This window comes from Variovorax sp. GW822-FHT04E09, from assembly GCF_058800845.1.
In genome coordinates, this window is the sequence record NZ_JBXAMR010000011.1 from 1 (window position 1) to 55,859 (window position 55,859).

Annotated in this window: 49 protein-coding genes (1 of these 49 running past the window's edge); 26 read left to right on the forward strand and 23 right to left on the reverse strand. The window is 69.7% G+C overall.

Going from position 1 to position 55,859, the window contains the following annotated elements:
* Positions 1 to 293 precede the first annotated feature (293 nt).
* Together AC1RL8_RS28990 and AC1RL8_RS28995 are read left to right on the forward strand one after the other, a co-directional pair.
* On the forward strand, positions 294 to 2,201 hold the full coding sequence (locus AC1RL8_RS28990) for an ATP-binding cassette domain-containing protein (RefSeq protein ID WP_492687236.1): 1,908 nt from the start codon (positions 294 to 296) through the stop codon (positions 2,199 to 2,201).
* Positions 2,202 to 2,308: 107 nt separating this feature from the next.
* Positions 2,309 to 4,030 (forward strand): phospholipase D family protein, encoded by a 1,722-nt coding sequence (locus tag AC1RL8_RS28995; RefSeq protein WP_492687237.1) that lies wholly within the window; start codon positions 2,309 to 2,311, stop codon positions 4,028 to 4,030.
* 24 nt (positions 4,031 to 4,054) lie between these two features.
* Here AC1RL8_RS28995 and AC1RL8_RS29000 read toward each other — a convergent pair whose 3' ends face one another.
* The 4 genes from AC1RL8_RS29000 to AC1RL8_RS29015 form a co-directional block, all read right to left on the reverse strand.
* Positions 4,055 to 4,981, reverse strand: coding sequence for a copper chaperone PCu(A)C domain-containing protein (locus tag AC1RL8_RS29000; protein ID WP_492687238.1), 927 nt, complete (start codon positions 4,979 to 4,981; stop codon positions 4,055 to 4,057).
* 32 nt (positions 4,982 to 5,013) lie between these two features.
* Complete coding sequence (locus AC1RL8_RS29005; protein ID WP_492687239.1) at positions 5,014 to 7,353, reverse strand: TonB-dependent receptor; 2,340 nt, start codon at positions 7,351 to 7,353, stop codon at positions 5,014 to 5,016.
* An 86-nt stretch (positions 7,354 to 7,439) separates the two neighbouring features.
* A complete protein-coding gene (locus tag AC1RL8_RS29010; protein ID WP_492687240.1) occupies positions 7,440 to 7,811 on the reverse strand; it encodes a DUF2946 family protein in 372 nt (123 codons plus the stop codon).
* An 11-nt stretch (positions 7,812 to 7,822) separates the two neighbouring features.
* A complete protein-coding gene (locus AC1RL8_RS29015; RefSeq protein WP_492687241.1) occupies positions 7,823 to 9,079 on the reverse strand; it encodes a TraB/GumN family protein in 1,257 nt (418 codons plus the stop codon).
* Positions 9,080 to 9,144: 65 nt separating this feature from the next.
* Here AC1RL8_RS29015 and AC1RL8_RS29020 point away from each other — a divergent pair, with 65 nt between their 5' ends.
* Together AC1RL8_RS29020 and AC1RL8_RS29025 are read left to right on the forward strand one after the other, a co-directional pair.
* A complete protein-coding gene (locus AC1RL8_RS29020; RefSeq protein ID WP_159274653.1) occupies positions 9,145 to 9,558 on the forward strand; it encodes a VOC family protein in 414 nt (137 codons plus the stop codon).
* Between the two features lie 2 nt (positions 9,559 to 9,560).
* Positions 9,561 to 10,760: a toxin-antitoxin system YwqK family antitoxin gene (locus tag AC1RL8_RS29025; RefSeq protein ID WP_492687288.1), complete on the forward strand. Its 1,200-nt coding sequence runs from the start codon at positions 9,561 to 9,563 to the stop codon at positions 10,758 to 10,760.
* Positions 10,761 to 10,781: 21 nt separating this feature from the next.
* Here AC1RL8_RS29025 and AC1RL8_RS29030 read toward each other — a convergent pair whose 3' ends face one another.
* Genes AC1RL8_RS29030 through AC1RL8_RS29040 form a run of 3 tightly spaced genes read right to left on the reverse strand, consistent with a single transcriptional unit; the run spans position 10,782 to position 13,754 of the window.
* Positions 10,782 to 11,756, reverse strand: coding sequence for a Bug family tripartite tricarboxylate transporter substrate binding protein (locus AC1RL8_RS29030; protein WP_062482864.1), 975 nt, complete (start codon positions 11,754 to 11,756; stop codon positions 10,782 to 10,784).
* Positions 11,757 to 11,760: 4 nt separating this feature from the next.
* Positions 11,761 to 11,997: a hypothetical protein gene (locus AC1RL8_RS29035; protein WP_095746954.1), complete on the reverse strand. Its 237-nt coding sequence runs from the start codon at positions 11,995 to 11,997 to the stop codon at positions 11,761 to 11,763.
* Entirely contained in the window at positions 11,994 to 13,754 is a 1,761-nt protein-coding gene (locus AC1RL8_RS29040) for an FAD-dependent monooxygenase (protein WP_492687242.1), read from the reverse strand. The genes AC1RL8_RS29035 and AC1RL8_RS29040 overlap by 4 nt, the downstream gene beginning before the upstream one ends.
* Positions 13,755 to 13,837: 83 nt before the next feature.
* Here AC1RL8_RS29040 and AC1RL8_RS29045 point away from each other — a divergent pair, with 83 nt between their 5' ends.
* Entirely contained in the window at positions 13,838 to 14,635 is a 798-nt protein-coding gene (locus tag AC1RL8_RS29045) for a helix-turn-helix transcriptional regulator (protein ID WP_492687243.1), read from the forward strand.
* On the opposite strand, the gene AC1RL8_RS29050 is transcribed toward AC1RL8_RS29045, so the two are convergent.
* From AC1RL8_RS29050 to AC1RL8_RS29060, 3 genes are all read right to left on the reverse strand, one after another.
* Positions 14,622 to 15,749: a zinc-dependent alcohol dehydrogenase family protein gene (locus tag AC1RL8_RS29050; protein ID WP_070063846.1), complete on the reverse strand. Its 1,128-nt coding sequence runs from the start codon at positions 15,747 to 15,749 to the stop codon at positions 14,622 to 14,624. The two genes, AC1RL8_RS29045 and AC1RL8_RS29050, sit on opposite strands and share 14 nt — an antisense overlap.
* A 27-nt stretch (positions 15,750 to 15,776) precedes the next feature.
* Positions 15,777 to 17,003, reverse strand: coding sequence for an ABC transporter substrate-binding protein (locus AC1RL8_RS29055; protein ID WP_492687289.1), 1,227 nt, complete (start codon positions 17,001 to 17,003; stop codon positions 15,777 to 15,779).
* 126 nt (positions 17,004 to 17,129) lie between these two features.
* The gene (locus AC1RL8_RS29060) at positions 17,130 to 18,224 is read right to left on the reverse strand and encodes a fumarylacetoacetate hydrolase family protein (RefSeq protein ID WP_492687244.1); all 1,095 of its coding nucleotides are present in this window, start codon (positions 18,222 to 18,224) and stop codon (positions 17,130 to 17,132) included.
* 118 nt (positions 18,225 to 18,342) lie between these two features.
* Between AC1RL8_RS29060 and AC1RL8_RS29065 the strand changes: the two genes are divergently transcribed.
* Both AC1RL8_RS29065 and AC1RL8_RS29070 read left to right on the forward strand, forming a co-directional pair.
* The gene (locus tag AC1RL8_RS29065; RefSeq protein ID WP_492687245.1) at positions 18,343 to 19,515 is read left to right on the forward strand and encodes a DUF3108 domain-containing protein; all 1,173 of its coding nucleotides are present in this window, start codon (positions 18,343 to 18,345) and stop codon (positions 19,513 to 19,515) included.
* Positions 19,516 to 19,624: 109 nt separating this feature from the next.
* Entirely contained in the window at positions 19,625 to 19,906 is a 282-nt protein-coding gene (locus tag AC1RL8_RS29070) for a BTH_I0359 family protein (RefSeq protein ID WP_062478455.1), read from the forward strand.
* Positions 19,907 to 19,959: 53 nt separating this feature from the next.
* On the opposite strand, the gene AC1RL8_RS29075 is transcribed toward AC1RL8_RS29070, so the two are convergent.
* Positions 19,960 to 21,024, reverse strand: coding sequence for an AbrB family transcriptional regulator (locus AC1RL8_RS29075; RefSeq protein WP_492687246.1), 1,065 nt, complete (start codon positions 21,022 to 21,024; stop codon positions 19,960 to 19,962).
* A 64-nt stretch (positions 21,025 to 21,088) separates the two neighbouring features.
* Between AC1RL8_RS29075 and AC1RL8_RS29080 the strand changes: the two genes are divergently transcribed.
* Positions 21,089 to 21,907, forward strand: a complete 819-nt coding sequence (locus AC1RL8_RS29080) for a ChaN family lipoprotein (protein WP_492687247.1) — start codon at positions 21,089 to 21,091, stop codon at positions 21,905 to 21,907.
* Here AC1RL8_RS29080 and aptA read toward each other — a convergent pair.
* Positions 21,891 to 23,225, reverse strand: a complete 1,335-nt coding sequence (gene aptA / locus AC1RL8_RS29085) for an omega-aminotransferase AptA (protein ID WP_070063840.1) — start codon at positions 23,223 to 23,225, stop codon at positions 21,891 to 21,893. The genes AC1RL8_RS29080 and aptA overlap by 17 nt on opposite strands.
* A gap of 70 nt (positions 23,226 to 23,295) precedes the next feature.
* Here aptA and purU point away from each other — a divergent pair, with 70 nt between their 5' ends.
* Positions 23,296 to 24,153 (forward strand): formyltetrahydrofolate deformylase, encoded by an 858-nt coding sequence (gene purU, locus AC1RL8_RS29090; protein ID WP_062478396.1) that lies wholly within the window; start codon positions 23,296 to 23,298, stop codon positions 24,151 to 24,153.
* A gap of 22 nt (positions 24,154 to 24,175) precedes the next feature.
* Positions 24,176 to 25,423 (forward strand): S1 family peptidase, encoded by a 1,248-nt coding sequence (locus AC1RL8_RS29095; protein WP_492687248.1) that lies wholly within the window; start codon positions 24,176 to 24,178, stop codon positions 25,421 to 25,423.
* Between the two features lie 30 nt (positions 25,424 to 25,453).
* Here the strand turns inward: AC1RL8_RS29095 and AC1RL8_RS29100 are convergent, their stop codons facing one another.
* The 4 genes from AC1RL8_RS29100 to AC1RL8_RS29115 form a co-directional block, all read right to left on the reverse strand.
* Positions 25,454 to 25,828, reverse strand: a complete 375-nt coding sequence (locus AC1RL8_RS29100) for a YXWGXW repeat-containing protein (protein ID WP_070063838.1) — start codon at positions 25,826 to 25,828, stop codon at positions 25,454 to 25,456.
* A 112-nt stretch (positions 25,829 to 25,940) separates the two neighbouring features.
* The gene (locus AC1RL8_RS29105) at positions 25,941 to 27,275 is read right to left on the reverse strand and encodes a GDSL-type esterase/lipase family protein (protein WP_492687249.1); all 1,335 of its coding nucleotides are present in this window, start codon (positions 27,273 to 27,275) and stop codon (positions 25,941 to 25,943) included.
* Positions 27,276 to 27,341: 66 nt separating this feature from the next.
* Positions 27,342 to 30,638 carry a carboxyl transferase domain-containing protein gene (locus AC1RL8_RS29110; RefSeq protein WP_492687250.1) on the reverse strand — a complete coding sequence of 1,099 codons (3,297 nt, stop codon included), beginning with the start codon at positions 30,636 to 30,638 and terminating at the stop codon, positions 27,342 to 27,344.
* 13 nt (positions 30,639 to 30,651) lie between these two features.
* Positions 30,652 to 32,295, reverse strand: a complete 1,644-nt coding sequence (locus AC1RL8_RS29115; RefSeq protein ID WP_492687251.1) for an AMP-binding protein — start codon at positions 32,293 to 32,295, stop codon at positions 30,652 to 30,654.
* A gap of 85 nt (positions 32,296 to 32,380) precedes the next feature.
* Between AC1RL8_RS29115 and AC1RL8_RS29120 the strand changes: the two genes are divergently transcribed.
* The 3 genes from AC1RL8_RS29120 to AC1RL8_RS29130 all read left to right on the forward strand — a co-directional run bounded on the left by AC1RL8_RS29120 (position 32,381) and on the right by AC1RL8_RS29130 (position 37,780).
* Complete coding sequence (locus AC1RL8_RS29120) at positions 32,381 to 33,070, forward strand: TetR/AcrR family transcriptional regulator (protein WP_492687252.1); 690 nt, start codon at positions 32,381 to 32,383, stop codon at positions 33,068 to 33,070.
* A 32-nt stretch (positions 33,071 to 33,102) separates the two neighbouring features.
* Positions 33,103 to 34,368, forward strand: coding sequence for a branched-chain amino acid ABC transporter substrate-binding protein (locus AC1RL8_RS29125; protein ID WP_095746969.1), 1,266 nt, complete (start codon positions 33,103 to 33,105; stop codon positions 34,366 to 34,368).
* Between the two features lie 193 nt (positions 34,369 to 34,561).
* Positions 34,562 to 37,780 carry a bifunctional cytochrome P450/NADPH--P450 reductase gene (locus AC1RL8_RS29130; RefSeq protein WP_492687253.1) on the forward strand — a complete coding sequence of 1,073 codons (3,219 nt, stop codon included), beginning with the start codon at positions 34,562 to 34,564 and terminating at the stop codon, positions 37,778 to 37,780.
* A 75-nt stretch (positions 37,781 to 37,855) separates the two neighbouring features.
* Here AC1RL8_RS29130 and AC1RL8_RS29135 read toward each other — a convergent pair whose 3' ends face one another.
* The 5 genes from AC1RL8_RS29135 to AC1RL8_RS29155 form a co-directional block, all read right to left on the reverse strand.
* Positions 37,856 to 38,629: an esterase/lipase family protein gene (locus AC1RL8_RS29135; RefSeq protein WP_095950078.1), complete on the reverse strand. Its 774-nt coding sequence runs from the start codon at positions 38,627 to 38,629 to the stop codon at positions 37,856 to 37,858.
* Positions 38,630 to 38,714: 85 nt separating this feature from the next.
* The gene (locus AC1RL8_RS29140) at positions 38,715 to 39,350 is read right to left on the reverse strand and encodes a TetR/AcrR family transcriptional regulator (protein ID WP_070063831.1); all 636 of its coding nucleotides are present in this window, start codon (positions 39,348 to 39,350) and stop codon (positions 38,715 to 38,717) included.
* A gap of 30 nt (positions 39,351 to 39,380) precedes the next feature.
* Entirely contained in the window at positions 39,381 to 39,881 is a 501-nt protein-coding gene (locus AC1RL8_RS29145; protein WP_492687254.1) for a phasin family protein, read from the reverse strand.
* A 55-nt stretch (positions 39,882 to 39,936) separates the two neighbouring features.
* The gene (locus tag AC1RL8_RS29150; protein ID WP_159274669.1) at positions 39,937 to 40,488 is read right to left on the reverse strand and encodes a hypothetical protein; all 552 of its coding nucleotides are present in this window, start codon (positions 40,486 to 40,488) and stop codon (positions 39,937 to 39,939) included.
* Between the two features lie 146 nt (positions 40,489 to 40,634).
* A complete protein-coding gene (locus AC1RL8_RS29155; protein WP_070063828.1) occupies positions 40,635 to 42,341 on the reverse strand; it encodes a WS/DGAT/MGAT family O-acyltransferase in 1,707 nt (568 codons plus the stop codon).
* A gap of 235 nt (positions 42,342 to 42,576) precedes the next feature.
* On the opposite strand from AC1RL8_RS29155, the gene AC1RL8_RS29160 reads away from it, so the two are divergent.
* Together AC1RL8_RS29160 and rocF are read left to right on the forward strand one after the other, a co-directional pair.
* Positions 42,577 to 44,628, forward strand: a complete 2,052-nt coding sequence (locus AC1RL8_RS29160) for a prolyl oligopeptidase family serine peptidase (RefSeq protein ID WP_492687255.1) — start codon at positions 42,577 to 42,579, stop codon at positions 44,626 to 44,628.
* On the forward strand, positions 44,625 to 45,551 hold the full coding sequence (gene rocF / locus AC1RL8_RS29165; protein WP_492687256.1) for an arginase: 927 nt from the start codon (positions 44,625 to 44,627) through the stop codon (positions 45,549 to 45,551). The genes AC1RL8_RS29160 and rocF overlap by 4 nt, the downstream gene beginning before the upstream one ends.
* Before the next feature lie 13 nt (positions 45,552 to 45,564).
* Here rocF and AC1RL8_RS29170 read toward each other — a convergent pair whose 3' ends face one another.
* Both AC1RL8_RS29170 and AC1RL8_RS29175 read right to left on the reverse strand, forming a co-directional pair.
* Positions 45,565 to 46,251: a DUF2242 domain-containing protein gene (locus AC1RL8_RS29170; protein ID WP_492687257.1), complete on the reverse strand. Its 687-nt coding sequence runs from the start codon at positions 46,249 to 46,251 to the stop codon at positions 45,565 to 45,567.
* A 104-nt stretch (positions 46,252 to 46,355) separates the two neighbouring features.
* Positions 46,356 to 47,630 carry a Glu/Leu/Phe/Val family dehydrogenase gene (locus AC1RL8_RS29175; protein WP_492687258.1) on the reverse strand — a complete coding sequence of 425 codons (1,275 nt, stop codon included), beginning with the start codon at positions 47,628 to 47,630 and terminating at the stop codon, positions 46,356 to 46,358.
* A 252-nt stretch (positions 47,631 to 47,882) separates the two neighbouring features.
* Between AC1RL8_RS29175 and AC1RL8_RS29180 the strand changes: the two genes are divergently transcribed.
* The 11 genes from AC1RL8_RS29180 to AC1RL8_RS29230 all read left to right on the forward strand — a co-directional run.
* On the forward strand, positions 47,883 to 48,338 hold the full coding sequence (locus tag AC1RL8_RS29180; RefSeq protein WP_492687259.1) for a hypothetical protein: 456 nt from the start codon (positions 47,883 to 47,885) through the stop codon (positions 48,336 to 48,338).
* 143 nt (positions 48,339 to 48,481) lie between these two features.
* Positions 48,482 to 48,949, forward strand: coding sequence for an Lrp/AsnC ligand binding domain-containing protein (locus AC1RL8_RS29185; protein ID WP_062478450.1), 468 nt, complete (start codon positions 48,482 to 48,484; stop codon positions 48,947 to 48,949).
* 115 nt (positions 48,950 to 49,064) lie between these two features.
* Positions 49,065 to 49,754, forward strand: coding sequence for a GntR family transcriptional regulator (locus AC1RL8_RS29190; protein ID WP_099793338.1), 690 nt, complete (start codon positions 49,065 to 49,067; stop codon positions 49,752 to 49,754).
* Positions 49,755 to 49,983: 229 nt separating this feature from the next.
* Positions 49,984 to 50,922: a fumarylacetoacetate hydrolase family protein gene (locus tag AC1RL8_RS29195; RefSeq protein ID WP_492687260.1), complete on the forward strand. Its 939-nt coding sequence runs from the start codon at positions 49,984 to 49,986 to the stop codon at positions 50,920 to 50,922.
* Between the two features lie 64 nt (positions 50,923 to 50,986).
* On the forward strand, positions 50,987 to 52,003 hold the full coding sequence (locus tag AC1RL8_RS29200) for an ABC transporter substrate-binding protein (protein ID WP_492687261.1): 1,017 nt from the start codon (positions 50,987 to 50,989) through the stop codon (positions 52,001 to 52,003).
* A gap of 17 nt (positions 52,004 to 52,020) precedes the next feature.
* Positions 52,021 to 52,584, forward strand: coding sequence for a VOC family protein (locus tag AC1RL8_RS29205; protein ID WP_159274676.1), 564 nt, complete (start codon positions 52,021 to 52,023; stop codon positions 52,582 to 52,584).
* A gap of 54 nt (positions 52,585 to 52,638) precedes the next feature.
* Entirely contained in the window at positions 52,639 to 53,409 is a 771-nt protein-coding gene (locus AC1RL8_RS29210) for an ABC transporter permease (protein WP_307590429.1), read from the forward strand.
* 56 nt (positions 53,410 to 53,465) lie between these two features.
* The gene (locus tag AC1RL8_RS29215; protein WP_070063818.1) at positions 53,466 to 53,867 is read left to right on the forward strand and encodes a VOC family protein; all 402 of its coding nucleotides are present in this window, start codon (positions 53,466 to 53,468) and stop codon (positions 53,865 to 53,867) included.
* Positions 53,864 to 54,679, forward strand: a complete 816-nt coding sequence (locus tag AC1RL8_RS29220) for an ABC transporter ATP-binding protein (protein WP_307590426.1) — start codon at positions 53,864 to 53,866, stop codon at positions 54,677 to 54,679. Before AC1RL8_RS29215 ends, AC1RL8_RS29220 begins: the two co-directional genes overlap by 4 nt.
* Positions 54,680 to 54,719: 40 nt before the next feature.
* Complete coding sequence (gene dapA, locus AC1RL8_RS29225) at positions 54,720 to 55,613, forward strand: 4-hydroxy-tetrahydrodipicolinate synthase (protein ID WP_083259398.1); 894 nt, start codon at positions 54,720 to 54,722, stop codon at positions 55,611 to 55,613.
* A gap of 6 nt (positions 55,614 to 55,619) precedes the next feature.
* On the forward strand, positions 55,620 to 55,859 hold the 5' portion of the coding sequence (locus tag AC1RL8_RS29230) for an alpha/beta hydrolase (protein ID WP_307636358.1). Its footprint extends 603 nt past the window's final position; the window shows 240 of its 843 coding nt (coding positions 1-240); the start codon lies at positions 55,620 to 55,622; the stop codon falls past the right edge of the window.

Consider the following 55,859-nt stretch of genomic DNA (forward strand, 5'->3'; position numbering starts at 1 on the left):
CTTTCTTCACCATCCACAACCAACGCTCCTGAGAGCACCAGTCGCTTCAAACACCAGAGGTATTCAGCAGCGAAGCCCACGAGTATATGACAGATTTCGGCTCGTGCAAGCCAAGCCGAAAGAAACTTGAAGAAGACCTTTGCGGCCCCGCTCGCCGCCCGCTTCACGCCTCTTCCCTGACTGCCGGCGTCTCTCCCAGGGGACGCCAGTCCCTTTTATATAGAGAGTCACAAAGAAGCCTTCTCCCCCAGCCGCCAGGCGCCGTCACCCGCCCCTCCGATAATCCGTGCCACATGGCACTCATCACACTCCTCGACGCGCAGCTCGCGTTCGGTCACGTCCCGCTGCTGGATCATGCGGACTTCTCTCTTCTCGAATCGGAACGCATCGGCCTGATCGGCCGCAATGGTGCCGGCAAGTCGTCAATGCTCAAGATACTGGGCGGGCTGGAAAAGCCCGACGACGGCACGCTGCAGCTTCAGCAGAACCTGCGCGTGGCCTACGTGGCACAGGAACCCGCGCTGGACATGGATGCGGACGTCTTCACCGCCGCCAGCCAGGGCCTGGGCGAAGTCATCGCCATCCGCGACCTGTACCTCTCCGGCGCGGACGGGCTCGACCTGGACGCCCTGCAGTCCAAGATCGAAGCCTACGACGCCTGGAACTGGGAACAGCGCGTCGAAGAAACGCTGCATCGCCTCCACCTCGACCGCAATGCGCGCGTCGGCTCGCTCTCGGGCGGCACGCGCAAGCGGGTCGCGCTGGCCCAGGCCCTGGTGGCCGCGCCGGACGTGCTTCTATTAGACGAACCCACCAACCACCTGGACCTCGACTCCATCGAGTGGCTGGAGCAGCTGCTGATCGACTTCAAGGGCAGCGTCGTCACCATCACCCACGACCGCAGCTTCCTGAACCGCGTCGCCACCCGCATCGTGGAGCTTGACCGGGGGAAGCTGGGCTCCTACCCCGGCAACTTCGAGCAGTACCTCGTCCAGAAGGAAGAACAGCTCGCGCAAGAGGCGATCATCAGCGCCAAGGCCGACAAGCTGCTGGCCCAGGAAGAGATCTGGATCCGCAAGGGCGTCGAGGCGCGCCGCACGCGCAGCCAGAGCCGCATCACGCGGCTGCAGGAACTGCGCGCCAGCCGCGCCGCGCGCCGCGAGGTGCAGGGCAGCGTCAACATGGACGTGGCCTCGGGCCAGTCCAGCGGCAAGATCGTGGCCGAGCTCACCGACGCCACCAAGTCCTTCGGCGAGAAGACCGTGATCCGCGGTTTCAGCGGCACCATCCTGCGCGGCGACAAGATCGGCCTGCTGGGCCCGAACGGCGCCGGCAAGACGACGCTGCTCAAGCTGATCCTGGGCGAACTCGAGCCCGACAGCGGCAAGATCCGCCGCGGCACCAACCAGCAGGTGGCGTACTTCGACCAGATGCGCGACAAGCTCGACCTCGACGCCACGCTGGAAGACTTCATCAGCCCCGGCAGCGAGTGGATCGAAATCGGCAGCCAGAAGAAGCACGTCAAGAGCTATCTGTCGGACTTCCTGTTCTCGCCCGCGCGCGCCAACTCCCCCGTGCGCTCGCTCAGCGGCGGCGAACGCAACCGCCTGCTGCTGGCGCGCCTGTTCGCGCGCCCGGCCAACGTACTGGTGCTCGACGAGCCGACCAACGACCTGGACATCGACACGCTCGAGCTGCTCGAAGGCCTGCTGCAGGACTACGACGGCACCGTGTTCCTCGTGAGCCACGACCGCACCTTCCTGGACAACGTGGTGACCAGCACGATCGCCTTCGAGGGCGACGGCCGCTGGCGCGAGTACGAGGGCAGCGTGGAAGACTGGCTGATCCAGTCCAAGCGCGCACGCGAAATCGCCGAGCAGCGCCTCGCGTCGGCGCCGCCGCCGCCTCCAGCCGCCGCCCCGGCCCCGGCACCCGCGGCTGCACCCGCCGCCGCCCCCGCCGGCGGCCCCCGCAAGAAGCTCTCTTACAAGGAGCAGCGCGAACTCGAAGCCCTGCCCGCGCAGATCGAAGCCCTCGAAGCCGAGCAGAAGCGCATCAGCGAAATGCTCGAACTCGACGGCGGCGCCATCTACGCGAGCGACGCCTCGCGCGCGGTCGAGCTGAGCGAGCGCCACGCCAAGATCGACGACGAACTGCTCGCCGCGCTGGAGCGCCAGGAAGAGCTCGGCGCCGGGCGCTGAGCGCCGTCTTCCTGCGCCGGTTGGCCGCCCGTCCCACCCACGACTGGCGCCAACTCGGCTATACATGCGGCACCGCCTTCCCAAGCCCCCCGGAAAGACCCCGCCGCATGCCTTCTTCTTCCTTCCACGCGTTGGTCCGCCGCAGCGTCGCGCTGCTGGCCCTTCTGGTGCTCGGCGCCTGCGCGCAGTTGCCGAAGGATGTGGACCGCCCCGTCTCGACCGCGCTCGCCTCGCCCGACGGCACGGCGCTGGCGACCTTGCTGCGGGAACGCCGCAACGCCGACAAGGCGCGCTTCGACTCCGGTTTCCTGCTGCTGGGCGGCCCGCAGGCCGCTTACGGCAGCCGGCTGGCGCTGATCGAGAACGCACAGAAGACGCTGGACCTGCAGTACTACGCCATCCACGCCGACGCCAGCACCGGCCGGCTGGTGCGCGGGCTGCGCGCGGCGGCCGAGCGCGGCGTGCGGGTGCGCATCCTGCTGGACGACTTCCACACCATCGGCCGCGACGCGCTGGTGCTCGGCCTGGCCTTCATTCCGAACATCGAGATGCGGCTGTTCAACCCGCTCGCGGGTTCGCGCGGCACCGGCTTCAACCGCATGCTCAACGCCATCGGCGAGGTCTCGCGCATCCAGCAGCGCATGCACAACAAGCTGTTCCTGGCCGACAACGTGATGGGCGTGACGGGCGGGCGCAACCTGGGCGACGCCTACTTCGGCAATGCCACCACCGGCAACTTCGTCGACGTCGACGTGCTGGCGGCCGGCCCGATCGTGCAGGACCTCTCGCGCAGCTTCGACAGCTACTGGAACAACGAGCGCGCCTACCCCGTGCAGTCGCTGGTCTCGCGCGAGGAGTTCCAGCGCATCCGCGACCGCGCGCGCCGGGTCGACCAGGAACTCAGCGACGAAGCGGCCGAAGCGCGCAACCAGCCCAAGCCCCCGGACGGCGAGCCGCGCCCCGGCGCCGGCCCCACGCCCGAGCAGCGGGCCCGCGCCTGGGACGAGAAGCCGCTGGACCTGCGCAGCGCCGCCTTCGTCTGGGCCCCGGCGCTGATGCTGGCCGACGCGCCCGGCAAGATCCCCGCCGACAGCGGCCCCGGCGCGGTGCGCAACCCCGACCTCGTGGTCAGTCGGCCCGAGCTGCCCTCGCGCAGCGCCACCGCGCTGGCCGACCTGGCCTCCAGCGGCGACACGGTGGTCGAAGGCCTGCTGCACCTGATCGGCCAGGCGCGCACCGACCTGCTGATCATCTCGCCCTATTTCGTGCCCGGCCCCGACATGCAGCAGGCCTTTGCCGCGGCACGCGCGCGGGGCGTGCGCATCCGGGTGCTGACGAATTCACTGGCCTCGAACGACGCACCCATCGCCCACGTCGGCTATGCGCGCCACCGCAAGGCGCTGCTCGCCGCGGGCGTGGAGCTGTACGAGCTGCGCAGCGAGCAGGCCGACTTCGGCAACGTGTTCGGCTCCTCGGGCGGCAGCGGCGTGAGCGGTGAATCGCGCGCAATGCTGCACTCCAAGGTGCTGGTGATGGACGGCCGGTTGCTGGTGGTCGGCTCGATGAACCTGGACCTGCGCTCGCAGCTGCAGAACACCGAGATCGCGCTGCTGATCCGCAGCGGCGAACTTTCGCGCATGGCGGCCGAGCAGATCGAGCGCGGCATGCGCGAGCGCGCCTGGCATGTCGAGCTCGCAAAAGGCACGCTGGTGTGGCACGCGCCCGAAGGCAGCGGCCTGCAGGACACGGACACCGAGCCCGACGCGAGCGCCACGCTGCGCTTCCTGCTGCGGCTGTTCGGACCGCTGGCGCCGGACCAGCTGCTCTGACGGTCCAGCCAGACCCCGTCGGGGTCAGTGCTTGTGCTGGTGCGCACCGCCCACCGCGGGCGCGGCAGCAGCGGCGCCTTCCGGCGCACCGACCGGCAGCTTCAGCTCCAGCGTCGTCTTCGCGCCCTTGGCGTCCTCGAACTTCAGGGTCATGGGCACGGTCGCGCCCTTGGTCATGGCGCCCTTCAGGTCCATCAGCATCACGTGGTAGCCGCCGGGCTTGAGCTCGACGGTCTTGCCGGCCGGCAGCTCGAGGCCGCCCGCGAGTTCGCGCATGCGCATGGTGTCGCCTTCCATCTTCATCTCGTGCACCTCGGCCACACCGGCGGCAGGCGTCGAGATGCCGACCAGCTTCGTGCCCGTGGGCGCGGTGAGCTTCATGAAGGCGCCCGTGCCGCTCTGGCCCGGCACCGACTGGCGCACCCAGGCGTCGCGCACGTCGACCGTGGCCACGCCCTGCGCCACCACGTCGAGCTTGGCCGCGGGCGCCTTCAGGCCGGCCGTGGCGCTGCCCGACGCGGGCACTTCGGCCCAGTCGACGCTGCCGACGTCGCAGTCCTGGCGCACCTTGAACCACAGCGGGCCCGGCGTGGCGGGCACCTTGCCGCGCAGCACGAACTCGCCGCGCTCGCTGCCGGGCAACGCGTTCTGCGGCGTCTCTGCCGTCCAGCGCACTTCGCCTTCGGCGCTGCCGGCCTTGGGCGCGTCGAGCTTCCAGCCCTTGCGCGCCTGGGCGTCGGTGAGCACGAAGCCCTTGGGCAGGCGCACCGCGAGGCCGGTGGTGGCCTTGGCGCCTTCGCAGGCGTGGCCGACGCGGAAGGCGGCGTTGTACTCGCTGCCGACGGTGGCGCCGCCCGGGGGCAGGCTCACGTGGGCGCCGGCGGCGCCGGCACCGGCCAGCAGGGCGCAGGCGGCGAGGGTGTGGAACGTAGGGGTCGAAAGCTTCGTCATGGCGGGTGTCCTTGAATAGGAAAAAGTGAGGGTCAAAGGTCGAACTTGAGTTCGGCCACGAAGGTGCGTTGCGGGTACGGGTGGAAGGCCCAGTAGGTGCGGTTGTTCAGGTTGTCGATGCCGACGGCGGCGCTCCACTGGCGGTCGATGCGGTAGCGGATGCGCGCATCGACCACGAAGAACTTCGAGAAGCCCATGAAGGCCATGCCGTTCGGGTCGCTGTTGTCGAGCGTGCCGTACTGCCGGCCGCTGTAGCGCGCGCCGACGGTGTAGCTCCACTTCGCATCGGGCCGGTAGGTGGCGAGCAGCGAGGCGCGCACCTTGGGCACGCGCGGCTGGTCGCGCCCGACGCTGGCCGGGAAGCCGCGGTTGGCGGTGATCTTCGAATCGGTCAGCGTGAGGCTGCCGCCCAGGTCCAGCCCCTGGATGCCCGCGTCGACCGTGTTGATCGCCACCTCCAGCCCGCGCGTGCGGATGGCGTCGACGTTCTGCACGGTGCTCACGAGGTTGGTGAGCGCCTGGGTGTACAGCGCGTCCTTCGTGTGCTCGAAGAACAGCGTGGTGCGCAGCACGCCGTCGACGCCCCAGCGCTTGAGGTCGCGCTCGGCGCTCAGCTCGGCGGTCCACGAGCGCTCGGGACGCAGCTCGGGGTTGGTGTTGACGATGCGGTTGCCCTCGATCGAGCCCTGGTAGAGCTCGCTCACGGTGGGCATGCGCACGGCGCGGCCGACCGAGGCCTTGAAGTGCCAGTCGGGCGTGGCCTGCCAGGCGAGCGCGGCCTTGGGCGAGACGAAGCTGTTCTTGCGCGGCGCGAAGTCGAGCAGCCGCGCCGCGTTGCCCAGCTGGCCGCCGTACGCCTCCCAGCGCTCATGGCGCAGGCCCAGCGTGGTTTTCCAGTCTTTGGCGAAGCGCCAGGTGTCCTGCACGTAGAGCGAACGCAGTCGCGTGTTGCCGTTGAAGGCGGAGAACGGCGACACGGCCGGCCCGCCGGTCCAGTCGCGCGTGTTGCCGATGGCGCTGCGCAGCCGTGCGGTGTCCTGCTGGACGCCGAAGTCGACCACATGCGCGCCCACGCCTTCGGCCGAGCCGGTGGGCCGCCAGGTGCCCGCGGCCTTGAAGGTGTGCCAGCCGGTGCCGCCCATGTCGGTGGTGCGGCCGGGGCCGCCGTAGAAGGCGCCCGGCAGTGCCGTGGTCGGCGTGCGCGAGGTGTCTTTCGCGTAGTCGAACAGGCTCGCCGCCACCTCCCAGTCGAACACGCCGCCCGTGTGGCTCTTCACCGAGAGGCCGTGCATGTAGTGCGTGAGCGCCGTCTCGGTCGGCGCGAAGGCCGCCGCCGGTGCGTCCAGGTTGTAGGTGCGTCCGCCGAGGTTCACGCGCCCGCCGTACACCGGCTGGCCGAGCGCATCGCGCAGGTAGGTGTCGGTGCTGCCGTGCGTGGTGTTGTGCCAGGCGCCCAGCGTGTAGGTGGCGCGCACGGTGGGCGAGAAGTCGTAGGCCAGCTTGAGCTTGGCCTGCTCCTGGGTCGTGTCGTAGGCGGTGATGCCGCCCAGCAGCCACCATGGCTGGTTCGACGGGTTCAGCCCGAGCACCGCGCCGGTGACGGGCGTGCCCGCGCTGCCCACCGTGCCGGCGCTCACGAGCCGGTTGGCAAACGACAGCGACTGCCCCTTGCTGTGGGTGCGCGAGGCGCCGAGCCACCACGACCAGTCGCCGCTGCGGCTGCCCAGCGACAGGTCGAGCTGCTGGCCGCCCGGCGACGAATGGCTGTTGTACAGGTCGAAGTTCGAGGTGAAGCCGCTGAGCTTGACGTGCGCCTCGAGCTGCGTGGGCATGCGCGTCACGTAGTCGACCACGGCGCCCACCGAGTTGCCCGGGTAGGCGGCCGAGAACGGGCCGTAGAGCACGTCGACGCGCTCGATCTCGTCGGGCGACACCATGCCCCAGCGCGGCGCGAAGGTGGCGCCGTTGCCCAGCGGGTTCGACAGCATGATGCCGTCGGCGTAGACCATCGCACGCGCGCTGTTGCCCGTGCCCGAGGCGCGCGTGGCGAGCACCGCGTGGTTGAAGTCGCCGATGTAGCGCTTGCGCACCAGCAGGCTCGGCAGGTACTTGAGCGCGTCTTCGGCGTCGGTCGCGTTGACCGTCTCGGCGATCTGCTCGGCGGTCACGCCTTCGATGGTGGTGGGGATCTGCGTCGGCAGCGAGGTCGGCCGGCCGCCGCTGATGGTGACGGTACCCAGCGTGCGGCCCGGGGCGGCCGCAGCGCCGGCCTCCGGCGGATCAACGTCCGGCGGCGTTTGCTGCTGCGCCCACACCGGCGCGCTGAAGGGAAATGCCATGGCGATCGCCAGGGCGCGGGAGTGCTGCTTCATGGGGAACCGGCTCCACGAACTTCAAGCCAAAGGGACTGCCTGCGCGCACCCGGGGTGCACCGACAGACAGCGCTGTTGCTGATCGCTCAGGCGGAACGCGGAGGCCCACGGGCCGGAAGCGGCGCGGCCGTGGCCGCGGCATGGCGCGCGGCGGGAATGGGTTGAAGCACGCGCCCCAGCGGCAGGGGCGCATCGAACGCGGCCGCCACGGGCGGCGGGGGCGGTGCGCCGGTCAGCACGCACAGCGGGCAGTCCATGTGCGTGGCGCCCATGTCCTGCACGCCATCTTCGGTGTGCACCACCACCTTGATGGTGCCGGCGCCGGAACACACCAGTTCCATCGCCTGCGGATGCACCACCGGCGACGCCACCGCCACGCCCAGCGACAGCATGAACCACAGCAGCACCCAGCGGCCGAGGCGGCCGATCAGGCGGGGGTGGGGGCGCAACGTGTGCATGGCGGTCGCGATTATCGGCGCACTTTGCTGTTGGTGGCCTTGGGGGCGGCACGGGGTGCGGCCTTGCCTTTCGGCGCGGCAGCGGCTTTGGCGGTCGGCTTGGCCCCGCTCTTCGCGGTCGCCTTCTGGCCCGTGCCCTTGACCGCCTTCTGCCCCTTGACGTTCTTGCCACCGCGCACCGCCTTGCGGGCTGGCGGCTCGGGCGCGGCGAGCGCCGGCATCGGCAGCGCCTGCTGCGCCTGCGCCTCGGTGAGCACTGGCGTCACGCGAAAGCCGCGCGCCACCATCAGCGTGGGCAGGCCCTGCGCGCCGACCATGTGCAGCGCGCCGACCGCGGCGAACGCGCTGCGCCCGCCCGCGTGCAAGCGCTCGATGCCGTCGGCCAGCCCGGGGTTGCGGTCGTCGAGCAGGCGCTTCATGAGGCGCTGCTCGGCCGGCGTGTTCAGGCACTCGCACCACTCGGCGTAGCGCGCCAGCCGGGCCGCGTCGCTGCGCGCCCAGACATCGGCCAGCGTCTTGAGCTGGCCGCGCAGCCGGCCCGATTCGAGCTCGTCGAGCATGGCGTCGATCTGCTCGGCCTCCTCGGCTTCGGAACCGCCGGTGAGCCAGCGCAGCTGGTCGGCCGCGTTCTCGAGCGCGACGATCGGCTTGTTGCTGTTGCGCGCCGAGACGGCCAGCGTCTCGTCGACGCCGAACTCCGCATACAGCCCGTCGGCGCGCGCCGCCAGCGCGGTCAGCGCCGTCACCTGCAGGATGGGCGGCAGCCGGGCGGTCGAGCCCGGCGGCACGCAGGCCTCGGCGTTCTGGCGCTCGAGCCGGCGGGCGCGTTCGCCGCTGAGCACGCGCGCCACCGCGGCCGGGTCGGCCGGCTGGCTCAGGGCGCGCACCGTGGCGTCGTCGCGCGAGTCGAGCTCCAGCGCGAGCGTGTCGCTCTGCGCCAGCGCCTTCTGCACGGTCGGGCCGGGACGCACCCATTCGCCGCGCCCCAGGTGCAGGGTGCCGTAGAGCCACGAGGTGCGGCCGTCGCGCTCGATGCGCCACAGCAGGCCGCGGTCGATGCCGTTGCGCAGGCCGATGCCGGGCTTCTCGAGACTCGCGATGGCCGAGGGCGGGCAGGCGGCGGCGTGGGCCGCGACCGCGATGAAACAACCACCGACGGCCGCGAAGGCCTGGCGGGTCAGACGTGCAAGAAGGCGCTGGGGCGCCGGCCGGTCGGTGCCGCGCGACAGCAGGCGCAGCGGTGCGACGAGGGCTCGGAGTATCCGCAAGGCGAGCTCCATGATTGAAAGAAAGTCCGGCATTCTCACAGCACCGCTGCCCATAATCCAAAACCATGCAAAGCATCTTTCACCTTGCCTTCCACGTGCGCGACCTGGACGGCGCCCGCCGCTTCTACGGCGACGTGCTGGGCTGCGCCGAAGGCCGCAGCACCGACACCTGGGTCGACTTCGACTTCTTCGGCCACCAGATCTCGCTGCATCGGGGCGAGCCCTTCGCCACCACCCGCACCGGCCGCGTCGGCGACGCAATGGTGCCCATGCCGCACTTCGGCATCGTGCTCGCGCTGCCCGACTGGCAGGCGCTGGCCGGGCGCCTCGAAGCCGCCGGCACCGAGTTCGTGCTGAAGCCGCAGGTGCGCTTCGAAGGCCAGCCGGGCGAGCAGTGGACGATGTTCTTCTGCGACCCCTTCGGCAACCCGATCGAGGTCAAGGGTTTCCGTTCGCTCGACACGCTCTACGACAAGTGACCCTGCGCCCGCCCGCTTCCGATCTTCGGGCGCCCCGGGCGGCCGCGTCCCTCCTCGGCCCGGCCGCGATCGCATTGGCCGCGCTGCTGGGTACCCCGACGGTCCATGCGCAGCAGGAGTGCGAGCTCAACGGCCAGCGCGTGAGCCCGGCCGACGGCAACAGCACCGCCGGCAAGACCGGCCTGATGCGCTGCAAGGACCGCGGCACCGGCGAGCTCCAGCGCGAGCAGCAGGTGCAGAACGGCGTCTTCATGGGCCTGGTGCGCTTCTATGAAAAGGGCAAGCTCGCGCGCGAGCACACCATCAACGCCAAGGGCAACATGCACGGCCGCGCGCGCGAGTTCGCGCCCGGTGGCCAGGTGCTGCGCGACGCCATGTACGACGACGGCCAGGAGCGCGGCCTGGTGCGCAGCTTCTACCCCGGCGGCCAGCTGCGGCGCGCCACCTTCTACCCCGACCGCGGCACCGAGCGCGCCATGGTCGAGTTCACCGAGCGCGGCCAGATGTCGATGCTGCGCTGTGCCGAGGCGCCGGTGCTGGCGCCGGTGGCCGACGATGCCAGGCTGTGCGGCTTCACCGGCGGGCCGTCGAACGTCGACCTGTTCGACGCGCGCGGCACGCTGCGCTCGCGGCTGTCGTACCAGGCGGGCAAGCGCGTGCGCACGCAGGAGTTCTACGACAACGGCAAGCCGTCGGTGGTCGACGAGACCAGCGGCAACCGGCGCGTGGAGCGCAGTTTTTCGTCCGAGGGCGTGAAGCGGCGCGAAACCGTGTGGCTGCTGGTCGGGCGCTCGTCGATCCGCCAGCGCGAGCAGGAGTTTTCCGACCGCGGCTCGCTGGTGCGCGACCAGCGCTGGAACGCCGCGGGCGAGCCCCTGAGCGACGACAGCTATCACCTCAACGGCCAGCCGCGCAGCAAGGCCGTCTACAGCGGCGCCGGCAGCGAGCGCACGGTCGACGTGACCGAGTTCTACGACAGCGGCCAGCGCGCCGCGCAGGGCCGCTACCTGGCGCCGGGGCGCGGCCGGCAGGTGCCCGTGGGCACGCACCAGCGCTTCAATGAAAAGGGCGAGCTGCTGGCCGAGTCGAGCTTCGACGACAAGGGCCGCGTGACGCGCGAACGCAGCTGGGACGAGAACGGCGAGCTGCAGCGCGACGACGAAGTCTTCGAAGACGGCTCGCGAAAAGCATTCGCCCGCTAGGACGAACGCCCCTGGGCGGCATCAGTCCAGCTTGATGCCGGCCTGCTTGATGATCGGACCCCAGCGCTTCGATTCCGCGCGCGACAACGCCGCGAACTGCGCCGGCGTGCCGGGCATCGCTTCCATGCCGAAGTCGTCGAAGCGCTTTTGCACGGCCGGCGTGCTGAAGGCCTTGTTCAGGTCGCTGTTGAGCTTGTTCACCACGGCAGCCGGCAGGCCGGCCGGGCCCAGGATGCCCTGGAACGCGAACACCTCGGTGTTGGGCACGCCCACTTCGGCCAGCGTCGGCACGTCGGGCAGGCGCTTGCTGCGCGCGCCCGAGCCGATGGCCAGCACGCGCACCTTGTTGCCCTGCATGATCGGCAGGCCCGAGGCCAGGTCCAGGAACATGCACGGCACCTGGCCGCCCATCACGTCGGCCATGGCCGGCGCCGCGCCGCGGTACGGGATGTGGGTGATGAAGGTGCCGGTGCGCGCCTTGAACATTTCCATCGCCAGGTGGTGCGGCGAGCCGTTGCCGGGCGACGCGTAGTTGACCTTGCCGGGGTTGGCCTTCACGTAGGCCAGGAACTCCTTGAAGGTCTTGGCCGGGAAGTCCGGGTGCACCACCAGCGCGAGCGGGAACTTGCCGATGGCGCCGATGTAGGTGAAGTCTTTCTCGGGGTTGAACGGCAGCTTGCTGAACAGGTGCTCGTTGAAGGCCAGCACGGCGTTGTCGGCCGACAGCACCGTGTAGCCGTCGGGCTTGCTCTTGGCGACCAGGTCGGCGCCGATGTTGGTCGACGCGCCGGGGCGGTTGTCGACCACGATCTGCTGGCCCAGCGTCTGGCGCATGGCCTCGGCCAGCACGCGTGCGATCACGTCGGTGCCGCCGCCCGCGGGGTACGGCACGACCCACTTGATGAGCTGCGCGGGGTAGTCCTGTGCGTGGGCGAAGGGGGCTGCGGCCACGGCGGCGCCGGAGGCGAGCGTGGCGAGAAGGGTGCGGCGATCCATGAGATCAATCTCCTGTTTTTTGTTCGGAAGCGGACAGCGATGGTACGGGCAGCGCGCGCAACGCGTCGGCCAGCGCGGCGCGGCAGCGCGCCTCGTCGCCGACCTGCTCGAACAGCAGTAGCGCGAGCCGCGCGAGGAACAGCGATTCGCGCTCGGCGCCGGCCTCGGTGATGGCGCGCGCGCACTCGGCGTACAGGCGGTCGCGGGCGTCGGGGTGGAGCGAGGGGGCGGAGGTCGTCATGCGGGAGTGTCCTGTGAAGTGGCGGCAGCCGCGCGCGCCAGCGCGGCGGGAAGCGCGCCGGCCGGCAGGCGATGCCAGCGCGCGGCCACGTGGCCATCGGGGCGCAGCAGGTAGACGGCGCCATCGCCGGCGCCGAGCGCGGCGAAAACGGCGGGGGACACCCGCGCATCGGTGCGGTCGTTGCTCCCCAGGCTGCCGATGGTGCGCACCTCGAAAGGCAAGGCGCCTTGCTGCGCGTGCGCGATGTCGGCGTCGGGCAGCGACGCCAGGTCCGGCTGCAGCACCAGCAGCGTGAACACCGGGCCGACCCAGTCGGTCAGATGGCCTTGCGCGAGCGGCTGCTCGGGCATCGCCTCGCCCGGCAGCGGGCCGGCCGGCAGCGCATCGCCCGTGCTCGACAGCGCCGAACCGTCGTAGCGCACGGCCTGCGTCTGGCGCGGGTTGATGAGCTGCGCGATGCCGCGGTGCGCCTCCGACAGCGACAGCGCCGCCTCGCGCAGCAGGTCGAAACCGCGCGAAGGCGGCGACATGAACTCGGTGCTGCGCATCGCGCTCTCGGCGTTGATGTGGAAGGCCGCGATGCGCTCCTGCGAGTACGAATCCAGCAGCGCCGGGCCCGACAGGCCCTGGGCCACGAAGGCCAGTTTCCAGGCCAGGTTGTCGGCGTCGTCGAAGCCCGAGTTGAGACCGCGCACGCCGAAGATCGGCATCGCGTGTGCCGCGTTGCCCGCGAACACGACGCGGCCGTGGCGGTAACTGTCGAGCGTCATCGCGCCGGCGCGGTAGACCGAGGTCCACACCGTCTTCCACGGCAGGTGGCCTTCGCCGATGGCGTCGAGGTGACGCTGCACGAACTCGGCCACCGCCGCGGGCTGCAGCGCGTCTTCGGTGCTCTGGCCGGCGCGCAGCTGGTAGTCGATGCGCCAGATGTCGTCGGGCTGGCGGTGCATCAGCACGGTCGAGCCGGGGTTCCACGGCGGGTCGAACCAGGCGCGGCGCTCGGTCGGGTGGTTGCTGTGCAGCTCGATGTCGATGATCACGTAGCGGCCTTCGTAGCCCGTGCCCTCCAGCGCCAGCCCGAGCGACTTGCGCACGAAGCTCTGGCCGCCGTCGCAGGCCGCGAGCCACTGGCCGCGCAGGCGGTAGGCGCCCTCGGCGTTGCGCACGTCGAGCGTCACGCCGCCGCCGTCCTCGTCCTGCGCGAGCGCGGTGAGCTCGGTGCCCCAGCGGATGTCGACGAGCCCCGGCGTCGCGGCATTGCGGCGCTCGATCTCGTCCAGCAGGTACTGCTCGATGTAGTACTGCTCCAGGTTGATCATCGGCGGCAGCTTCTGCTGCGCGGCCTGCGGCATCTCGAAGCGGAACACCTCGGCCGTCTTGTAGAAGCTGCGCCCCACGCTCCACGGCAGGCCCTTGCCCATGAAGGCCGGCAGCGCGCCCAGGCGCTCGACGATCTCCAGGCTGCGGCGCGAGATGCAGGCCGCGCGGCTGCCCACACAGACCGTGTCGTCGGCCTCGAGCACCACGCAGCGCACGCCGTGGTTGGCGAGCCCCAGCGCCAGCGCCATGCCCACGGGGCCGCCGCCCGCGATCACGACGGGGTGGCGGCCGGGCTCCATGCCGTCGGCGCCGAGCGTCGGCAGCCGGGGCGCGAAGCGCGTGTAGTGGAAGGCGCCGACCGAAGGCGGCAGCGCGGTCGCGCTGGCTGGCGGCGGCACGGGGCCGGTGGCGGCGTCGGCGGTACGGGTGGTGGTCATGGAACGGGATTGTCCCGATGCACCGCCCGCGCCAATGTCATAACTTCGTAGGAGGTATTTACCCTAGCCTCCCTTCGAAACCCATGAAACGCTGGCGCCTCCACCCTGCCGCCGACGCCCGGCTGTCGGCGGCCGTCGTCGGCGACGTGCTGGCAGGCATCGGCACGCCGCACCTGGCGGCCAGCTGCCTGGCGGCGATGCACCGCGTGATGCCCGTCACCTTCTGCACCGTGTTCGGCGTCGACGCCACCGGCCGCATCGAGACCGTCTCGGCCGCCAGCAGCTACGGCCACACGGCCGAGCGCACCGCCGAGCGCTACGTGGCGCAGCGCTACGACCGGCTCGACCCCCACATGGCGTGGCTGGCCGCGCGCAAGCTGCCGAAGCGCGCGCAGCTGTGGATGGGCCACCAGCACGGCGACGAGGTGGCCGACCCCGCCTACCGCGCCGCCTGCTACGGCGACGTGGGCATCCGCGAGCGCAGCTCGGTGCTGCTGCTGCGCCCGAGCGGCCAGCGCGTGGCCGTGAGCTTCTACCGCAGCCTGGCGCAACCCGAGTTCGGCGACACCGACTTCGGCGTCGTCGCCGCCCACGCCACCCTGCTGGCCGACGCCGCCAGCGCCCACAGCCGCAGCGCGGCGGCCGTGCACGAGGCGGCCGCGCCCACCCTCGCCTCGCGGCTGTTGACGCTGAGCCTGCGCGAGCGCGAGGTGATCGGCCACCTGATGGCGGGCCGCACGGCGAAGGAAACGGCGCGCGTGCTGGGCGTGGAACTCAGCACGGTGCGCACGCATCAGTACCGGGCGTTCCGGCGGTTGGGGATTCGGACGCAGAAGGAGTTGCTGCGGGGCGCGATGCCTGCGGCCGTCACGGCATCGTGACGATCTGCCGGATGGCCTCGCCGCGCTGCAGGCGGTCGAAGCCCTCGTTGATCTCCTCAAGCTTCAGCCGCCCGGTGAGCAGCCGGTCCACGGGCAGCTTGCCCTGGCGGTACAGCGCGATGAAGCGCCCCAGGTCGCGCCGCGGCACGCAGCTGCCGAGGTAGCTGCCCTTGAGCGTGCGCTCCTCGGCCACGAGGTGCCAGACCGGCGTGTTCAGCGTCTGGATGGCGGCGGGCAGGCCCACGGTCACGGTGGTGCCGCCGCGGCGCGTGACCTTGTAGGCGAACTCCAGCGCCTTGGCCGAGCCCACCATCTCGAGCGCATGGTCGACGCCGCCCTCGGTCATGTCGCGCAGCCGCTTGGCCGCGTCGGGGTCGCTGGCGTTGACGCTGTCGGTGGCGCCCAGCGCGAGGGCGAAGTCGAGCTTGTCCTGCGCCAGGTCGACCGCGATCACGCGCGCGGCGCCCGCCGCCAGCGCGCCCATGAGCGCGGCCAGCCCCACGCCGCCGAGCCCCACCACGGCCACGGTCTGGCCCGGCCGGACCTGCGAGGTGTTGACCACTGCCCCGACGCCCGTCACCACGGCGCAGCCGAACATGGCAGCAATTTCCAGCGGCAGCTCGCGGTCGATCTTGTGCAGCGAGCGGCGCGACACCGTCGCGTACTCGGCAAAGGCCGACACGCCCACGAAGTGGTCCATCGGCTCGCCGCGGTACGACAGCCGCCGCGCGCCGCCGAGCAGCGTGCCCGCCACGTTGGCCGCGCCGCCCGGCTCGCACAGCGCGGGGCGCCCCTCGGCGCACGGCGCGCAATGGCCGCAGCTCGGCACGAAGACCAGGATCACATGGTCGCCCGGCGCCAGGTCGGTCACGCCCTCGCCCAGCGCCTCGACCACGCCGGCCGCCTCGTGGCCCAGCACGATCGGCGTGCGGCGCGGCCGGTCGCCGTTGAGGATCGACAGGTCCGAGTGGCACAGCCCCGCGGCCGCGATGCGCACCAGCACCTCGCCGGGGCCGGGCGGCGCCAGCTCGACCTCCTCGATCTCGAGCGGTCGGCTCTGGGCATAGGGCGCGGGGGCGCCGAGGCGCTGCAGGACGGCGGCACGGACTTTCATGGGGTCTCCTTGGGTTCGGTCAGGCGATCAGGACTTCGCTGCGGCAACCAGCGGGCACTTGCTCTTGGACAAGGGCTGGAAGGCCTTGTCGCCGGGGATCGTGGACAGCACCGTGTAGTAGTCCCACGGGTACTTCGACTCGGCGGGCTTCTTCACGCTCACCAGGTACATGTCGTGCACCATGCGGCCGTCGGCGCGGATCGTGCCGCCCTGCGCGAAGAAGTCGTTCACCGGCATCGCCTTCATCTTCGCGGCCACGGTGGCGCCGTCGTCGGTGCCCGCGGCCTGCACCGCCTTCAGGTAGTGCGTGACCGCCGAGTAGGCGCCGGCCTGGATCATCGAAGGCATCTTCTTCATGCGCTCGAAGTAGCGCCGCGCCCAGGCCCGCGACTCGGGCGTGCGGTCCCAGTAGAAGCCGGTGGCGAAGGTCATGCCCTGCGCCTGCGCCAGGCCCAGCGCATGTACGTCGTTGATGAACATCAGCATCGGCACCACGCGCTGCTTCGGCGACACGCCGAACTGCCGCGCCGCCTTGACGGCATTGACCGTGTCGCTGGTGGCGTTGGCCAGCGCGATGGTGTCGGCCCCCGAGGCCTGCGCCTGCAACACGTACGACGAGAAGTCGCTCGCGTTGAGCGGGTGGAACACGCTGCCGATCACCTTGCCCTGCAGCTCGCCGACGAACTCGGTCATGTTGGCGGCCATGGCCTTGCCGAAGGCGTAGTCCACGCCGATCAGGTACCAGGTCTTGCCGCCCTGGCGGCTCACGCCCTGCGCGGCGCCGTTGGCCAGCGCATAGGTGTCGTAGGTGTAGTGGACCGAGGTCGGCGCGCAGGCTTCGTTGGTGAGCGCCACCGAGGCGCCGCCGGTGTTGATCGCCAGCTTCTGGCGCTCACGGGCCAGGTTGACCACCGACAGCGCCACGGCCGAGTTGTTCATGTCGAAGATGGCGTCGACGCCGTCGCGGTCGTACCAGGTGCGTGCCAGCGAGGCGCCGATGTCGGCCTTGTTCTGGTGGTCGCCCGAGACCAGTTCGATGGGCCGCCCGAGCACTTTGCCGCCGAAGTCCTCGATGGCCATGCGCGCGGCCTCGACCGAGCCGCGCCCCGCGGTGTCGGCGTACAGGCCCGACATGTCCGACAGCACGCCCACGCGCACCTTGTCGTCGCTGAGCTTCTGGGCGGCGGCCTGCCCGGCCAGCGCCATGCCCATCACCCCCCATGCGCACAACGCGCGCCCCGCCAGCTTCGGCATGCCCATGGACCTGTCTCCTTGCAGTGAACGGATCGCTGCATCCTAGGCAGCGCCCGCCGCGCAGGGTTGGGCTTTGCGGAACGGGGGCTTCCGGCCAGCCGAACGGGGAGAAACCCCGACAGGGTCTCAGTCGCCGGCGGCGGGTGCCGGCGCGGTGCCGGTGTCGGTTCCGGCCTGCGGCTTGGTGAGCGACACCGGCGCCTCTACCGGCCGCCCCGCCGTCGACACGATCTCCTGGTCGATCGCGCCGAACAGCGAGCGCCCGTCCAGGCCCTTCATCTCGATGCGAATGGTGTCGCCGAACTTCATGAAGTCGGTGGCGGGCGCGCCGTCCTGGATGGTCTCGATGCAGCGCTTCTCGGCGATGCACGAGTAGCCCTTGGGCCATTCCATGCGGCCGTTCTTCTCGACGCCCTTGTTGCTCACGGTGCCGCTGCCCACGATGCTGCCGGCGCGCACGTTGCGGGTCTTGGCGATGTGGGCGATGAGCTGGCCGAAGTGGAAGGTCATCTCGGGGCCGGCGTCGCACAGGCCGACCTTGCGGCCGTTCCAGCTGCTTTGCAGCGCCAGGTGCACGCGCCCGTCCTGCCAGGCCTCGCCGAGCTCGTCCAGCGTGACGGCCACGGGGCTGAAGGCGGTGGCGGGCTTGCTCTGGAAGAAGCCGAAGCCCTTGGCCAGCTCGGCCGGGATGAGGTTGCGCAGGCTCACGTCGTTGGCCAGCATCACGAGGCGGATGCCGTCGAGCGCCTGGTCGGGCGTGGCGCCCATCTTCACGTCGCCGGTGATGACGGCGATCTCGGCCTCGAAGTCGATGCCCATGGCTTCGCTGGGCACGATCACGTCGTCGACCGGGCCCAGGAAGTCGTCGCTGCCGCCCTGGTACATGAGGGGGTCGGTGTAGAAGCTCTCGGGCACCTCGGCGTTGCGCGCCTGGCGCACCAGCTCGACGTGGTTCAGGTAGGCCGAGCCGTCGGCCCACTGGTAGGCGCGCGGCAGCGGCGCCATGCACTGGGCGGGGTCGAAGGGAAAGGCGTGGCGCGCGCGGCCGTGGTTGAGGGCGTCGTACAGGTCCTGCAGCTGCGGGCTCATGAAGCCCCAGTCGTCCAGCACCTGCTGCAAGCGGCTCGCGATGCCGGTGGCGTAGTGGGCGAGCGTGAGGTCGCGCGAGACGACGACCAACTGGCCGTCGCGCGAGCCGTCCTTCAGGGTGGCGAGTTTCATGGTGCGGGCGTGAGCAAGAAAAAGGGCGCGGCGCCGCGCCCACTAAACTGGTTGAACGGGCGGCAGTGTACCGAGTGGACTTCGTGAACCTCGGCGCCGCAACCCACTCCACACACCCATGTCGACGCACGTCGCGCCCCCACCGCTGTCCCTGGGCCTGCCCGGGCGCCCGTCCTGGCGCGCGCTCGCGGGGCTGACGCTGGCGGTGGCGCTGGCGCACCTGCTGCTGCTCGGGCTGGCGCCGATGGCCATCGGGCCGGAGCCCTCGCCGCTGGCCAGCAAGTTCATCACGCGCACGATCGTGATCGCGCCGCCCGCGGCGGAAGCTCCGGCTGCACCGGCCGCCGCGCCGGTCGCGGCCAAGCCGCCACCACCGGCCAAGCCCCGGCGTCCGCGCGAGGCGTCGGTGCCCCGCCCCAAGCCGGCCCCGGCGCCCGTGCCGGACGCGCCGGCCCAGACGCCTCCGCCCGAAACGCCCGACCAGACCGCGCAGGCCGCTACAGATTCAGGAGCAACCGCCCCCGAGACACCGGCCAGCGCCCCGGCCGCCGCCACGGGCACCACGGCCGGTGGCACGCAGGGCGGCACGACCACGGCCGGCAGCGGCGCCTCGGGCACCATCGCCGGCACCCAGGCGCTGCGGATTCCGGGCTCGGTCACGCTCGATTTCGAGGCCACGGGCCAGAAGGGCGCCTCGCCGCAGCGCGGCGTGTTCGGCGAGCTGGTCTGGCTGCAGGACGGCAGCCGCTACGACGGGCGGCTCACGCTCAAGGCGGTGTTCTTCACCCTGCTGAACTGGCACAGCACCGGCAAGATCGGCCCCTCGGGCCTGGAACCCGAGCGCTACTCGGAAAGCCGCAAGGCCGAGGTGGCCTCGCATTTCGCGCGCGACCAGGGGCAGATCATTTTCAGCAACAACGCCCCCTCCGTGCCCCTGCAGCCCGGCGCGCAGGACCGCATGAGCGTGATGATGCAGCTGGGCGGCCTGCTGGCGGCCAGCCCGGGGCGCTACCCGCCCGGCACCCGGATCTCGGTGCAGACGGTGGGCGTGCGCGACGGCGATGTCTGGGTCTTCGAGGTCGGCGACGAGGAACAGCTGAGCCTGCCGGCCGGCGACTTCACCACGCGCAAGCTCACCCGCACGCCGCGCAAGGATTTCGACCGGAAACTGGAGCTCTGGCTGGCGCCGCGCTACGGCTACCTGCCCGTGCGCATCCGCCAGACCGAGGCAAACGGCGATTTTGCTGACGCCCAATTGCGCAAACCCCTACCCGAAGCGCCCGCCAATTGAGGCAAAAAGACTCACATATCAACGGCGCGACGACAACTGTTCTTGAAACTGGCGCGTTGATTGCTATCTAACCCCCATGAACGCCATCGACATCCTCACAGGGCCCGCCATGAACATGCTTTACGACTCCGAGTCCTTCGTCGTCGTGCACGTGCAGCCGAACGACGGCGACGAGCCCAGCACGACGCCCAACGGCCCCGTGCTGGAACGCCACGGCTTCGAGATCGTGGACAAGCGCTCTGGCAAGGAGGTGTACCTCGACGGCTCCTGGGCCGAACTGTTCCAGCAGCAGATCGCCGCCTGGCAGCTCAACACGCCCACGCAGGAAGAGGTCGAGGACACGCTCGAAGGCTACGCCGAGCTGGCGCACACGCCGGTGCTGGTGCACTGAGCGCCCTGCCCGCCCGAACGAAAAAAGCGCCCCGCGGGGCGCTTTTTCTTTGCCTAGGCGCCCCAGCGCTCGGTCCAGCGGTACATCGGCCCCACGATCAGCAGCACCGCCACCAGCCGGCACACCTGGAAGGCCGTGACCACCGGCACGCCCAGCTGCAGCACCTTGGCCGTGATCGACATCTCGGCGATGCCGCCGGGCGAGGTGCCCAGGATCATCGTGGCCGGATGCAGCCCCGTCGCCTCGGCCAGCAGCCAGGCCGCGCCGGCGCACAGCACCAGCATGCCGACCGTGCCCAGCGCCACCGAGCCGAGCCAGCGCGGCGCCGTGTGCAGGAACTCGCGGCTGAAGCGCACGCCCAGGCTCACGGCAATCACCAGCTGCGCGGTGTTCGACAGCCAGGTCGGCACCGCCGACAGCGACTGCCCCGCGACCGTGAAGCCCATCGCCACCAGCAGCGGCCCCATGAACCACGGGTTGGTGCGGCCCAGCGCCCGCATCACGAGCCCGCCCACGCCGGTGGCCAGCACCAGCAGGGCCAGCCCGGCCGGGTTCACCTCGCGCACGCCGGGCGGGTTGATCTCCAGCCCGTGCAGCCCGCTCCACTGCATCGCGAACGGGATCGTCACGGTCACCACCATCAACCGCAGGCTGTGCGCGGCGGCCACCAGGTCGGTGCGCGCGCCGGCCGATTCGGCCAGCAGCGTCATCTCCGAAGCGCCGCCGATGGCGCCTGCGAAGTAAGTCGTGGCTCTCATGGATTTCGCCGGCACATGCGGCATGCGCGCCGCATGCACGCGGTGCAGCCAGCGCCCGAACGCCCAGCCCAGCAGCAGCGCCCAGCCGATGGCCAGCAGGATCGCCCACCACACGCCGGCCACCAGCGTCACCACCTGCGGCGTGAAATACAGGCCCAGCGCGGTGCCGATGACCCACTGTCCCAGGTTGCGCAGCGGCGTGTGGCTCGCGGTCGGCTGGCCCGCGATCGAGGCCAGCGACACCGCGAACAGCGGGCCGATCATCCAGGGCAGCGGGGTGTGCAGGGCGACACAGGCGAGTGCGGCGGCCAGCGCCAGCAGCAGCGTGGCCAGCACGCGAAGGGGAAAACGAAAGGACACGGGCAGAGAAAGCAGCGGAAAAGGACGACAGCCCGGTGCAGGGCGCCGGGCATAGTATGGCGGGATGCCTCCTCGCCCTTCCCGTGCTTCCCGGTTCCTGGCGCCCCTGGTCGCCGCCGCCCTGCTCGCCGGCTGCGCCGCGCTGTCCGCCGAAGCGCCCGTCGCGCGCCGCGTGGCGGCCCTGCTGCCGGCCGATGCGCTGCTGCTCGGCGAGCAGCACGACGCCCCCGAACACCACGTCCTCGAACGCGAGACCGTGCAGGCCCTGGCCGAACGCGGCCAGCTCGCCGCGCTGGCGCTCGAGATGGCCGAGGAAGGTCGCAGCAGCGCCCGCCTGCCCGCCACCGCGACCGACGCCCAAGTGCAGACCGCCCTCGGCTGGAACGACAAGGCCTGGCCCTGGACGCGCTACGGCCCCACGGTGATGACGGCGGTGCGCGCCGGCGCGCCGGTGGTCGGCGCCAACCTGCCGCGTGCGCGCATGAAGGACGCGATGGCCGACGTCTCGCTCGACGTGCAGCTCAACGGCGAGGCCTACGCCGCGCAGCAGGAGGCCGTGCGCGAGGGCCACTGCAAGCTGCTGCCCGAATCGCAGATCGGCCCCATGACGCGCATCCAGGTCGGACGCGACCGCGCCATGGCGCAGGCGCTGGTGAAGGCCCGGCAGCCGGGCAAGACGGTGGTGCTGATCGCCGGCGCGGGCCACGTCACCAAGGTGCTGGGCGTGCCGCAGCACCTGCCGACCGACGTGTCGGTGAAGACGGTCCACCTGCAGGCCGGCGGCCCGGCCGAGGACGACACCGACGCCTACGACGCCACCTGGCGCACGCCGGCGCTGCCGCCGGTGGACTACTGCGCGGGCGTGCTCAGGCGAACTTCCTGATCGAATCCGCCAGCGTGTTGACCAGCGTGTCGATGTGCTGCTTCTCGACGATGTAGGGCGGCGCGATCACCAGCACGTCGCCCGCGGGCCGCACCAGCGCGCCCTTGTGGAAGCAGTCGAGGAAGACCTCATACGCCCGCTTGCCCGGCGAGCCGGCGATGGGCGCGAGCTCCACGGCCGCCGCCAGGCCCAGGCTGCGGATGCCCACCACGTTCGGCAGGCCCTTGAAGGTGCTGTGGAAGGCATCGCCGAGCACCTTGCCCATCTCGCCGGCGCGGGCGAACAGGTTTTCTTCCTTGAACAGGTCGAGCGTGGCAATGGCGGCGGCGCAGGCCACCGGGTGGCCCGAGTAGGTGTAGCCGTGGAAGAACTCGACCACGTGCTCGGGCGCGTCGGTCTTCATCATCGCGTCGTAGAGCTTGTCGCGGCAGATCACGCCGCCCAGCGGAATCACGCCGTTGGTCACGCACTTGGCGAAGTTCAGCATGTCGGGCACCACGCCGAAATAGTCCGACGCGAAGTTGGTGCCCATGCGCCCGAAGCCGGTGATGACCTCGTCGAAGATCAGCAGGATGCCGTGCTTGTCGCAGATCTCGCGCAGGCGCTTCAGGTAGCCCTGCGGCGGCAGGTACCAGCCGGCCGAACCGGCCACCGGCTCCACGATGATCGCGGCCACGTTGCTCGGGTCGTGCAGCGGCAGGATGCGGGTTTCGAGTTCGACCAGTGGGTCTTCGGTCCACACCGGCTCCGCGTTGTGGATGTAGGCATGGTTCACCGGGTCGTGGATGAAGCGCATATGGTCCACGCGCGGCAGGAAGGCCGAGCCGAACACCTTGCGGTTGCCCGGAATGCCGCCCACCGACATGCCGCCGAAGCCCACGCCGTGGTAGCCCTTCTCGCGGCCGATGAACACGTTGCGGTGGCCTTCGCCGCGCGCGCGGTGGTAGGCCAGTGCCACCTTCATGGAGGTGTCGGCGGCCTCGGAGCCCGAGTTGCAGAACAGCACCTTGTTCAGGTCGCCCGGGGCCAGCGCGGCGATCATTTCGGCCGCCTTGAAGGCCTTGTCGTTGCTGACCTGGAAGGCGGTGGCGTAGTCCAGCGTGTCCAGCTGCTTCTTGATCGCCTCGTTGATCGGCTTGCGGTTGTGGCCCGCGCCCACGCACCACAGCGAGGAAATGCCGTCGACCACCTTCTTGCCGTCGTGCGTGGTGAACGTCATGCCGTCGGCCGCCACGAACACCCGCGGGTCCTTCTTGAAATGGCGGTTGGGCGTGAAGGGCAACCACTGGTTGTCCATGTTGAAGTCCTGGAAGGCCATGTCTCGCTCCTGCGGTTATGTGGGGAGGGAAAATCGCGATTCTGGCACCCCTGCCACAATCCTGCCCCTGATGACGACCACTACGCCTGCCTACATCCTGAACCTCTCCTGTCCCGACCGGACGGGCATCGTGCACGCCGTGTCGGGCTTCCTGCTCGAGCGCGGCGCCAACATCGAAGAGGCCGCCCAATACAACGACCACGGCACCGGCCTGTTCTTCATGCGTGTGCGCTTCGCCTGCGGCGACCACAGCGAAGCCGTGCTGCGCGAGGAGCTGAAGGCCTTCGCCACCGGTTTCGGCATGAGCCTGCAGCTGCACGCCGCCGCCGACCCGATGAAGACCGTGATCCTGGTCAGCAAGGAAGGCCACTGCCTGAACGACCTGCTGTTCCGCTGGAAGAGCGGCCTGCTGTCGATCGACGTGCGCGCCATCATCTCGAACCACCGCGACTTCTACCAGCTGGCCGCCAGCTACAACGTGCCCTTCCACCACATCCCGGTGACGGCCGCGACCAAGGCACAGGCCGAGGCGAAGCAGCTGGAGATCATCGAGGCCGAGGGCGCCGAACTCGTGGTGCTCGCGCGCTACATGCAGATCCTGAGCAACGACCTGTGCAAGAGCCTGGCCGGCCGCGCGATCAACATCCACCACTCGTTCCTGCCCAGCTTCAAGGGTGCCAAGCCCTACTACCAGGCGCACGACCGCGGCGTGAAGCTGATCGGCGCCACCGCCCACTACGTGACGGCCGACCTCGACGAGGGCCCGATCATCGAGCAGGACGTGGCCCGCGCCGACCACACCGACACGGTCGAAGACCTCACGGCCCGTGGCCGCGACACCGAAAGCCAGGTGCTGGCCCGCGCCGTGAAGTGGCACAGCGAGCACCGCGTGCTGCTGAACGGCCACCGCACGGTCGTGTTCCGCTAACCCACTCCATCGCCGCTCCCAGATGCGCCTGCAGCTTCCGCTTTTCGCCCTTGCTGCCGCTCTGGCAGCGCCCGCCACCTTCGCCCAGGACGCCCGCGCCGGCGGCGCCCCGCTGGCGCCCGACGCGCTGTTCGCGCGCGTCTCGCCCAGCGTCTGGGTGGTGCAGGCCAGCGACGCCCAGGGCAAGGTCCTGGCCACCGGCAGCGCGGTCGCCACCGGCCCGGGCACGGCCGTCACCAGCTGCAAGCTGCTGGCCAAGGCCAGCGCCGTGGCGCTGCGCCGCGACAACGTGAGCTACGGCGCCGTGCTGGAGCTCCCGGACGTCGAGCGCGACCTGTGCCAGCTGCGCATCGCGAACCTCGTGTCGCCGACCCTGGGCGTCGTGCCCGCGGGGGCGCTGCAGGTCGGGATGCCGCTGTACGTCATCGGATCGCCGCGCGGGCGCGAACTCACGCTCGGCATTTCCATGCTCGGCGGCGTGCGCCGCAACGCCGCGGGCGCGCTCGAGTCGCTGCAGCTGGCCACGCCGACCGAGGCGGGCCTGGCCGGTGCCGGCCTGTTCGATGCGCAGGGCCGCTTGGTGGGACTGGTCGCCGGATCGGCCCCAGCCACCCTCGCCCTGCCGGCCGCGTGGATCGCGGAACTGCCGACGCGCGGCCAGCGGGCCATCGAGCGCCTCGCCTCGCAGCCCGCGCCGGCCAGCGTGTCGCTGCAGCGCCCGAGCATGGTGGAGTACCAGCTGCACGACCGCCTCACCAACACGTACCGCAAGGTGATCTACCGCGCGGACACGGCCACCACCAGTGACGACCGCCTCAGCTTCAACAACGGGGGCTGGATCGAGAAGCCGGGCGGCGAGGTGATCGGCGTCACGACGGCCGTGGGCGGCGAGTTCGACAACGTCATGCCGCCGGGCGGCTGGGCCCGGCCGACCCTGGAACAGAACGCCGCCTGGACCACGGAATACGACGCCACCATGGGCGGCACGCGCATCAAGATGGATCTGCGCGCCAACGTGGTGGACGACGCCGCCATGCTGCCGGTCAACGGCCGCGAGATGAAGGTGGTGAAGATCGACTACCGCGGCCACACCCAGCGCTTCGCGAACGCGGGCGCCTGGAGTGGCAACCAGTACGGGACCTACCGCGCCAGCGTGTGGTTCTCGCCGGAGCTGGGCCGCGTCGTCCGCTTCGAAGTGCAGACGCGTGGCGGTGCGAGCGGCGGCGCGTTCCAGGTCAGCGAAGTGCTCGAACTGGTGAGCATCCGTTAGCCCCGGGGCGCGCCGCGCGCTCTCTATCGATCAATTGCGGTACGGGTTGTCCGGACGCCGGTCCTGGCGGTTCGGCACGCCGTCGCCGTCGCGGTCCCAACGGCCGCGGTTGTATTCCCAGCGGCCATTGTTCTCGCGCCATTCCGGCGCGCGGTAGGCATAGCCCGGGCGTGCGCGCACGTACATGCCGCGCACCCACACATGGCGACCGCCACGCCACTCATAGTGGCCCGGCGACCACACATAGCCGCGACGCGGCGGCGGCATGCGCTCGTAGCGCGGCGGGGGCGGCGGCCCCTGGATGGTGATCACCGCCTGCGCCTGCGCGGCCGTGGGAACGGTCAGGGCGCCCACCGACAGCAGCGAAGCGGCACCGATGGAAAGAGCGACTGCGAGTGTTTTCATGAGAAAGCCCCATGGTTGTTGGAGGAGCCTTCATGCTGCCGGGACCGTGTGAAGCGCCTGTAAGCGCTGCGCGAAATCTTGTGTAGAGCTGTTTCGCTGCCGCGGACGCGCTTTATTCCTGCAATTCGCGCAGGTCGATGGCCGCGGCCATGGCCGCGTGGCCGGCGCGGTTGGGATGCAGGTGGTCGCCGCTGTCGAATGTCGGATTCAGCTGACGCGGCGCGGCCGGGTCGCGCAGCACGGCATCGAAGTCGACCACGCCGTCCACGTCCTGGCGGCTGCGCACCCAGCGGTTCACGGCCTCGCGCATGGCCTCGTTGGCGTCGGTGCCGTAGATCGTGTTGCCGAAGGGCGGCACGGTGCCCAGCAGCACCTTCACGCCCTTGGCGCGCGCCTGCTTGACGAGCTGCCCCAGGCCCTCGGTGACACGCTCGGCCGTGGGCACGTCGTGCGACGGCACCTTCAGGCCGGGGATGCCCGCGAAGATGGCGCGGCCGATGTCGTTGGTGCCCAGCAGCACGATGACGTGCGTCACGCCGCTCTGGCCCAGCGCATCGCGCGCAAAGCGCGACAGGCCGTCGGGGCCGATGCCGTTCACCAGCAGCCGGTTGCCGCCGATGCCGGCGTTGATCACCGACACCGCGTGCGCGGCCTGCGGGCTGTCGCGCAGCCGCGTGGCGAGCATGTCGGGGTACGAACCGTCGCCCGACTCGCCACCGCCCGCGGTGATCGAATCGCCGAACGCAACGACGGTGCGCACGGGTCGGGTGGTGAGCACGTCGAGCCCGGTCACGATGTGGCTCATCGGCAGCGCCGTCGCCTTCGACAGCCGGGGCGACGCCACGACGTTGCCCTGGGCCAGCCAGCCCGTGTCAGTGGACAGCAGGTACATCGTGGCGAACGGTGTCGCGCGGTCGAGAAAAAGGCTCACGGCCACGGCCTGGCCCGCCGCAACGTTCAGCGCCACGCCGTCGCTCCATGCTTCCGCGCCCGGCGCCACGGTGACGGTGGCGCGGCCGCCGAAACGCAGCGTGCGCAACGAGGCCGGCGAGATGGCGTCGCCGCCCGTGCCCAGTGCCACGGTGGCCGCGGCGATGCGCAGCGGCGTCTTGCCGAAGCGGTTCGACACCCGCACGCGGATGCGCTCGCCGTCGATCGTCGGGCGCATCATCTGGCGCAAGGTCTGGCCGCGGAACACATGGTCGCCCGGTCCGCCGATGGCGGCCGTGGCGGGGTTGGCGTCCAGCTCGGCGAAGTCGAGCACCGCCACGGCCCAGCTCGCCACCCAGCGCGCTTCGGCCGGCTGTCGTGCCGCCTGCTCGACCTTCTCCGCCCACACCGCCTGCACGCCCACGAGCAACACCGCAAGGCCGAGAACGGCCATCCAGTATGCAGGGGAGAAGGCGGCGTCGCGCAGACGGACGCGCCAGCGGGCAGGAAGCTTCATGCGTGCAAAAGCGGCCCAGTGTACGGAGCCGCCTTGCCCGCGCCAGTGACGAGGTCTAACCTAAAGTTACCAAGTGTCGACGTACGCCGAGACCGCCTCGGCCGGCCGCGTCGCCGACGCCAGGCCGCGCACCAGCCAGGTGCGCGTGTCGGCCGGGTCGATCACCGCATCGATCTCCAGCGTCTGCGCCATGTGGATCGCCTCGCCGTTCGCGTACTGCTGCGCCACCAGCTGCTTGAACAGCGCGTCGCGCTCGGCGCCCTCGGGCACGGCCGCGAGTTCCTTGCGAAAGCCCAGTCGCACCGCACCTTCGAGGCCCATCGCACCGAACTCGCCGGTGGGCCAGGCCACGGTGAACACGGGCGCATCGAAGCCGCCGGCGGTCATGGCCTGCGCGCCCAGGCCGTAGCCCTTGCGCAGCACCACCGCGAAGAAAGGCACGCGCAAGTGCGAGGCCACCATGAACATGCGGCACACGTGGCGCACCTGCGCCTGCGCCTCGACCTCGGGTCCGACCATGAAGCCGGGCGTGTCGCACAACGACACGATCGGTAACCCGTGGGCATTGCACAGTTGCATGAAGCGTGCGGATTTGTCGGCCGCCTCCACGTCGATCGCGCCGCCCAGGTGGTGCGGGTTGTTCGCCATCAGGCCGACCGGCTTGCCCTCGATGCGTGCGAGCGCGGTGACGATGCCCGCGCCGAAACCCGCGCGCAATTCGAGCAGCGAGCCGGTGTCGGCCACGCCGCGCATCGCGGCGCGCACGTCGTACACGCGCAGGCGGTTCTCGGGCACCACATGGCGCAGCGTGCGCGGATCGGCGCATTGCCAGTCGGTGGTTGCCCCCTGGAAGTAAGAGAGGTACTGCTTGGCTGCAGCGACTGCTGCAGCTTCGTCTTCCACCAGGATGTCGATCACGCCGTTGCGCGACTGCACGCTGCTCGGCCCGATCTGCTCGGGCGCGAAGGTGCCCAGGCCGCCGCCTTCGATCATCGCGGGGCCGCTCATGCCGATGTTGCTGCCCTTGGTGGCAATGATCACGTCGGCGCAGCCCAGCAGCGCCGCGTTGCCCGCGAAGCAGCGCCCGTGCACGATGCCGACCACCGGCACCTTGCCCGACAGCGCCGCGAACTGGCTGAAGGTGTGGTTGTTCAGGCCCGCGACGATCGGCATGTCGGTGTCGCCCGGCCGCCCGCCTCCGCCCTCGGCGAACAGCACCACCGGCAGCTTGAGCTGGTGCGCCACCGCGAGCAGCCGGTCGGTCTTGTGGTGGTTGCGCATGCCCTGCGTGCCAGCCAGCACGGTGTAGTCGTAGGCCAGCACGGCGCAGCGCGACTTCTCGGGGCCGAACTGCTTCGCGTTGACGCTGCCCAGGCCGGTCACCATGCCGTCGGCCGGCGTGTTGGCGATGAGGTCTTCGAGCGAGCGGCGGCGCGTCTGCGCGGCGATGGCGAGCGCGCCGTACTCGATGAAGTTGCCCGGGTCGCCGGCCATGTCGCACAGGTCGGCGATGTTCTCGCGCGCGGTGCGACCGCCCTGCGCATGCCGCTTGTCGACCGCCGCCTTGCGGTTCGCATCGAGCGTGGGCGCATGGCGGTCGATGACCTTCTGCAGGTCGGGACGGATCGCATCGAGGTCGTGCGCGACGCGCGCCTGCGCCTGCACACCCTGCGCATCGACGGCCTCCAGCCGCACCAGCGACTGGCCTTCGACGAGGTAGTCGCCGGGCGCGGCCAGCAGTGCCAGCACGCGGCCGGCCACGGGCGCGTGCAGCAGGTGCTCCATCTTCATGGCCTCGAGCACGCCCAGCTGCGCGCCGGCAGGCAGCACGTCGCCCACCGCGACTTCGAACTGCACCAGCTTCGCGGGCATCGGCGCCTTGACGGTAAGGCCGTCGTCGTCTTCTTCGTCCGGCACCGGTGCGCTCGCGGCGGCGGGCGCGGTCACCTTCTTCGTGTGCTTTTCAAATGCCTTCGCGTCGGCGAGCAGGTCGCCCAGGTGTGCTTCCACGAAACGCGTGTGCACCGCCTGCGTCGCGAACTCGGGCCGCGCGGCAATGGCGCACAGCAGCGGCAGGTTGGTGGCGATGCCGTCGATGTGGCATTCGTCGAGCGCGCGCAGCGAACGGCGCAGCGCGTCCGCAAAACGCGGCGACGGCGAATGCACGATGAGCTTGGCCAAGAGCGTGTCGTAGTGCGGCGAAGGTGCGAGGCCCGCGTAGCCGTGCGTGTCGACGCGCACGCCGGGACCGGCCGGCAGGTCGAAGCGCGCGAGCGTGCCGCCCGCGGGGCGTGCGTTGCCTTGCGCATCGAGCGTCTCGGCGTTGATGCGCCACTGCACCGCGAAGCCGCGTTGCGGCGCCGTGCGGCCGGCCTCCACGCCGAGCGCGTCCAGCGTGTCGCCCGAGGCCACGGCGATCTGCAGCTGCACGAGGTCCAGCCCCGTCACGGCTTCGGTCACCGTGTGCTCGACCTGCAGGCGCGGATTCGCTTCGATGAAGACGAAAGGCATGGTGGTCGACGCGGCATCGACCAGGAATTCAAAGGTGCCGAGGCCGCGATAGCCCACGGCCTTGGCCATGCGCAGCGCGGCCTGCGTGACCTGCGCGCGCAGCGGCTCGGGCAGCGAGGGGCTGGGCGCAATCTCCACCAGCTTCTGGAAGCGGCGCTGCAGCGTGCACTCGCGCTCGCCGAGGCTGGCCACGGCGCTGCCGTCGCCGAGCACCTGCACCTCGATGTGCCGCGCATTGCGCATCAGGCGCTCGACGTACACGCCCTCGATGCCGAAGGCCGCCTTGGCTTCGGACATGCAGCGCGCGTGCGCCTCGGGCAGCTCTTCGGCGTTCAGCACCGCGCGCATGCCGCGCCCGCCGCCGCCGCCGATGGCCTTGACCATCACGCCCGCGCCCTGCGCATGCTGCTCGGCGAAGAAGGCCTGCGCCTGCGCGAGCGTCACCGCGCCGGCGCTGCCGGGCATCACGGGCACGTCGCATTGCGCGGCCAGCTCGCGGGCGCGGGCCTTGTCGCCGAACAGGCCCAGCTGCTCCGGCGTGGGGCCGATGAAGACCAGGCCCGCGTCGGCGCAGGCCTGTGCGAAGTCGGCGCGCTCGCTGAGGAAGCCGTAGCCGGGATGCACCGCATCGCAGCCTTGCGCCTTCGCCACCGCGATCAACGCGGCCACGTTGAGGTAGGCCGAAGGGCCGGTCGCGTCGAGCGCCACCGTCACGTCGGCCAGCTGCACATGCAGCGCGGCGGCATCGTCGCGCGCATGCACCGCCACGCTGGCGATGCCCAGGTCGCGCAGCGCGCGCACCAGGCGCACGGCGATCTCGCCGCGGTTGGCAATCAGAACTTTGGAAAACACGCGAGGAAGCCTTTCAGGTCTTGTCTTTGAGCAGGCGGCGCAGCACCTTGCCCGCGCCGGTGGTCGGCAATGCATCGATGAAGCTCACGGCGCGCGGCGCCTTGTAGCTCGCCATGTTCTCGCGCGCCCAGGCGACGAGCGCGTCGGCTTCGAGCGCGGCGCCGGGCTTGCGCACGATGAAGGCCTTCACGACCTCGCCCTTCTCGGGGTCAGGCTGAGCGATGACCGCCGCCTGCGCCACCGCAGGGTGCTTGATGAGGATGGTCTCGACCTCTTCGGGGAACACGCTGTAGCCCGAGACCTTGATCATTTCCTTGAAGCGGCCGATGAAGGTGAGGTAGCCGTCGGCGTCGAGCTTGCCCATGTCGCCCGTGTGCACCCAGCCGTTGCGCAGGGTGGCGGCCGTGGCCTCGGGCTTGTTCCAGTAGCCCTTGAACGAGCCGGCGCTGGTGAGCACGATCTCGCCGACCTCGCCCGTGGGCATGTCGGCTTGCGTCTCGGTATCGATGATGCGGATGGTCACGCCCGGCACCGGCACGCCCTGCGTTCCCCAGCGCGGCGCCACGTGCGGCGTGTAGGTGTCGCAGGTGTGGGTTTCGCTCAGGCCGTAGGCGGCCTCGAACGAGCTGCAGTGGTTGGCGTGCGAGCGCCACTGCGCGGCCAGCGGTTCGGTGAAGGCGATGCCGAAGCTGGTCACCGGGTTCATCTTCAGGCTCGACAGGTCGAAGCTGGCGATGTCGGGCACCTGCATGCAGGCCACGTTCATCGGCGCGATGCTGTACCACCAGCTCACTTTGTAAGCGGCAATGGCTTGCAGCACGGCGCGCGGATCGAAGCGATGCATCAGCACCGAGGCCGCGCCACTGAGCACGGGCACGTTGACGCCCATGAGCATGCCGGCGATGTGATACAGCGGCGCGATCGACAGCAGCACGTCGCCAGGCCCCACGCCGTTGCAGTCGGCCGCGGCGCGCGTCTTGAAGAGCGCGTTGCCGTAGCTGAGCATCGCGCCCTTGGGCAGGCCGGTGGTGCCCGAGGTGTAGGTCATGAGCGCGATGTCGTCCATGTCGATGGCGACGGGCTGCGGCGTGGCGCCGCTGCGCATCACGGCAAGGAAGTCTTCGCAGCCTTCGGGCACGGTGCGTTCGGCCGTGCGCTCGGCGGCCAGTTCAGCCGGCAGGTCGAGCGTGGGCTCGGCGGGCAGCAGGTCGGCGTAGTGCACCACGAACACATGCGCGAGCGCGCTTTCGGCTTGCACCTTGCGCACCAACGGCACCAGCGGCGCGGCCGCGACGATCACGCGCGCCTTCAGGTCGTTGACCTGGTAGGCCAGTTCGTGCTCCTTGTTGAGCGGCCCGCTCGGGCAGACGATGGCGCCGATCTTCTGGATGCCGAAGTGCGCCACCAGGTACTGCGGGCAGTTGTTGAGGAACAGCACCACGGGTTCGCCCTTGGCCACGCCCAGGGCCTGCAGGCGCGCGGCGAAGGCGTCGCTCGCGCGGTCGAGCTCGGCCCAGCTCAGGGCCTGGCCGTACCAGAGGCAGGCGGTGGCGTCGCCGCGCGTGCGTGCGTGGTCGCGCAGGTAGGCGTGCAGGGGCTGCTGCACGCGCGGCGGCAGCTCTTTCAGACGTGCGGGGGTGGCGGGCGTTGTCTCCATGGCGTCACTTTCTCAGGGTTATCGATAGCCGCCTGCACAGGGCCGGCGCTTGCCAATGCGGCATCGTGCACGAACAATCCTACCCATGGGTATAACTTCCGCGACACCGAACAAACCCTCTGCCACGCACACGGCACTGGCGGCACAGCCGCACCTGCCGCAGGGCACGGGCCGCCAGCGCGCGGCCACGCAGGGCACCGACCTGCAGCGCGAGCGCATCCTGCAGGCCGCGGCGCAGCTGTTTGCCGCGCAGGGCTACGCCAACACGACCATGGCGCAGATCGTGCGCGAGCTGGGCGTGACCAAGCCCTTCGTGTACTACTACTTCCGCGACAAGCAGGAGATCTTCGAAACGCTGTCGTGGCGCCCCGCGGTCGACTGCTTCACCGCGCTCGACTTCGCCGCCGCCGACCCGCGCCGCGCGAGCGAGAAGGTGATGAAAGGCATCGAGGGGCTGATCCGTGCCACCATCGCGCACCACCCGGTGGCCTTCTTCGCCTACCGCGAGCCGCAGGTGTACCGCCCCGAATACCTCGAAGCGCAGAAGAAGCTCGCACATCACTTCTATGACCTGCTGTGCCCGCTGCTCGAAGAAGCCCGGCGCGACGGCGACCTCGACTTCGACGAGACCAAGATCACCGCGCTCGCGGCCTGCAGCCTGCCGGGCTTTCTCTACAGCTGGTACCGCCCCAACGGGCGCCTCTCGCCCGACGAGGTGGTGGCGCAGCTCACCAAGCTGGCCAGCCGCGTGATCGGGCTGCGCGCGACGCACTGATTCCGTCTTTCACACACCCTCCGGAGACACCCATGAAGCTCACGCATGCGCCCCTGGCGCGGATCGCCCTTGCCTCTTTGTTTGCCATTGCCGGCACCGCGGCGCAGGCGCAGGCCCCGCAGCCGACCTACAAGATCGCCTACATCGATCCGCTGTCGGGGCCGTTCGCCAACGTGGGCGAGCTGATGCTGATGCACACGCAGTACGCCATCGAGGACATCAACGCCAAGGGCGGCGTGCTCGGCGGCATGAAGCTGCAGCTGCTGCAGTTCGACAGCAAGCTCTCGGCGCAGGAAAGCCAGAGCGCGCTGCAGGCGGCCATCGACCAGGGCGCCAAGGCGATCGTCACGGGCGGCTCGGGCTCGTCGGTGGTGACGGCGCTGGTGCTGGCGGTGGCGCGCTGGAACCAGCGCAACCCGGGCAAGGAACTGATCGTGCTGAACCACTCCTCGATCGACCCCGAGATGACCGGCAAGGGCTGCAGCTTCTGGCACTTCCAGACCGAGGCCAACACGGCGATGAAGATGAAGGCGCTGGCCAACTACATCAAGAAGACGCCGGACGTGAAGAAGGTCTACCTGCTGAACCAGGACTATGCCCACGGCAAGCAGTGGGCCAGCTACGGCCGCCAGCTGGTGGGCCTGGCGCGCCCCGACATCCAGTTCGTCGGCGAGACACTGCACCCCATCGGCCGCGTGAAGGACTTCGCGCCCTACATCGCCAACATCAAGCAAAGCGGCGCCGACTCGGTCATCACCGGCAACTGGGGCCAGGACATGACGCTGCTGCAGAAGGCCGCGGGCGACGCGGGCTACAACCTGCGCTACTTCAACCACAGCGCGGGCTCGGTGCCGGGCACCGTCACCGCCGTGTCGCAGGCCAAGACCGGGCAGCTCACCTGGGTGGCCGAATGGCACCCGGGCCAGGCCGACACGCCGAAGGTCGACGCGCTGGCCAAGGCCTACAAGGCCAAGACCGGCAAGGACTTCCTCGCACCGCGCATCGACCTCACGCCGCGCCTGCTGGCCGCTGCCATCGCCAAGGCCGGCAGCGCCGACACGGTGAAGGTGGCGCGCGCCCTCGAAGACCTGAGCTTCGACTCGGTGGTGGGCCCGGTGCGCATGCGCGGCGAAGACCACCAGCTGCTGCTGCCGCAGGTGGTGAACACCATCGCGCCGGTGGACGGCAAGGCGGTGAAGACGGGCTGGGAAGGCACCAACTACGGCTTCCGCACCGATGCGGTCTATACCGGGAACGAGCTGGCGCAAGGCACCGACTGCAAGATGGTCCGACCCTGACTGAGTTCTTTCGGGGGACCTGCCCAGGCCACTGTGAATAGCGATCACGCTGACGGCGTGATCGCCCCCTGCGCCGCGTCATTGTTTCCTAGGGAAACCCCGTCCTGCCCACCCCCTGTGCCATCGGGATACTCCGGATTCGCATCCCGGACATCCGAAGCGGGTCCATACCGAAGGCACAACAAGGTACACCATGGCAGGAAAGAACTCGCTCCATCCGATCCCCCATCCGGCGAAGAAACCCTTCGTCGGCAATCTGCTGTCCATCGGCTCCGACTCGCCGGTGCTCGACATGTGGAAGATCGCGCAGGACCTCGGCGGCATCTACTGGCTCGACATGCCGGGCATGCCGGTGATCGTGGTGTCGTCGCCCGCGCTGGTCGACGAGCTGTGCGAAGAGCCGCGCTTCGACAAGAGCACGCGCGGCGCACTGCGCCGGCTGCGCGCCGCGTCGCACGGCCTGTTCACTTCCGACACGCACGAGGAGACGTGGTCGAAGCCGCACAACATCCTCTTGGCCAACTTCAGCCAGCGCGCGATGCAGGCCTACCACCCGATGATGCTGGACATCGCGGGCCAGCTGGTCACCAAGTGGGAGCGCCTCAATTTCGATGAAGAGGTGGACGTGGTGCGCGACATGACCGCGCTCACGCTCGACACCATCGGCCTGTGCGGCTTCGGCTACCGCTTCAACTCGTTCTACCGCGAGGGCTTCCATCCTTTCGTCGATGCGATGGTGCGCACGCTGGAGACGGTGCAGAACCGGCGCGGCATTCCGCTCGAGGAGCTGATGCTCAAGAAGGAGCTGGCCCAGCAGCGCAAGGACATCCGCTGCATGCACAAGATGGTGGAAGACATCATCGAGGAGCGGCGCGCCAGCGGTGCCGACATCGCCACCAAGCCCGACCTCCTGAGCTACATGATCGCGGGCGTGGACAAGAAGAGCGGCGAGAAGCTCACCGACAAGATGATCCGCGACGAGTGCATCGAATTCCTCATCGCGGGCCACGAGACCACCAGCGGCCTGCTGTCGTTCGCCATCTACTTCCTGCTGAACAACCCCGAGGCGATGGCCAAGGCGCAGGCCGAGGTCGACAGCGTGTTCGGCGGCGACACCACGCAAAAGCCCACCTACGCGCAGGTCAACCGGTTGCAGTACGTGATGCAGGTGCTGAAGGAATCGCTGCGCCTGTACCCGACCGCGCCCGCGATCTCGATGCGCGCGAAGGAAGACACCAAGATCGGCGGCCAGTACACGATCAAGAAGAACAACATGGTCATCATGCATGCGCTCGCGCTGCACCGTGACAAGGGCATCTGGGGCGAGGACGCCGACCAGTTCAACCCCGACCACTTCAGCCGCGAGGCCGAGCGCGAGCGGCCCGTGAACGCCTTCAAGCCCTTCGGCAACGGGCAGCGCGCCTGCATCGGGCGGCAGTTCGCCCTGCAGGAGGCAGTGCTCACGCTGGGCATGATCCTGCAGCGCTTCAACCTCGTCGATCACACGGGCTACAAGCTCAAGATCAAGGAAGCGCTGACGATCAAGCCCGAGAACTTCAAGATCAAGGCGCTGCTGCGCGACCCGGCCTCGCGCCCGCGCGGCACCGTGGAGACAACGGCCACGCCCGACGCGCCGGCCAAGCCCGTCGCGCGCAAGCCGCAGGCGGCGCGCCACGGCACCTCGCTGCTGGTGCTGCAGGGCTCCAACCTCGGCACGGCCGAAGACCTGGCGCGCCAGCTGGCCGAGGCCGGAGAGTTGCGCGGCTTCTCGACCCAGCTGGCCTCGCTCGACGACTATGCCGAGCGGCTGCCGGCCAGCGGCGCGGTGGCGATCGTCTGCGCCTCGTACAACGGCGTGGCGCCCGACAACGCGGCGGAGTTCCACCGCTGGCTCGACAAGGCCGACGACTCGCTCAACGGCGTGCGCTTCAGCGTCTTCGGCTGCGGCAACACCGACTGGGCCGCCACCTACCAGGCGGTGCCGCGCCGCATCGACGAACGGCTCGAGGCGCTGGGCGCCGACCGCGTGCACGCGCGCGGCGAAGGCGATGCGCGCGAGGACATGGACGGCGCCTTCCAGGACTGGAGCGACGCGCTGTGGCCCGCGCTGGTGAAGACCTTCGACATCAAGAACGGCGCCGACACGCCGGCCGAGGCCGAGCCGCTGTACACGCTCGAAGAGCTGCCGCCGCCGCAGAAGAACGCGCTGGTCGATGCGCTGGGCGCGGTGCCGCTGCGCGTGATCGAGAACCGCGAACTGCAAAGCGCCGGCGCCAACGGCGAGGCCGGACGCTCCACGCGCCACGTCGAGCTGATGCTGCCCGAGGGCGTGAACTACGTGCCCGGCGACCACCTGAGCGTGGTGCCGCGCAACAGCCCGGCGCAGGTCGAACGCGCGATGGCGCGCTTCGGCTTCGACCGCTCGGCGCACGTGCGCCTGTCGGCCGTGCCGGGCCGCAAGGCGGCGCTGCCGGTCGACCAGGTGATCGCTGTCGATCGTTTGCTGGGCGACTACGTCGAGCTGCAGGACGTGGCCACGCGCAAGCAGATCGCCACGCTCGCGGCGCACACCGAGTGCCCGTTCACCAAGCCGAAGCTGCAGGCGCTGTCGGGCAGCGACGAGGCCTCGCAGGCCGCGTACAAGGCCGAGGTGCTGCACAAGCGCAAGTCGCTGCTGGAGCTGCTCGAAGAGCACCGCGCCTGCCAGGTGCCGTTCGCGGTGTTCCTGGAAATGCTGTCGCCGCTGTCGCCGCGCTACTACTCGATCTCCTCGTCGCCGACGATGACGCCGGGGCGCTGCAGCGTGACGGTGGGCGTGGTGAGCGCGCCCGCGCTGTCGGGCAACGGCACCTTCGAGGGCGTGTGCTCCAACTTCCTGGCGCGCGCCGAGGCCGGCGACACGGTGCACGGCGTGATCCGCGAGACCACGGCCGAGGGCTTCCGCCTGCCGGAAGACGCCAACCGGCCGCTCATCATGATCGGCCCGGGCACCGGCCTGGCGCCGTTCCGCGGCTTCCTGCAGGCGCGCGCCGCGCAGGTCGAACGCGGCGAGGCGCTGGGCGAGGCGATGCTGTTCTTCGGCTGCCGCCATCCCGAGCAGGACTTCATCTACGCCGAGGAGCTGCAGGCCTGGTCGCACCGCGGCCTGATGAAGCTGCACACGGCCTTCTCGCGCGCCGGCGACCGCAAGGTCTACGTGCAGGACCTGATCCGCGAACAGGGCGCGGCCGTGTGGAAGCTGCTCGAAGCCGGCGCCGTCGTGTATGTGTGCGGCGACGGCTCGCGCATGGAGCCCGACGTGCGGCGCACGCTCAGCGACCTCGCGCGCGAGCATGGGCAGGACAGCGCGGCGTGGATGGACCAGATGATTGCCGAGCAGCGCTATGTGCTCGACGTGTGGGCCGGGGCCTGAAGAACCAAGCCTGGAGCCTCAAAGAAGAAGACCGGCATTCGCCGGTCTTTTTTCTTGGGGAGCGCGCGCCTCAGTTCAGACGTTGCGATCCGGGTCCGGGTACACCAGCGGCCCGAGCATGCCGCGGTTGAACGGCTTCCATTCGCCCTCGGGCTGCGCCAGCCGGTCGGCCACCGCATAGAGCACGGCCGGGTGCGCGCCGAGCCCCAGGTGGCTCGCCACCACCTCGATGTTCTCGGACTGCGGGCCGGTCTTCTCGAGGCTGCAGCGCCATGCGACGACGCCGTCGGTGCGGCTGAAGATCGAGGTCGTGGGCACGGGCGGCGTGGGTTCGACGAACTTCATGCGGCGCGGGTCGTGCGAGCTCTGGCCGCTCACGCCTTCGTACACGCGCCAGGCGTTGGTGGCGCGCGGACTGCCCGAGAACGGGCTGCCCAGCGTGATGACGTTGCGGATGAGGTCCTTCTGCGCCGAGGCCAAGAGCCGCGCGTAGACGCCGCCCAGGCTCCAGCCGATCACGCTGACCTTCTGCCCGCTTTTGTCGGCCAGGGTCTTGAGCAGGTCGACCATGCCGTCCTCGACGCCGGCGCGCGGGCCCAGGTTGCGGCCCTGGCCCCAGCCGTGGGCGTCGTAGCCGCGGCTGCACAGGTAGCGGCGCAGCAGCAGCGTGGACACGTCGCTGGCCACCAGGCCCGGCAGCACGAGCACGGGGTGCCCGTCGCCGCGCGGCGCGAGCTGCAGCAGCGGCCACATGGCGAGGCCGGCGCCGGTTTCCCAGAGGGCGCGCGCTTCGGCCAGCAAGAGCAGGCGCGACGGCGGTGCGATGGGTTCGTGGGTGGCGGTGGTCATGATGGCGGCTTCCTTTCTGTTTCTTTCTTCTGTAGGACGACGATGGGGGTGCGAAGTTGCATTCCCCGTCAGACGACGACTTCATTTATCCGAGGTATTTGCCCCTCAGGTAATCAAGATAAGCCCTCGATTCGCTGGAAACATACGGAGAAACCAGCGTGAGTGTGTAGAAAGCCGCCAAACCGGGGTCGGCCTGCGCCAGGGCGTCGCGTCCCGGCACCAGCCGTTCGAACGAGAGCCAGCAGGTGGTGGTGAAGACCATCTGCAGCGCCAGGATGCGCGCCTGCTCGGCGCTGGTCTCGATCACGCCCGAGGCCACCAGCCCTTCGCACAGCGTCTGGGCCGCCAGCAGGTTCTGCGCGGTCATGGCCTGGGCGCGCTGTCCCAGGGCCGGGTACTCGCTGGCCAGGAAGGCCATGTCGCGGTAGATGAAGCGGTATTCGTCGATGGCCTCGAAGCGCAGGTGCAGTGCGAGCCACAGGTCGTCGATGGCGGCAATGGACGCCGACGAGCCGTTGAGCACCTCGAGCCGCTGCTCGAAGCGCCGGAACAGCCATTCGACGATCAGCTGCTTGGCCTTGAAGTGGTAATGCAGGTTGCCCGGGCTCATGCCGAGCTCGGCCGCGATCTTGTGCGTGGACACGGCCGGAAGACCTTCCGCGTTGAACAGCGCAAGGCTGGTCTGCAGGATGCGATCGCGCGTGGTGTTGGAGCTGGCCACAAGCGGCGTGTTGCGTGCGTTGCGTGCCGCTCAGCGCTTGCCGCCGGAGCCACTTGAACTGGACGGTTTCTCGAGTTTCGCGAGGCGTTCGCGCAACTGCGCCACCTCGTCGCGCAGGGCCTGAACCTCGTCGGCGCTGGGCATGCCCAGGCGTTGCAGGGCGGTGGCGACACGCTGGTCGAACACGTCCTCGAACTTGCGGATGCCGAAGGTGTCCAGGCTGGGGAAGCCGCGCGTCAGCGCCGCCTTGGCACCGGCCGCGTCGGCCTTGCCGTGCCCGATGCCCAGCAGGCCTTCGATCACGTTGGCCTGGCGCTTGGCGACATCGTTGCGCACGTTGTCCAGCGCCTTGAGGCCGGCGCGCAGCAGCGCTTCGGCCTTGTTGGTGCCCGCCGCAGCGGTGTCTGCGGGCGGGGCTTTTGCAGCCGGCGCCGCCTTGCGGGGCGCGGCCTTCTTCTTCGCCGCCGGAGCCTTCTTCGCAGGCGCCGCCCTCTTCTTCAACTTGGCAGTGTCATCGGGACGGGTCGCCATGCGGTGGTGCTCCAGGGGCGGTAGAAATGAAAAGGGCGCGGTCAGCGCCCCGGGATCAGGCCGCCTTGCGGGCAGCGCGGCGAACCGGCTTCTTGGCCGCAGCGACCTTGGCCTTCACGGTGCGCACGGGGGCGGCTTCTTCGGTGCCGCTCACACGGGCTTCGATCTGCTTGGTGCCGGCGACGATGCGGTCGGCGATCTGCACCGACACGGTGGCGAAGGGCTGGTTCACGGCCGACAGGGCGTTCAGCACGGTGGTGGCAGCGGGCGATTCGATCTGGGCGACGCGGTTGGCGACGGTTTCGATGCCGCTGGTGGTGCCGGCAGCGACGCGGTCCATCGCGTTCACGATGCGGCTGGTGTCGATGTCCAGGCGGTTGGACAGGAAACCATGCACCTTTTCTTGCGCGCCGATCAGGTTGGCCTTGATCTGCTCGCTCACCATCGGGATCTGGCGGTTGCCCAGGAACTCGCTGTAGCGCGAAGCAGCACCGCCCAGCAGGCGCTGCACGCCGGTGCGGTAGGCACCGACCAGGGTCTTGCCGGCGTCGTTGTACTGGCCGACGACGTGGATGGCGGCGGAAGCGATGTTGGTTTGCGTGGACATGTGAGATTTCTTTGAAGTTGAATGGCTCGCGGGGAATCGCGATGGGCCAATCATCTTCCGCAGGGCCTAGGCCTGGAAAACTAGAACGGTCGGAAAACTAGTCCAACTGCCCCAATTTTTTTTCCAGGCCGGGCCGGCCCTGTCGATCATGCCGCAGCGGCGCGCGGCGATGCGGCGGCCTTGCGGGCCGCGGGCCGGGGCGCAGCCTTCTTTGCCGCCGCCTTCTTCGCAGGGGCTTTCTTCGCCGCCGCCTTGACCGGTGCGGCCTTGGCAGGGGCCTTCTGCGCCGTCTTCTTGGCGGCGACGGCCTTCACCGGCGCCTTCTTGCGCGCGGCCGGCTTGCGGGCCGGTGCAGCGGCCTGGGCCTCTTCGTCCGCTTCTGGGGCGGGGGCGGCCACGGGCTTGGGCGGTGTGGCCGGCGCGCCGGAGACGGCCGGGTGCTTCTGCGTCAGCTCCATCAGCAGCTTGTGCTCGGCCAGCAGGTAGTCGCCGATCTCGGTGATGTCGGGCACGGCGCGGCGGCAGGCGATCAGGCCGTAGTCCATGCGGCCGTTGTAGCTTTGCACGGTGACGTTGAGCGCGGTGCCGTGGCTGGCGATCGACACCGGGTAGTAGCAGGTGACCAGCGCCCCCGCGAAGTACATCGGGAACGGCGCGCCCGCCACGTTCGAGACGGCCACGTTGGCCGCCGGCGGCAGCAGGTTGACGATGCCCGAGCGTCCCACCATCGACGCGATGCCCGACACCAGCCAGGGCGCGGCGAAGGTCGGGAAGTCGTCCAGGATCACGGCCTTGAAGCGGTTCATCGTCGACTTGGACGAGTTCGACGAGGCGTTGATCGCCTTCAGCCGCTGCAGCGGATCGGTGATGTCGGTGGCCAGGCTCACGAGGATCATGCTGGCCTGGTTGTTGGCCGTCTGGTCGCCCGCCTCGCGCAGGCTCACGGGCACGCCGGCCACCAGCGGCTTGGCCGGCAGCTCGTTGTTGTCGGCCAGGTAGTGGCGCAGCGCGCCGGCCACGGTGGCCAGCACCACGTCGTTGAGCGACACGCCGAAGTGCTTGGCGATGTACTTGGTCTCGGCCAGCGAGATGGTGCGCCCGGCGAAGGTGCGCTGGTTGGTGATCGACACGTTCAGCGAGGTGCGCGGCGCGAAGAGGTTGAACTTCTTCGGTGCGGTGGCGGCCGCCTTGTCGGCCGCCTTCTCGTCGGGCTGGGCCAGGCCGCCGATGGCGCGCGCGATGGCCGGCGCCATCTTGAAGAGCTTCACGTACTGCTGCGCCGTGTTGCGCAGCGCCGCCGTGGCGAGCTCGGCCATGCCCAGCTGGTAGCCGTTGCTGCGCGGGCGCGCACGCGGCGGCTTGATCACGCGGCCCGTGGCCTCGAGGTCGAAGATGGCCTTGCCCAGCTCGACGCCGGCCTGCCCGTCGATGCCCGCGTGGTGCACCTTGGTGTACAGCGCCACCTGGCCGCTCTTGAGGCCGTCGATGATGAAGAACTCCCACATCGGCCGGCTGCGGTCCATGAGCGTGGAGTGCAGCCGTGCCACGTACTGCTGCAGCTGGCGGTTGGTGCCCGGCTTGGGCAGCGTGATGTGGCGCACGTGGTAGTCGAGGTCGATGTCGTCGTCCTCGACCCACACCGGATTGGTCATGTCGAAGGGCATCAGCGCGAGCTTGCGCGTGAACACGTCGGCCAGGTGGATGCGGCTGGCCATGAAGGCCTTGGCGTCTTCGTAGAAGTCGCCCTTGTAGCCCTTGGGCAGGTCCAGCACGTTGAGCGAACCCACGTGCATCGGCATCTCGGGGGTTTCCAGGTGCAGGAAGGTGGCATCAAGACCGCTCAGGTGTTTCATGTGTGGTTCTCCTCGTTGGGGCATGCGCCGTCCGGCAGGATACCGTGGGCATCGCGTTCGTGGGCCTTCGCTTCTTCAGTGTTTCCACCGGGGGAAGGCACGCCCGGGACAGGGGTTTGCCCCAAGGATGGCCGGGGCGCGCATCCACATGTAATGAAAAAATCGACGCGCCTCGAATGCAGCAACAACTGCTCACAGGCCGCCGCATTCACGGGGGCTTCGTACACTGTGCCGCATGACCTCTGCGCACAACGACGACCCCCATCTCTGGCTCGAAGACATCGACGGCGAAGCCGCTCTGGACTGGGCTCGCCAGCAGAATGCAAGCGCCGTTCACACCTATGCGCAGTCGCCGGCCTTCCAGGCGATCGAGCAGGGCCTGCTCGAGGTGCTCGACTCGGACGCGCGGATTCCGATGGTCAGCAAGATCGGTGCGCTGTACTACAACTTCTGGCGCGACAAGGCGCACCCCAAGGGCCTGTGGCGCCGCACCACGCTCGACCAGTACCGCACGCCCGAGCCCACGTGGGAGACCGTGCTCGACCTCGACGCGCTGGCCGCGCAGGACGGCGAGAACTGGGTCTGGCACGGCGCCGACTGCCTGGAGCCCGCGTACGAACGCTGCCTGATCTCGCTGTCGCGTGGCGGTGCCGATGCCGACGTGGTGCGCGAGTTCGACCTGGTGAACCTGGCATTCGTCGAAGGCGGCTTCGCGCTGCCCGAGGCGAAGAACCACGTCACCTGGAAAGACATCGACCACCTGTACGTGGGCACCGATTTCGGCCCCGGCTCGATGACCAGCTCGAGCTACCCGCGCCTGGTGAAAGAGTGGCAACGCGGCACGCCGCTGGCCGAAGCCGTCACCGTGTACGAAGGCGCGCACGAAGACATGTCGGTGAGCGCCTGGAGCGACCACACGCCCGGCTTCGAGCGTGACTTCGTCTCGCGCCAGATCGACTTCTACGACAGCGAGACCTGGCTGCGCGCGCCCGACGGCACGCTCGCCAAGATCGACGTGCCCGACGACGCCAACACCGGCGTCACGCGCGAGTGGCTGCTGATCGAGCCGCGCGAAGACTGGACCGTGGCCGGCCGCACCTACACCGCCGGCTCGCTGCTGGCCGCGCGCTTCGACGACTACATGGCCGGCACGCGCGAGCTCACGCTGCTGTTCGAGCCCGACGACACCACCGCGCTCGACGACTACTCGTGGACGCGCCACCACCTCATCCTCAACGTGATGCACGACGTGGTGAACCGGCTGGAGGTGCTCACGCCGCCGGCGGACGGCCTGGGCGAGTGGGCCCGCGACAGCCTGGGCGGCGCGCCCGCGCTGTCGTGCGTGGCGGCCGGCGGCATCGATGAGACCGAGAGCGACGACTACTTCCTGACCGTGAGCGGCTTCCTGCAGCCGACCACGCTGTACATCGGCACCCTCGGCCAGGGCGAGCCGCAGCCGCTGAAGCACAGCCCCGGCTTCTTCGACGCCTCGCGCTTTCGCGTGAGCCAGCATTTCGCGACCTCGGCGGACGGCACGCGCGTGCCCTACTTCGAGATCGCTGCGAAAGACCTGGTGGCCGACGGCACGAACCCCACGCTGCAGTACGCCTACGGCGGCTTCGAGATCTCGCTGGAGCCGAGCTACAGCGGCGGCATCGGCCGTGCCTGGCTCGAACGCGGCGGCGTGTACGTGGTGGCGAACATCCGCGGCGGCGGCGAGTACGGCCCGCGCTGGCACCAGGCCGCGCTGCAGGAAAACCGCCTGCGCACCTGCGAAGACTTTGCGGCCGTGTCGCAGGACCTGTTTGCGCGCGGCATCACCTCGCCCGCGCACCTGGGCGCCATGGGCGGCAGCAACGGCGGCCTGCTCATGGGCAACATGCTCACGCTGTACCCGCAGCTGTACGGCGCCATCGTGAGCGAGGTGGCGCTGCTCGACATGAAGCGCTACACGCAGCTGTCGGCCGGCGCCTCATGGATCGCGGAGTACGGCGACCCGGAACTGCCCGACGAGTGGGAATTCATCCGGACCTTCTCGCCCTACGAGAACGCCCGGGCCGGCACGCCCTACCCGCCCGCCCTTTTCACCACCTCCACGCGCGACGACCGCGTGGGGCCCGTGCATGCGCGCAAGATGCACGCGAAGCTGCTCGCACAAGGGCACGACAGCAGCTTCTACGAAAACATGGAAGGCGGCCACAGCGCCGCCGCCGACAACAAGGCGTCCGCCTTCATGGATGCGCTCGGCTACGCCTACCTCTGGCACCACATCGGGAGACCGGCATGAACAGCAGCAGTACCGCCACCACCCTCGAACTGATCGGCGCGCCGACCGACATCGGCGCCAGCGTGCGCGGCGCGGGCATGGGCCCCGACGCGCTGCGCGTGGCCGGCCTGGCCGAGGCGCTGGCGGGCCAGGGCTTCACGGTGCTCGACCGCGGCAACCTCGCGGGCCCGGCCACACCGTGGGCGCCGCCGGCCAACGGGCTGCGCCACCTCACCGAAGTGATCGCGTGGAACCGCTCGGTCTACGCCGCCGTCGACACCGCGCTGGGCGCCGGCCACGTGCCGGTGATGCTGGGCGGCGACCACTGCCTGGCGATCGGCTCCATCAGCGCCGTGGCCTGGCATGCGCGAAAACGCGGCAAGAAGTTGCGCGTGCTGTGGCTCGATGCGCACTCCGACGTCAACACCGAGACCACGAGCCCCAGCGGCAACCTGCACGGCATGCCGGTGTCGTGCCTGCTGGGCCACGGGCCGGCGGACCTCACGGGCTGGAGCGGCGAGCCCGCGGCGCTGGCGCACGACGCGATCCGCTTCATCGGCATCCGCAGCGTCGATGCCGACGAGAAGGAAGCGATCCGCACGCTCGGCCTGCACGTGTTCGACATGCGCCACATCGACGAGAACGGCATGCGCACCACCATGACCGAGGCGCTTCAAGATGTGGACGAAGACACCCACCTGCACGTGAGCTTCGACCTCGATTGCCTCGACCCGGCCGATGCGCCCGGCGTGGGCACGGGCGTGCGCGGCGGGCCGACCTACCGCGAGATGCAGCTGTGCATGGAAATGATCGCCGACACCGGACGGCTCGGCTCGGTCGACGTGGTGGAACTCAACCCCGCGCTCGACGTGCGCAACCAGACGGCCGAGGTGGCGGTGGAGCTGATCGAGAGCCTGTTCGGCAAGTCGACGCTGGTGCGCTGACTGCCAAGCTTGTTCAGCCGCGGTTCGGCGACGGCGATACCGGAAAAGTCGTTGCAGCGGGGCGTGCAGTCGGCTTCGGTGCCTCATCCGCGGGTGCGGCATCGGCCGGCATGTCGGGGCCGCCGCCCTGCAGGAAGCGCTCGACCAGCGTGAAGAAGCGGTCGTAGAAACGTTCGTCGGACAGCGTCTCGCTCGCCACCTTGACCATCGCCTCGTTGCTGCCGCCGAAGGGCAGCGAAAGCGAGCCGATGGCGCCCACGCCCAGGCTGGCCGAGTTGCTGCCCTTCTTCAGGCCGTAGCGGTCCTGCAGCGCGGTCGCGAAGGCCACGGTGCTGCGTCCGGCCGAGGCGCTGCCAGTACCCATTTCTCGCGCGCAGACCACGCGGAACTCGACCTCGACGTGCGTCTCGGCCGCGGGCTGGAAGCTCTTGCGCGCGGTCACCAGGTCGGCGTTGGCGGCCGTGACCATGTAGCCCTGGCTCAGCAGCGCACGGCGCGCCGCCTCGCAGGTCTGGGCCTCGCTGGCGGCGTAGTTGCGCGTGTGGGTGGTGGTGGAGTCGAAGTCTTCGGGCTCGTAGGCCTGCCCCTTGCCGAAGCTGCCGCAGCCGGCCAGCAACAGGGCCGACAGCAGGCCCGGGAACAGAAACGCCGGCACGCGGGCCGGCGAAGAGAAGAAAGCAGCAGGAGTGGTGGGGGGCATGGCAGGGCGGGAAGGACACCGGATGCTAACCAACCGGCGGCTTCGCTTCGAGCCCCCGGCAGGCCGGGGGTTCCCGAAAGGCCCTGAAAGCCCCGGAGATCGCGTCAGGGGTACAGACCGCGTTCCTGGCGCGCCATCAGGATGCGCTCGCAGGCCACCGCATACGTGGCGGTGCGCAGCGGGATCTTGTGCTTGTCGGCCGTGTCCCAGATCTGGTTGAGCGCGTTCATCATGATGCGGTCGAGGCGCACGTTGATCTCGTCCTCGTCCCAGAAGAAGGACGAGAAGTCCTGCACCCATTCGAAGTACGAGACCGTCACGCCGCCGGCGTTGCAGATCACGTCGGGCACGACCAGCACGCCGCGCTCGGCCAGGATGTCGTCGGCCTCGGGCACCGTCGGGCCGTTGGCGCCTTCGAGCACCAGCTTGGCGGTGGTCTTCTTGGCGCGTTCGGCCGTGAGCTGGCCTTCGAGGGCGGCGGGGATCAGGATGTCGCAGGTCACGTCCCAGAAGTCTTCGTTCGGCACGATGTCGCCGCCGGCCTTGAAGCCAACCACGCCGTCGGTGCGCGAGATGGGCACCAGCTGGGCCAGATCGAGGCCGTTGGTGTTCACGATGGTGCCGGTGTGGTCCTGCACCGCGACGATCTTGGCGCCTGCCTCGACGAAGAGTTCGGCCGCGACCGAGCCCACGTTGCCGAAGCCCTGCACCGCGATGCGCGCGCCGCGCAGGTCCATGCCCAGGCGGCGGGCCGCTTCACGGCCGGTGACGAACACGCCGCGGCCGGTGGCCTTCACGCGGCCCAGCGAGCCGCCCAGGTGCAGCGGCTTGCCGGTGACCACGCCGGTGGCGGTGCCGCCGACGTTCATCGAGTAGGTGTCCATCATCCACGCCATGATCTGCGCGTTGGTGTTCACGTCGGGCGCGGGGATGTCGGTGTGCGGGCCGATGATGATGCCGATCTCGCTGGTGTAGCGGCGCGTGACCTTCTCGAGTTCTTGCAGCGACAGCTTTTTCGGGTCGACGCGGATGCCGCCCTTGGCACCGCCGTACGGCAGGTTCACGGCGGCGGTCTTGATGGTCATCCAGGCCGACAGCGCCATCACTTCTTCCAGCGTGACGTCGGGGTGGAAGCGCACGCCGCCCTTGCCCGGGCCGCGGCTCATGTTGTGCTGCACGCGGTAGCCCTCGAAGTGGGCGATGGTGCCGTTGTCCATCTCGATCGGCACGTCGACGATCAGCGCGCGCTTGGGGCGCTTGAGGGTTTCGACCCAGCGCGCCAGCGGGCCGAGGTACGGCACGACGCGATCGACCTGCGACAGGTAGGTGCCCCAGGGGCTGTTGGCCGTCGGATTGACGAAGGAGAGTTTCTCGTTCATGGAAGATTCCCTTGGTTGGAATGGATGGGCGCAACGATATTCCGACTGAGGGCCGCGCGCCATGGCTTATGCATGCCGCGATGGCGGTTATGCAAGAGAAGTTGGAAGGCCCCTTGCGGCCCCTCTCGGCGCGGCCCGATGCAGGTGGATACGCACATGACAAAACCGTCATCCAGACGTTATCGGTCGCGTGGATGCGCTTCGTACAGTCGTTCTCACCAACCAAGCAACCACCTCAAGGAGTGAACGAACATGAAGCTGTCTGCCACCACCCGCCTTCTGAACACCGCCGCCGTCGCCGCCCTGCTGGGCCTGGCCGCCGCGCCGAGCTTTGCCGGCAACTACGCCGAAGGCGACCCGCGTCCCGCACCCTTCGCGTCGTCGACGACACGCACCGCCGTGACGGCCGACGCCCAGCAGTGGCTGAAGACCGCGCCCACCCAGGGCTACAACGAGAACATGGGCCAGGAGCCGGTCGCGGTCTCGGCCAACAGCCGCGCCGCCGTGGCCGCCGACACCCAGCTGTGGATCCGCTCAGGCCTGGCCGCCCAGCAGTCGGGCGAAGCCGGCGCCGACACGTCGCGCCCCGGCTACCGCGAAGCCCAGGCTGCGTACACCAAGCTGCGCGAAGGCCCGGCCTACGGCGCGCTGGTCGACCAGCTCTCGGGCCGCCAGGCCGCCGCACCCGGCGCGACCACGGTGCGTTGAATGCGGTGACCCACGGCTTTCGGTAGTTCAAATGACTGCGAAAGGGTAGTCCAACGGCATTTCCTTGGTTCTATCTCCTATGGCCGTGGCAAATAGGCCGCATTTCTTGCAGCCGATCGATGTGTGCGCCGGATAATCCTCGAATGCTTGATCTGGACCGCATCGATCTGCGCCTGCTGAAGATCCTTCAGGAAGACGGCCGCATCACCAACCTCAAGCTGGCAGAGGCGGTCGCGCTCTCCCCCACCGCCGTGCTGGCGCGCGTGCAGCGCCTCACGCGCGACGGCTTCATCCTGGGCTACGAGGCCCGCCTCGACCCCTACAAGCTGGGGCGCGGCTTCACCGTGTTCGTCGAGGTGCTGCTCGACCGCACCACCGCCAACGTGTTCGACCAGTTCAAGGCCGCCGTGCAGGTGCGCGACGAGATCATGGAATGCCACATGGTCGCCGGCGGCTTCGACTACCTCCTCAAGACCCGCATGGCCGACATGGCCGCCTACCGCGAATTCGCCGGCACCGTGCTGTGGCAGTTGCCCGGGGTGCGCGAGACGCGCACGTATGCGGTGATGGAAGAGGTGAAGAGCAGCGCGCGCTTGCCGCTGGGGGTCTGAGGCGCACGCCCGCCCGGGGCGTTTGGGCTGGCGTTATTGCATGCGACAATTAAATTTTGTCGACAATATGTCGCCGCGCACCGAGCGGGGCGACACGCCCCCGAAGAAGCAAACCATGGAAAACGAGCCTGGAAAAACGCTGTCCCAGACCATCTCGGACCGCCTGGCCGAGGAAATCGTGCTGCGCCGTTTCCAGCCCGGCGAGCGCCTGGACGAACAGACGATCGCGACGCGCTTCGGCGTCTCGCGCAGCCCGGTGCGCGATGCGCTGCGGCAGCTGGCCTCGACCCGGCTGATCGAGCACCTGCCGCGCCGCGGCTTCTCGGTGGCGACAATGGCGCCCGCCGATCTGGACGGCCTCTTCGAAGCCTCCGGCGAACTGGAAGCCCTGTGCGCCAAGCTGTGCGCGCTGCGCGCCGCGCCGTCGGAGCGCAAGCGCATCGAGTTCGTTCACCAGCAAGCCGGGCGCGCCGCGGCCGAGGGCGACGCGAAAGCGTACGCCGCGCTGAACGAGGAATTCCACGCGCTGATCTACGCCGGCGCCCGCAACAAGACGCTGCAGGACCTCGCACTGAGCCTGCGGCAGCGCCTCGCCCCCTTCCGCTCGCAAGGCTTCTTCACGACGGAAAACCGCCTGCAGCATTCCCATGTCGAGCACGAAGCCCTCGTTGCCGCCCTGCTGGCGCACGACGGTGACGCCGCCGCCGCCGCCATGCACAGCCATGCGGCCAACTCGGCGATGAACGTGCTGCAGCACTTCGACGGCAGCGCCTCCCGCACCCCGTCTTCCAGCGCCGCCGCCTGACGCGGCTGCCGCGCCCCCTCCCTCCCTCCCGTTTCCGCTGCCCGCCCCGGCCCGCCGCTCCCGGCGCAGGCCGGCCGCGGCATGCGTCCGCACGCCCGTTTCAGGCATGCCGCGACAAACCCTTGACGTTCGTGAACACCAAAACATAAAATTGCACACAATTCGCAGACACTGAATGCAAAACACCCGTCGCGGATTCCAACCCACCTACAAAAGAGGAGTCAATCGAATGTCTTGGATCGCGCTCGCCACTTACCGCCGCGCCGGTGGGCTTGCCCCCGCCCTGGTGATCGACAGCCAGCTGTACGACCTGGAGGCGGCCCGCGCGGCCGGCCTGCCACCGCTGCCCGAAACCTGGGTCACGCAAGGCGTCGAAGCCATGCTGCGCGACTGGGCGAACGCCCAGGCCTGGCTGCGCGACGCCGCGCCCATCGCCGCCGCGCTGGCCGCCTCGGGCGCGATCCGGCCGGTGGCCGACGGCGCCGCGGCCGTGGCTGCGCCCTTCGTGCCGAGCCGCATCTTCTGCGCCGCCTCGAACTACGCCTCGCACGCCAACGAAATGGGCACCGTGCTGGCGGCCAAGTCGCAGAGCAAGCCGTACATGTTCCTGAAGCTCTCGAACACGGTGATCGGCAACGGCGAGACGATCCAGATGCCGCCCGAAACCAGCAAGCTCGACTGGGAGGTCGAACTCGCCGCCGTGATCGGCAAGCGCTGCCGCCGCGTGTCGGTCGAGGACGCACTCGACGCCGTGGCCTGCTACACGATCGTCAACGACATCTCGGCGCGTGACCTCAACATCCGCGGCGACTACCCGTTCAAGCACGACTGGTTCCAGGGCAAGTGCCACGACACCTTCGCGCCCATCGGCCCGTGGCTGGTGCCCGCCTGGCAGATCCCCGACCCGCAGGCCGTGCAGATGCGCCTGGACGTGAACGACGAGCCCATGCAGCAGGACAGCACGGCCAACATGATCTGGACGGTGCGCGAGCAGATCGCCTACCTGTCGACCATCGTCACGCTCGAACCCGGCGACGTGATCGCCACCGGCACGCCCACCGGCGTGGGCATGGGTCGGGGTATCTACCTGAAGCCGGGCGACCGGCTGGTGGCGAGCATCGAGGGCATCGGACGGCTTTCCAATCAAGTGCAGGCAGAGCGCGTCTGAGCGCCGCCACGGCGGGGCCACGGCCCCGTTCTTTCGCATCACAACAAGGTATGGAGACAACGACATGCAACCCACCCGCAGAGGATTCGCCGCGATCGCGCGCGCACTGACCGGCCTCGCCTTCAGCGCGTTGCTGGCCGGCGCGCCCCCCGCGTTCGCCCAGGAGAAGGTCACCTACAACATGGCCTGGCTGCCGCAGGGCAGCTCGGTGGGCGTGATCGTCGCGCAGGCGCAGGGCTACTTCCGCGAACTGGGCCTGGACACCGCCATCGTGCGCGGCTACGGCGGCAACCGCACCGCCAATGAGCTCGACCAGGGCCAGTTCGAATTCGGCTACGTCGACCCGATCAGCCTCGTGCTCAACCGCGCCAACGGCGGCAAGATCCGCATGATCGGCGCCATCAACACACGCTGGCCCGCCGGCATCTGTTTCGACACCAAGCGCCACCAGCCCAAGACGCCCGCCGACATGAAGGGCCTGCGCCTGGGCGGCGGCTCGGCCTCGCCGGTGCACAACGTCGTGCCCGCCTGGCTGGAGCTGAACCGCCAGCCCAAGGGCAGCATCCGCCTGCTGCGCATGGACCCCGCCGTGGTCGACGCCTCGCTGATCGAAGGCAAGGTCGACCTGGCCGAATGCTGGCGCGGGAGCAACCGCGCCGTCACCCAAAAGCAGGCCAACGCCGCGGGCGTGACGCTCGGCTGGATCGAGTACAGCGACTTCGGCCTGGACGCCTACGGCAGCGGCTTCGCGGCCAGCGAAGACCTGATCAAGAAGCGCCCCGAGGTGGTGAAGAAGTTCCTGCGCGCCTCGTACCGCGGCTACGAGTTCGCGATGGCCAACCCCGAGCAGGCGGCCGACCTCATGGTGAAGATGTTTCCCACCACCGACCGCGCCGTGGCGCTGGCGCAGATCAAGGACATGAACGACCTGCTGGTCGACCCCGCGGCCAAGGCCAAGGGGCTGGGCCACCTGCGCGATGACCGCATGCGCGCCACCGTGCAGTTCGTCGACAAGGCCTTCGGCCTCGGCGGCAAGGTGCAGCCGCAGGACGCGTACAGCAACGACCTGCTCGCACCATGAGCGCGGGAGCAACACCGATGGTTCAACGCCCCCGTCCCCAGCGCCTCGGGCACGTCGTGCTCAACGTGCGCGACCTGAAGGCCTCCGTGCGCTTCTACACCGAGATCGTCGGGCTGGAAGTGTCCGACCACATCGAGGACCAGATGGCCTTCCTGCGCTGCGGGAACGACCACCACGACCTGGCGCTGGCGCAGATTGCGCCCGGCGACCCGCAGCATGCGGCCACCTACGTGCCGGGACGGCCCGGGCTGGAGCACTTCGCCTACCAGCTCGGCTCGCTGGCCGAGATCGAGGACGCCGCGCGCTACCTGCAGGCGCAGGGCATCGACATCGTGCGCGGCATCGGCAAGCACGGGCCCGGCGAGAACCTGTTCCTCGTGTTCAAGGACCCCGACGGCAACTACTGCGAGTTCTACGCGGAGATGGTGCAGATCACGCCCGCGCAGCCCTACACGCCCCGCGTCTGGAAGAACGACCTCGCGGCCTTCGACCAGTGGCACTTCGACCGGTTCGTGGTGCCGCCGCCCGAGTGGGGGCCGCGCACGGCCCGGGACGAAGACAGCGACGACCCGAAGCGCTGAACGCCCACCACGCGACAAGACACGACACATAAAAAAGATCCGGAGACAAGACACATGCACCCCGCCCCTTCCTCGCGCGCCGAATCGTGGCGCCGCTTCACCGACCCCGCCCTGCTGTTCCTCGCACTGGGCCTGCTGTGGGAAAAATCGGTCGACGTGTTCGGCATCAAACGCTACCTGCTGCCGCCGCTGTCGCAGGTGCTCGACAGCCTGTGGACCAACCGCATGGCACTGCTCGTGCAGTCGTGGGTCACGACGCAGGAGGTGCTGGCCGGCTTCGCGCTGGCGGCCGTCGGCGGCGTGCTGCTCGGGCTCGCGATCCACGCCATCCCGGTGGTGCGACGGTCGCTGTACCCGCTCATCGTGGTGTTCCAGGGCCTGCCCAAGATCGCGCTGGCGCCGCTCATGGTGATCTGGTTCGGCTACGGCGACACCTCGAAGGTGCTGATGGCCTTTCTCTTCGCCTTCTTCCCGGTGGTGATCGCCACCATGGGCGGGCTGGCGGGCACGCCGGCGCACCTGGTGGAGCACTTCCGCGCCATCCGCGCCTCGTCCTGGACCACCTTCCGCCGCCTCTACGTGCCCTCGGCGCTGCCGTCGATCATGGACGGGCTGCGCTCGGCCATGCCGCTGGCCGTGATCGGCGCGATCGTGGGCGAGTTCGTCGGCTCCGAGCGCGGGCTCGGCCACCTCATCCTGGAGGCCAACGCCAACGCGCGCACCGACTACCTGTTCGCCGCGCTGGTGGTGATCTCGGTGGTCGCCGGCCTGCTGTACCTGCTGGTCGAGCTGGCCGCCAAGCGCATCTGGTGGCGCGGGCTCTGAGCCCCTTCCTTTTCTCTTTCGCCTTTTCCAAAAATTTCAACTCAGGAGACATCCCCATGGCCAAACTGCGTCACATCGCCCTTGCCGTTCCCGATCCCCAGAAGGCGGCCAAGTTCTACAGCGAGGTCTTCGACCTCACCATCGTCGAGCCCACACACTCGCCCATCGCCGACGGCGTGTACCTCACGGACGGCACCATCTGCCTGGCGCTGCTGAACTACAAGACCGACGAGGCCGCAGGCCTTGAGAAGGGCAAGGACTGGATCGGCACGCACCACTTCGGCTTCTGGGTCGACGACCTCGATGCACAGCGCAAGGCCATCGAGGACCACGGCGGCACCTTCTTCATGGACCTGCCGCACGACAAGAAGAGCCTGTACTACGAGATGAAATTCCGCGACCTCGACGGCGTGGTCTTCGACATCTCCGAAGGCGGCTGGGTGGGAGCACGCAAGTGAAGCCTGGGACCGTGGCCACCGGCGAGGCGACGGTGCGCGCCCCCGGTGCCATCGACACGGCGATCGGCGTCAGCCGCGTCGCCAAGACCTTCGACGCGCGCCACAGCGTGCGCGCGCTGGAGCAGGTCGACTTCACGGTGCAGCGCGGCGAGTTCGTCTCGATCCTGGGGCCGAGCGGCTGCGGCAAGAGCACCCTGCTGCGCATCGTGGCCGGGCTGATCCAGCCCGACGCGGGCGGTGAGGTGCGCGTGCTCGGCCACCTGCAGACGCGGATGTCCGACGACGTGGGCGTGGTGTTCCAGACCCACAACATGCTGCCGTGGGAAACCGTGGAAGCCAACATCCGCCTCGCGGCCGAGGTGCGCAAGCTGCCGAAGAAGGACATCGACGAACGCGTGGAAGCGCTGCTGCCGATCCTCAAGCTGGAGAAGTTCCGCCGCAACTACCCTCACGAGCTCTCGGGCGGCATGCGCCAGCGCGCGGCGCTCGGGCAGATCCTCGTGATGCGGCCCCAGGTGCTGCTGCTCGACGAGCCCTTCGGGGCGCTCGACGCACTCACGCGCGACCAGCTCAACGTCGAGCTGCTGCGCCTGTGGCAGGAGATGCGCCAGACGGTGATCCTCATCACCCACAGCATCTCGGAGGCCGTCTTTCTCTCGGACCGCGTGCTCGTGATGTCCGAGCGGCCGGGGCGCATCGTCGAGGACATCCGCATCGACCTGCCGCGCCCGCGCGACCCGCGCACCACCAAGGAAGCGGCCGCCTTCGGCCACTACGTGGTGCAGCTGGGCCACCTGATGGGCGTCGACTGACGCCGCCCGTCGCCCCCTTTTTCTTCTGGAGCTTTCTGCCTTGAACCTCTCGAAATTCCACGGCGTCGTGCCCGCCATGGCCACGCCTTTCACCGCCGACCACCGGCTCGACGAAGCCCGCGTCGGCGAACTGATCGACAGCTACATCCGCGCCGGCGTGCACGGCATTTCCGTCGCCGGCAGCCAGGGCGAGTTCTTCGCCCTGGAGCGCGACGAGCACATCCGCCTGCTGGAGCTGTCGATGCGCGCCATCGACGGCCGCGTGCCGTTGTATGCCGGCACCGGCGGCGCCACCACGCGCGACGCCATCGCGCTCACGCAGGCCGCCGAAGCCCTGGGCGCCGACCTGGCGCTGGTGATCACGCCGTACTTCGTGCAGCCCACGCAGGACGAACTGGTGGCCCACTACACCGCCGTGGCGCGCGCGACGAAGCTGCCGGTGATGCTCTACAACAACCCGCCGCGCACCGCCGTCAACGTGCTGCCCGCCACGCTCGCGCGCTGCATGCAGGCGGCCGACAACATCGTGGGCATGAAGGACTCGGGCGGCGACCTCACGCAATCCATCGAGTACCTGCTGACCGCGCCGCGCCCCGCGCTGCTGTTCTCGGGCCGCGACACCATCGCGCTGTCGATGATGTTCCACGGCGCGCAAGGCACCATCTCGCCCGCCGCCAACGTGTTCCCCGAGCTCATGGTGCGCATGTACGACGCGCTGCGCGCCGGCCGCCACGACGAGGCGCTGCGCGTGTCGAACATCTTCGCGCCGCTGCGCGCGGCCTGGGCCTGGGGCTCGTTCCCGGTCGTCATCAAGGAAGCGATGACGCTCGCGGGCCGCAGCGCCGGGCCGACGCGCCCACCCGTCGCCGCGCTGCCGGAGAAGGTGCGCGCCGACCTGCGGGCCGTGGTCGAGCGCATCGGCGCCAGCGCGTAACCCGCCATGCCGCCGAACCCCACGGCCGGCGACGGCGAGCGCCGCTACAACGCGCGCCTGGCCGTCCCGCACTACCAGGACATCTTCGACGGCTGGGCACGCGCGTCCGCCGCGGTGCGCGAGCGCGCCCGCGCGCGGCTCGACATCGCCTACGGGCCGCACGCGGCCGAGCGCCTCGACCTGTTCCTGCCCGAGGGCCGCCCACGCGGCACGCTGGTGTACATCCATGGCGGCTACTGGCGCTCG

Excerpts from the sequence above, each read along its gene's own strand:
- AC1RL8_RS29145 (WP_492687254.1), bottom strand. The coding sequence starts at position 39,881 with ATGGCGACCCGTCCCGATGACACTGCCAAGTTGAAGAAGAGGGCGGCG.
- AC1RL8_RS29175 (WP_492687258.1), bottom strand. The coding sequence starts at position 47,630 with ATGAACGAGAAACTCTCCTTCGTCAATCCGACGGCCAACAGCCCCTGG.
- AC1RL8_RS28995 (WP_492687237.1), top strand. The coding sequence starts at position 2,309 with ATGCCTTCTTCTTCCTTCCACGCGTTGGTCCGCCGCAGCGTCGCGCTG.
- AC1RL8_RS29055 (WP_492687289.1), bottom strand. The coding sequence starts at position 17,003 with ATGCCGAAGCTGGCGGGGCGCGCGTTGTGCGCATGGGGGGTGATGGGC.
- AC1RL8_RS29130 (WP_492687253.1), top strand. The coding sequence starts at position 34,562 with ATGGCAGGAAAGAACTCGCTCCATCCGATCCCCCATCCGGCGAAGAAA.
- AC1RL8_RS29205 (WP_159274676.1), top strand. The coding sequence starts at position 52,021 with ATGGTTCAACGCCCCCGTCCCCAGCGCCTCGGGCACGTCGTGCTCAAC.
- AC1RL8_RS29150 (WP_159274669.1), bottom strand. The coding sequence starts at position 40,488 with ATGTCCACGCAAACCAACATCGCTTCCGCCGCCATCCACGTCGTCGGC.
- AC1RL8_RS29045 (WP_492687243.1), top strand. The coding sequence starts at position 13,838 with ATGAAACGCTGGCGCCTCCACCCTGCCGCCGACGCCCGGCTGTCGGCG.
- aptA (WP_070063840.1), bottom strand. The coding sequence starts at position 23,225 with ATGGCCTTCCAGGACTTCAACATGGACAACCAGTGGTTGCCCTTCACG.
- AC1RL8_RS29100 (WP_070063838.1), bottom strand. The coding sequence starts at position 25,828 with ATGAAAACACTCGCAGTCGCTCTTTCCATCGGTGCCGCTTCGCTGCTG.
- AC1RL8_RS29125 (WP_095746969.1), top strand. The coding sequence starts at position 33,103 with ATGAAGCTCACGCATGCGCCCCTGGCGCGGATCGCCCTTGCCTCTTTG.
- AC1RL8_RS29005 (WP_492687239.1), bottom strand. The coding sequence starts at position 7,353 with ATGAAGCAGCACTCCCGCGCCCTGGCGATCGCCATGGCATTTCCCTTC.
- AC1RL8_RS29050 (WP_070063846.1), bottom strand. The coding sequence starts at position 15,749 with ATGAAAGTCCGTGCCGCCGTCCTGCAGCGCCTCGGCGCCCCCGCGCCC.
- AC1RL8_RS29210 (WP_307590429.1), top strand. The coding sequence starts at position 52,639 with ATGCACCCCGCCCCTTCCTCGCGCGCCGAATCGTGGCGCCGCTTCACC.
- AC1RL8_RS29040 (WP_492687242.1), bottom strand. The coding sequence starts at position 13,754 with ATGACCACCACCCGTACCGCCGACGCCGCCACCGGCCCCGTGCCGCCG.
- AC1RL8_RS29035 (WP_095746954.1), bottom strand. The coding sequence starts at position 11,997 with ATGACGACCTCCGCCCCCTCGCTCCACCCCGACGCCCGCGACCGCCTG.
- AC1RL8_RS29215 (WP_070063818.1), top strand. The coding sequence starts at position 53,466 with ATGGCCAAACTGCGTCACATCGCCCTTGCCGTTCCCGATCCCCAGAAG.
- AC1RL8_RS29020 (WP_159274653.1), top strand. The coding sequence starts at position 9,145 with ATGCAAAGCATCTTTCACCTTGCCTTCCACGTGCGCGACCTGGACGGC.
- AC1RL8_RS29180 (WP_492687259.1), top strand. The coding sequence starts at position 47,883 with ATGAAGCTGTCTGCCACCACCCGCCTTCTGAACACCGCCGCCGTCGCC.
- AC1RL8_RS29080 (WP_492687247.1), top strand. The coding sequence starts at position 21,089 with ATGCCTCCTCGCCCTTCCCGTGCTTCCCGGTTCCTGGCGCCCCTGGTC.
- purU (WP_062478396.1), top strand. The coding sequence starts at position 23,296 with ATGACGACCACTACGCCTGCCTACATCCTGAACCTCTCCTGTCCCGAC.
- AC1RL8_RS28990 (WP_492687236.1), top strand. The coding sequence starts at position 294 with ATGGCACTCATCACACTCCTCGACGCGCAGCTCGCGTTCGGTCACGTC.
- AC1RL8_RS29000 (WP_492687238.1), bottom strand. The coding sequence starts at position 4,981 with ATGACGAAGCTTTCGACCCCTACGTTCCACACCCTCGCCGCCTGCGCC.
- AC1RL8_RS29185 (WP_062478450.1), top strand. The coding sequence starts at position 48,482 with ATGCTTGATCTGGACCGCATCGATCTGCGCCTGCTGAAGATCCTTCAG.
- AC1RL8_RS29115 (WP_492687251.1), bottom strand. The coding sequence starts at position 32,295 with ATGGAGACAACGCCCGCCACCCCCGCACGTCTGAAAGAGCTGCCGCCG.
- AC1RL8_RS29200 (WP_492687261.1), top strand. The coding sequence starts at position 50,987 with ATGCAACCCACCCGCAGAGGATTCGCCGCGATCGCGCGCGCACTGACC.
- AC1RL8_RS29010 (WP_492687240.1), bottom strand. The coding sequence starts at position 7,811 with ATGCACACGTTGCGCCCCCACCCCCGCCTGATCGGCCGCCTCGGCCGC.
- AC1RL8_RS29155 (WP_070063828.1), bottom strand. The coding sequence starts at position 42,341 with ATGAAACACCTGAGCGGTCTTGATGCCACCTTCCTGCACCTGGAAACC.
- AC1RL8_RS29030 (WP_062482864.1), bottom strand. The coding sequence starts at position 11,756 with ATGGATCGCCGCACCCTTCTCGCCACGCTCGCCTCCGGCGCCGCCGTG.
- AC1RL8_RS29170 (WP_492687257.1), bottom strand. The coding sequence starts at position 46,251 with ATGCCCCCCACCACTCCTGCTGCTTTCTTCTCTTCGCCGGCCCGCGTG.
- AC1RL8_RS29195 (WP_492687260.1), top strand. The coding sequence starts at position 49,984 with ATGTCTTGGATCGCGCTCGCCACTTACCGCCGCGCCGGTGGGCTTGCC.
- AC1RL8_RS29105 (WP_492687249.1), bottom strand. The coding sequence starts at position 27,275 with ATGAAGCTTCCTGCCCGCTGGCGCGTCCGTCTGCGCGACGCCGCCTTC.
- AC1RL8_RS29120 (WP_492687252.1), top strand. The coding sequence starts at position 32,381 with ATGGGTATAACTTCCGCGACACCGAACAAACCCTCTGCCACGCACACG.
- rocF (WP_492687256.1), top strand. The coding sequence starts at position 44,625 with ATGAACAGCAGCAGTACCGCCACCACCCTCGAACTGATCGGCGCGCCG.
- AC1RL8_RS29135 (WP_095950078.1), bottom strand. The coding sequence starts at position 38,629 with ATGACCACCGCCACCCACGAACCCATCGCACCGCCGTCGCGCCTGCTC.
- AC1RL8_RS29065 (WP_492687245.1), top strand. The coding sequence starts at position 18,343 with ATGTCGACGCACGTCGCGCCCCCACCGCTGTCCCTGGGCCTGCCCGGG.
- AC1RL8_RS29060 (WP_492687244.1), bottom strand. The coding sequence starts at position 18,224 with ATGAAACTCGCCACCCTGAAGGACGGCTCGCGCGACGGCCAGTTGGTC.
- AC1RL8_RS29160 (WP_492687255.1), top strand. The coding sequence starts at position 42,577 with ATGACCTCTGCGCACAACGACGACCCCCATCTCTGGCTCGAAGACATC.
- AC1RL8_RS29095 (WP_492687248.1), top strand. The coding sequence starts at position 24,176 with ATGCGCCTGCAGCTTCCGCTTTTCGCCCTTGCTGCCGCTCTGGCAGCG.
- AC1RL8_RS29070 (WP_062478455.1), top strand. The coding sequence starts at position 19,625 with ATGAACATGCTTTACGACTCCGAGTCCTTCGTCGTCGTGCACGTGCAG.
- AC1RL8_RS29190 (WP_099793338.1), top strand. The coding sequence starts at position 49,065 with ATGGAAAACGAGCCTGGAAAAACGCTGTCCCAGACCATCTCGGACCGC.